56 protein-coding genes (2 of these 56 cut by a window edge) are annotated in these 55,325 nt (G+C 71.1%); 16 read left to right on the top strand and 40 right to left on the bottom strand.

The genetic code is table 11. From position 1 onward, the window contains the following. Positions 1–360, top strand: partial view of a dihydroxyacetone kinase subunit DhaK gene (locus tag IEX89_RS01910; protein WP_188908923.1) — the end only. It extends 1,260 nt beyond the left edge of the window; the window shows 360 of its 1,620 coding nt (coding positions 1,261–1,620); its start codon lies off the left edge, out of view; the stop codon is at positions 358–360. Positions 361–388: 28 nt separating this feature from the next. On the opposite strand, the gene IEX89_RS01915 is transcribed toward IEX89_RS01910, so the two are convergent. The 4 genes from IEX89_RS01915 to IEX89_RS01930 form a co-directional block, all read right to left on the bottom strand. Then, complete coding sequence (locus IEX89_RS01915) at positions 389–541, bottom strand: hypothetical protein (RefSeq protein ID WP_188909148.1); 153 nt, start codon at positions 539–541, stop codon at positions 389–391. Positions 542–647: 106 nt separating this feature from the next. Beyond that, positions 648–1,343: a fumarylacetoacetate hydrolase family protein gene (locus tag IEX89_RS01920; RefSeq protein ID WP_188908925.1), complete on the bottom strand. Its 696-nt coding sequence runs from the start codon at positions 1,341–1,343 to the stop codon at positions 648–650. 39 nt (positions 1,344–1,382) lie between these two features. Continuing rightward, the gene (locus tag IEX89_RS01925; protein WP_188908927.1) at positions 1,383–2,051 is read right to left on the bottom strand and encodes an RraA family protein; all 669 of its coding nucleotides are present in this window, start codon (positions 2,049–2,051) and stop codon (positions 1,383–1,385) included. A 62-nt stretch (positions 2,052–2,113) separates the two neighbouring features. Continuing rightward, entirely contained in the window at positions 2,114–2,845 is a 732-nt protein-coding gene (locus IEX89_RS01930; protein WP_188908929.1) for a FadR/GntR family transcriptional regulator, read from the bottom strand. A 229-nt stretch (positions 2,846–3,074) separates the two neighbouring features. Between IEX89_RS01930 and IEX89_RS01935 the strand changes: the two genes are divergently transcribed. From IEX89_RS01935 to IEX89_RS01955, 5 genes are all read left to right on the top strand, one after another. Continuing rightward, the gene (locus IEX89_RS01935; protein WP_188908931.1) at positions 3,075–4,037 is read left to right on the top strand and encodes a Bug family tripartite tricarboxylate transporter substrate binding protein; all 963 of its coding nucleotides are present in this window, start codon (positions 3,075–3,077) and stop codon (positions 4,035–4,037) included. A gap of 61 nt (positions 4,038–4,098) precedes the next feature. Next, entirely contained in the window at positions 4,099–4,545 is a 447-nt protein-coding gene (locus tag IEX89_RS01940; protein WP_188908933.1) for a tripartite tricarboxylate transporter TctB family protein, read from the top strand. Then, positions 4,545–6,137, top strand: a complete 1,593-nt coding sequence (locus IEX89_RS01945; protein ID WP_188908935.1) for a tripartite tricarboxylate transporter permease — start codon at positions 4,545–4,547, stop codon at positions 6,135–6,137. Before IEX89_RS01940 ends, IEX89_RS01945 begins: the two co-directional genes overlap by 1 nt. Further along, on the top strand, positions 6,134–6,865 hold the full coding sequence (locus IEX89_RS01950; protein WP_188908937.1) for a 4-carboxy-4-hydroxy-2-oxoadipate aldolase/oxaloacetate decarboxylase: 732 nt from the start codon (positions 6,134–6,136) through the stop codon (positions 6,863–6,865). Before IEX89_RS01945 ends, IEX89_RS01950 begins: the two co-directional genes overlap by 4 nt. Continuing rightward, positions 6,862–7,866, top strand: a complete 1,005-nt coding sequence (locus tag IEX89_RS01955) for a D-2-hydroxyacid dehydrogenase family protein (RefSeq protein WP_188908939.1) — start codon at positions 6,862–6,864, stop codon at positions 7,864–7,866. Before IEX89_RS01950 ends, IEX89_RS01955 begins: the two co-directional genes overlap by 4 nt. On the opposite strand, the gene IEX89_RS01960 is transcribed toward IEX89_RS01955, so the two are convergent. The 7 genes from IEX89_RS01960 to IEX89_RS01990 form a co-directional block, all read right to left on the bottom strand. Continuing rightward, positions 7,845–8,630, bottom strand: a complete 786-nt coding sequence (locus IEX89_RS01960; RefSeq protein WP_188908941.1) for an HpcH/HpaI aldolase family protein — start codon at positions 8,628–8,630, stop codon at positions 7,845–7,847. The two genes, IEX89_RS01955 and IEX89_RS01960, sit on opposite strands and share 22 nt — an antisense overlap. A gap of 5 nt (positions 8,631–8,635) precedes the next feature. Beyond that, positions 8,636–10,666 carry an alpha-ketoacid dehydrogenase subunit alpha/beta gene (locus tag IEX89_RS01965; protein ID WP_244645050.1) on the bottom strand — a complete coding sequence of 677 codons (2,031 nt, stop codon included), beginning with the start codon at positions 10,664–10,666 and terminating at the stop codon, positions 8,636–8,638. Further along, positions 10,663–11,067 carry a RidA family protein gene (locus IEX89_RS01970; RefSeq protein WP_188908943.1) on the bottom strand — a complete coding sequence of 135 codons (405 nt, stop codon included), beginning with the start codon at positions 11,065–11,067 and terminating at the stop codon, positions 10,663–10,665. The genes IEX89_RS01965 and IEX89_RS01970 overlap by 4 nt, the downstream gene beginning before the upstream one ends. A 238-nt stretch (positions 11,068–11,305) precedes the next feature. After that, a complete protein-coding gene (locus tag IEX89_RS01975) occupies positions 11,306–12,634 on the bottom strand; it encodes a TRAP transporter large permease (RefSeq protein ID WP_188908945.1) in 1,329 nt (442 codons plus the stop codon). Next, positions 12,634–13,146: a TRAP transporter small permease subunit gene (locus IEX89_RS01980; RefSeq protein ID WP_188908947.1), complete on the bottom strand. Its 513-nt coding sequence runs from the start codon at positions 13,144–13,146 to the stop codon at positions 12,634–12,636. Before IEX89_RS01980 ends, IEX89_RS01975 begins: the two co-directional genes overlap by 1 nt. A gap of 32 nt (positions 13,147–13,178) precedes the next feature. Beyond that, on the bottom strand, positions 13,179–14,204 hold the full coding sequence (gene dctP, locus IEX89_RS01985; RefSeq protein WP_188908949.1) for a TRAP transporter substrate-binding protein DctP: 1,026 nt from the start codon (positions 14,202–14,204) through the stop codon (positions 13,179–13,181). Between the two features lie 76 nt (positions 14,205–14,280). Continuing rightward, positions 14,281–15,174, bottom strand: a complete 894-nt coding sequence (locus IEX89_RS01990; RefSeq protein WP_244645051.1) for a beta-keto acid cleavage family enzyme — start codon at positions 15,172–15,174, stop codon at positions 14,281–14,283. Positions 15,175–15,287: 113 nt separating this feature from the next. Between IEX89_RS01990 and IEX89_RS01995 the strand changes: the two genes are divergently transcribed. Continuing rightward, positions 15,288–16,118: a helix-turn-helix transcriptional regulator gene (locus tag IEX89_RS01995; RefSeq protein ID WP_188908960.1), complete on the top strand. Its 831-nt coding sequence runs from the start codon at positions 15,288–15,290 to the stop codon at positions 16,116–16,118. Positions 16,119–16,121: 3 nt separating this feature from the next. On the opposite strand, the gene IEX89_RS02000 is transcribed toward IEX89_RS01995, so the two are convergent. The 10 genes from IEX89_RS02000 to IEX89_RS02045 all read right to left on the bottom strand — a co-directional run bounded on the left by IEX89_RS02000 (position 16,122) and on the right by IEX89_RS02045 (position 25,194). Then, positions 16,122–17,561 (bottom strand): NAD-dependent succinate-semialdehyde dehydrogenase, encoded by a 1,440-nt coding sequence (locus tag IEX89_RS02000; RefSeq protein ID WP_210317550.1) that lies wholly within the window; start codon positions 17,559–17,561, stop codon positions 16,122–16,124. Positions 17,562–17,608: 47 nt separating this feature from the next. Then, positions 17,609–18,430: an SDR family NAD(P)-dependent oxidoreductase gene (locus IEX89_RS02005; protein ID WP_188908961.1), complete on the bottom strand. Its 822-nt coding sequence runs from the start codon at positions 18,428–18,430 to the stop codon at positions 17,609–17,611. After that, the gene (locus tag IEX89_RS02010; RefSeq protein WP_188908963.1) at positions 18,427–19,440 is read right to left on the bottom strand and encodes a Gfo/Idh/MocA family protein; all 1,014 of its coding nucleotides are present in this window, start codon (positions 19,438–19,440) and stop codon (positions 18,427–18,429) included. The genes IEX89_RS02005 and IEX89_RS02010 overlap by 4 nt, the downstream gene beginning before the upstream one ends. Beyond that, positions 19,433–19,777, bottom strand: a complete 345-nt coding sequence (locus IEX89_RS02015) for a cupin domain-containing protein (protein ID WP_188908965.1) — start codon at positions 19,775–19,777, stop codon at positions 19,433–19,435. The genes IEX89_RS02010 and IEX89_RS02015 overlap by 8 nt, the downstream gene beginning before the upstream one ends. After that, positions 19,777–20,409: an ATP-binding cassette domain-containing protein gene (locus IEX89_RS02020; RefSeq protein ID WP_188908967.1), complete on the bottom strand. Its 633-nt coding sequence runs from the start codon at positions 20,407–20,409 to the stop codon at positions 19,777–19,779. The genes IEX89_RS02015 and IEX89_RS02020 overlap by 1 nt, the downstream gene beginning before the upstream one ends. A gap of 15 nt (positions 20,410–20,424) precedes the next feature. Next, entirely contained in the window at positions 20,425–21,120 is a 696-nt protein-coding gene (locus tag IEX89_RS02025; protein ID WP_188908969.1) for an ABC transporter ATP-binding protein, read from the bottom strand. Continuing rightward, positions 21,120–21,863 (bottom strand): ABC transporter ATP-binding protein, encoded by a 744-nt coding sequence (locus IEX89_RS02030; protein ID WP_188908971.1) that lies wholly within the window; start codon positions 21,861–21,863, stop codon positions 21,120–21,122. The genes IEX89_RS02025 and IEX89_RS02030 overlap by 1 nt, the downstream gene beginning before the upstream one ends. Positions 21,864–21,868: 5 nt before the next feature. Continuing rightward, positions 21,869–22,888 carry a branched-chain amino acid ABC transporter permease gene (locus tag IEX89_RS02035; protein WP_188908973.1) on the bottom strand — a complete coding sequence of 340 codons (1,020 nt, stop codon included), beginning with the start codon at positions 22,886–22,888 and terminating at the stop codon, positions 21,869–21,871. A 4-nt stretch (positions 22,889–22,892) separates the two neighbouring features. Beyond that, positions 22,893–23,813: a branched-chain amino acid ABC transporter permease gene (locus IEX89_RS02040; RefSeq protein WP_188908975.1), complete on the bottom strand. Its 921-nt coding sequence runs from the start codon at positions 23,811–23,813 to the stop codon at positions 22,893–22,895. A 94-nt stretch (positions 23,814–23,907) separates the two neighbouring features. Further along, a complete protein-coding gene (locus IEX89_RS02045) occupies positions 23,908–25,194 on the bottom strand; it encodes an ABC transporter substrate-binding protein (RefSeq protein ID WP_188908977.1) in 1,287 nt (428 codons plus the stop codon). Positions 25,195–25,400: 206 nt separating this feature from the next. Here IEX89_RS02045 and IEX89_RS02050 point away from each other — a divergent pair, with 206 nt between their 5' ends. Next, positions 25,401–26,372, top strand: a complete 972-nt coding sequence (locus IEX89_RS02050; protein WP_188908979.1) for a MurR/RpiR family transcriptional regulator — start codon at positions 25,401–25,403, stop codon at positions 26,370–26,372. Positions 26,373–26,443: 71 nt separating this feature from the next. On the opposite strand, the gene IEX89_RS02055 is transcribed toward IEX89_RS02050, so the two are convergent. The 8 genes from IEX89_RS02055 to IEX89_RS02090 form a co-directional block, all read right to left on the bottom strand. Then, on the bottom strand, positions 26,444–27,334 hold the full coding sequence (locus tag IEX89_RS02055; RefSeq protein WP_188908980.1) for an alpha/beta hydrolase family protein: 891 nt from the start codon (positions 27,332–27,334) through the stop codon (positions 26,444–26,446). After that, on the bottom strand, positions 27,331–28,374 hold the full coding sequence (locus IEX89_RS02060; RefSeq protein ID WP_188908983.1) for an ABC transporter ATP-binding protein: 1,044 nt from the start codon (positions 28,372–28,374) through the stop codon (positions 27,331–27,333). The genes IEX89_RS02055 and IEX89_RS02060 overlap by 4 nt, the downstream gene beginning before the upstream one ends. Beyond that, on the bottom strand, positions 28,371–29,375 hold the full coding sequence (locus IEX89_RS02065; RefSeq protein WP_188908985.1) for an ABC transporter ATP-binding protein: 1,005 nt from the start codon (positions 29,373–29,375) through the stop codon (positions 28,371–28,373). Before IEX89_RS02065 ends, IEX89_RS02060 begins: the two co-directional genes overlap by 4 nt. Further along, positions 29,375–30,262: an ABC transporter permease gene (locus tag IEX89_RS02070; protein WP_373290544.1), complete on the bottom strand. Its 888-nt coding sequence runs from the start codon at positions 30,260–30,262 to the stop codon at positions 29,375–29,377. Before IEX89_RS02070 ends, IEX89_RS02065 begins: the two co-directional genes overlap by 1 nt. Before the next feature lie 38 nt (positions 30,263–30,300). After that, positions 30,301–31,278: an ABC transporter permease gene (locus IEX89_RS02075; RefSeq protein WP_188908987.1), complete on the bottom strand. Its 978-nt coding sequence runs from the start codon at positions 31,276–31,278 to the stop codon at positions 30,301–30,303. Positions 31,279–31,341: 63 nt separating this feature from the next. Further along, complete coding sequence (locus IEX89_RS02080; RefSeq protein ID WP_244645052.1) at positions 31,342–32,958, bottom strand: ABC transporter substrate-binding protein; 1,617 nt, start codon at positions 32,956–32,958, stop codon at positions 31,342–31,344. Between the two features lie 40 nt (positions 32,959–32,998). Next, positions 32,999–33,892 (bottom strand): MurR/RpiR family transcriptional regulator, encoded by an 894-nt coding sequence (locus tag IEX89_RS02085; RefSeq protein ID WP_188908989.1) that lies wholly within the window; start codon positions 33,890–33,892, stop codon positions 32,999–33,001. A 158-nt stretch (positions 33,893–34,050) separates the two neighbouring features. Beyond that, the gene (locus IEX89_RS02090; RefSeq protein WP_188908991.1) at positions 34,051–34,833 is read right to left on the bottom strand and encodes an SDR family NAD(P)-dependent oxidoreductase; all 783 of its coding nucleotides are present in this window, start codon (positions 34,831–34,833) and stop codon (positions 34,051–34,053) included. A gap of 179 nt (positions 34,834–35,012) precedes the next feature. Here IEX89_RS02090 and IEX89_RS02095 point away from each other — a divergent pair, with 179 nt between their 5' ends. The 6 genes from IEX89_RS02095 (at position 35,013) to IEX89_RS02120 (ending at position 41,801) form a co-directional block, all read left to right on the top strand. After that, positions 35,013–36,269: an NAD(P)/FAD-dependent oxidoreductase gene (locus tag IEX89_RS02095; RefSeq protein ID WP_188908993.1), complete on the top strand. Its 1,257-nt coding sequence runs from the start codon at positions 35,013–35,015 to the stop codon at positions 36,267–36,269. A gap of 108 nt (positions 36,270–36,377) precedes the next feature. After that, positions 36,378–37,856 carry an ABC transporter substrate-binding protein gene (locus IEX89_RS02100; RefSeq protein WP_188908995.1) on the top strand — a complete coding sequence of 493 codons (1,479 nt, stop codon included), beginning with the start codon at positions 36,378–36,380 and terminating at the stop codon, positions 37,854–37,856. Between the two features lie 25 nt (positions 37,857–37,881). After that, a complete protein-coding gene (locus IEX89_RS02105) occupies positions 37,882–38,802 on the top strand; it encodes an ABC transporter permease (protein WP_188908997.1) in 921 nt (306 codons plus the stop codon). A 4-nt stretch (positions 38,803–38,806) separates the two neighbouring features. Continuing rightward, positions 38,807–39,769 (top strand): ABC transporter permease, encoded by a 963-nt coding sequence (locus IEX89_RS02110; protein WP_188908999.1) that lies wholly within the window; start codon positions 38,807–38,809, stop codon positions 39,767–39,769. Further along, complete coding sequence (locus tag IEX89_RS02115; RefSeq protein ID WP_188909001.1) at positions 39,766–40,809, top strand: ABC transporter ATP-binding protein; 1,044 nt, start codon at positions 39,766–39,768, stop codon at positions 40,807–40,809. Before IEX89_RS02110 ends, IEX89_RS02115 begins: the two co-directional genes overlap by 4 nt. Next, complete coding sequence (locus IEX89_RS02120; RefSeq protein ID WP_188909010.1) at positions 40,806–41,801, top strand: ABC transporter ATP-binding protein; 996 nt, start codon at positions 40,806–40,808, stop codon at positions 41,799–41,801. The genes IEX89_RS02115 and IEX89_RS02120 overlap by 4 nt, the downstream gene beginning before the upstream one ends. A gap of 23 nt (positions 41,802–41,824) precedes the next feature. Here IEX89_RS02120 and IEX89_RS02125 read toward each other — a convergent pair whose 3' ends face one another. The 5 genes from IEX89_RS02125 to IEX89_RS02145 form a co-directional block, all read right to left on the bottom strand. Continuing rightward, complete coding sequence (locus IEX89_RS02125) at positions 41,825–43,111, bottom strand: TRAP transporter large permease (protein WP_188909012.1); 1,287 nt, start codon at positions 43,109–43,111, stop codon at positions 41,825–41,827. Beyond that, positions 43,108–43,623 carry a TRAP transporter small permease gene (locus tag IEX89_RS02130; RefSeq protein WP_188909014.1) on the bottom strand — a complete coding sequence of 172 codons (516 nt, stop codon included), beginning with the start codon at positions 43,621–43,623 and terminating at the stop codon, positions 43,108–43,110. The genes IEX89_RS02125 and IEX89_RS02130 overlap by 4 nt, the downstream gene beginning before the upstream one ends. Positions 43,624–43,635: 12 nt before the next feature. Then, positions 43,636–44,616 carry a TRAP transporter substrate-binding protein gene (locus tag IEX89_RS02135; protein WP_188909016.1) on the bottom strand — a complete coding sequence of 327 codons (981 nt, stop codon included), beginning with the start codon at positions 44,614–44,616 and terminating at the stop codon, positions 43,636–43,638. 238 nt (positions 44,617–44,854) lie between these two features. Then, a complete protein-coding gene (gene copM, locus IEX89_RS02140; protein ID WP_244645054.1) occupies positions 44,855–46,294 on the bottom strand; it encodes a CopM family metallochaperone in 1,440 nt (479 codons plus the stop codon). Positions 46,295–46,386: 92 nt separating this feature from the next. Continuing rightward, on the bottom strand, positions 46,387–46,821 hold the full coding sequence (locus IEX89_RS02145) for a group III truncated hemoglobin (protein ID WP_188909018.1): 435 nt from the start codon (positions 46,819–46,821) through the stop codon (positions 46,387–46,389). A gap of 103 nt (positions 46,822–46,924) precedes the next feature. Between IEX89_RS02145 and IEX89_RS02150 the strand changes: the two genes are divergently transcribed. Continuing rightward, complete coding sequence (locus IEX89_RS02150; protein WP_188909020.1) at positions 46,925–47,380, top strand: RrF2 family transcriptional regulator; 456 nt, start codon at positions 46,925–46,927, stop codon at positions 47,378–47,380. Positions 47,381–47,657: 277 nt separating this feature from the next. Then, positions 47,658–48,629, top strand: a complete 972-nt coding sequence (locus IEX89_RS02155) for a LysR family transcriptional regulator (RefSeq protein WP_188909022.1) — start codon at positions 47,658–47,660, stop codon at positions 48,627–48,629. Here the strand turns inward: IEX89_RS02155 and IEX89_RS02160 are convergent. From IEX89_RS02160 to IEX89_RS02185, 6 genes are all read right to left on the bottom strand, one after another. After that, a complete protein-coding gene (locus tag IEX89_RS02160; protein ID WP_188909024.1) occupies positions 48,623–50,254 on the bottom strand; it encodes an amidase in 1,632 nt (543 codons plus the stop codon). The two genes, IEX89_RS02155 and IEX89_RS02160, sit on opposite strands and share 7 nt — an antisense overlap. Beyond that, positions 50,251–51,255, bottom strand: a complete 1,005-nt coding sequence (locus IEX89_RS02165; RefSeq protein WP_188909026.1) for an ABC transporter ATP-binding protein — start codon at positions 51,253–51,255, stop codon at positions 50,251–50,253. Before IEX89_RS02165 ends, IEX89_RS02160 begins: the two co-directional genes overlap by 4 nt. Before the next feature lie 38 nt (positions 51,256–51,293). Continuing rightward, positions 51,294–52,322 (bottom strand): ABC transporter ATP-binding protein, encoded by a 1,029-nt coding sequence (locus tag IEX89_RS02170; protein ID WP_188909139.1) that lies wholly within the window; start codon positions 52,320–52,322, stop codon positions 51,294–51,296. 66 nt (positions 52,323–52,388) lie between these two features. Then, a complete protein-coding gene (locus IEX89_RS02175) occupies positions 52,389–53,273 on the bottom strand; it encodes an ABC transporter permease (protein ID WP_188909028.1) in 885 nt (294 codons plus the stop codon). A gap of 3 nt (positions 53,274–53,276) precedes the next feature. After that, positions 53,277–54,233, bottom strand: a complete 957-nt coding sequence (locus IEX89_RS02180) for an ABC transporter permease (RefSeq protein ID WP_188909030.1) — start codon at positions 54,231–54,233, stop codon at positions 53,277–53,279. 4 nt (positions 54,234–54,237) lie between these two features. Further along, positions 54,238–55,325, bottom strand: partial view of an ABC transporter substrate-binding protein gene (locus tag IEX89_RS02185; protein ID WP_188909031.1) — the 3' portion only. 523 nt of this gene lie beyond the right edge of the window; the window shows 1,088 of its 1,611 coding nt (coding positions 524–1,611); its start codon lies beyond the right edge, outside the window — the gene reads right to left on this strand; the stop codon is at positions 54,238–54,240.

Here is a 55,325-nt window from a genome sequence, read left to right on the forward strand (position 1 = left end):
ACGATGGGCGGCTCGTCCGGCGTGCTGCTCGCGATCTTCTTCGCGGCCGCGGGAGACGCCTCCGCCAACGGCAGGACCTGGATCGGCGCCCTGGAGGCGGGGCTCGAGCGCATCATGCAGGTGGGCGGCGCGCGGCCCGGCGACCGCACCATGATCGACGCCCTCGCGCCCGCCTTGGCGAGCCTTCCGCAGGGTCTTCCCGCCGCCGCGCAGGCCGCGCGCGAGGGTGCGGATGCGACGGCGCGGATGACCCGCGCCAAGGCCGGGCGTGCCGCCTATCTCGGCGAAGGCAAGCTCGCCGGCCACAAGGACCCCGGCGCGGAGGCCGTGGCGCGGCTGTTCGAGCAGCTGGCGGGCTGAGGCGGTCCGGCCGTGCCCTCGGCTCGTCTCACGAGCGCAGATACTTGATCAGTGCGGCGATCAGGAGGACGACGAGGACGAGGAGAACGAGCCCCCACAGCCCCATTCCCCACATCCAGCCGCCCATGTGGTCGGTCATCCATCCGTTCATGTGGTCGCCCCATCCCTGCTGCATGCGCATGGCGATGTCTCCTCGGTGGAGGAGGCGAAACGCATGGGGATGCGGATGGATCGGGGGCGGATGGATCGGGGGCGCCTGGCCACGGCGCCCCCTCCTTCTCGGCGCCTCAGACGACCTCGAGCACGAGGTCGTCCATGCCCGCGACGCTCGCCCGCAGGCGATCGCCGCGCACGACCGCGCCGACGCCGGACGGCGTGCCCGTCATGATCAGGTCGCCGGCGCGCAGCTCGAACAGGCGCGACAGGTGCGCGATCACCTCCGGCACCTTCCAGATCAGCTGGTTGAGGTTGCCCTCCTGGCGGACGGCGCCGTTCACCTCGAGGCGGATCGCCGCGTCGTCGAGGTTCGGGCCGGCGGCGGCGGGGACGATTGCGCCGCAGGGCGCGGAATGCTCGAAGGCCTTCGCGGCCTCCCACGGACGGCCCATCTTCTTGGCCACCGCCTGGATGTCGCGGCGGGTGAAGTCGATGCCGAGCGCATAGCCGTAGACGTGCGCCATAGCGTCGGCGGCGGCGATGTCGCGCCCGCCCGACGAGAGGGCGACGACGAGCTCGACCTCGTGATGCACGTCCGAGGTCGCGCCCGGATAGGGGAAGGGCTTGCCGTCGCCGAGCACGTTGTCGGGGTTCTTCTGGAAGAAGAAAGGCGGCTCCTGGTCGGGATCGTGGCCCATCTCGATGGCGTGGGCGGCGTAGTTGCGGCCCACGCAATAGACGCGGTGGATCGGGAAGCGCGCATCGGAGCCGACGACGGGAAGGCTCGGGATCTCGCAGGGCGTGAAGACGTAAGCGCTCGCGGCCATGGTGCTGTTCGCTTTCTCTCGTTGGAAGCGGGTTCGGATTCAGGACGTGCGGGTCTGGAGCGCGTGGTAGCCGTGGGCGCGCCGCGCCTCGACGAGGGGCTTGCCCGCGCGCACGTCGCGCAGGATCGCCTCCTCCTTGGCGTCGATCTCCTCGGAGACCGCGAGCACCTCGCGCGCTCGCGACAGCGGCAGGACGACGACGCCGTTGCCGTCGGCGCACACGACGTCGCCCGGCTCGACGCGCACGGTGCCCAGGCAGACGGGGACGTTCGTCGCCTCGAGCACGACGCGGTCCTTGCCGGTGCGCATGTGCGAGCGGCGCGACCAGATCGGGTATTCGAGCGCGAGGCTCTCGGGCAGGTCCCGGTTGACGCCGTCGATGACCGTGCCGGCGACGCCGCGCATGCGCGCGACCTCGGTGAGGATGTTGCCCCACACCGTGCAATCGGTGCGCCCGCGATTGTCGATGACGACGACGTCGCCGGCGCCGATGTCGTCGATGTAATCGCCGACATTGCCGCCCTTGGTCCCCACGGGCATGTACATGAGCGTGTAGGCGTGGCCGGCGATGCGCGCCTCGCGATCGATCGGCGTGAGCCCCTCCACCGCACCGGGCAGGCCGAGCTTGTCGAGCGCGTCGCCGAGCGTCGAGGTGGAGAGCGCGCGCAGGCGCGCGAGCTCGTCCGTCGTGAGGCGGTCCTCGGTCATCGTCATCCTCCCGTTCTTCTCGTTTCGTGGGTCCGTTTCGGCATCCTGCCGCGGGAGCGGCCTCAGGCCGTCTCTTCCGGCTCGTGCGACCCCTCGCGCTGCACGACCGACGGATGGGCGCGGGCGCCGGCGATCAGGTTGCGCTCGACCGAGCTCAGGTGGACGAACATCGCCTGGGCCGCCGCGGCTGCGTCGCGCTCCGCGATCGCCGCGACGATGGCGTCGTGCTCGGCGAAGGAATGGTGGTCGACGGGCGGGCGCGCGCGCTCGGGGCGCAGCCGGCCCCAGACCACCGCGCGCCGCACCGAGGCGAGGACGTCGAAGAGCGCGCCGAGCACGCCGTTGTGGGCGGCGTCGGCCACCGCCTTGTGAAACTGGTTGTCGCAGGTCTCGTACTGGCGCCAGGTCTCGGCCGCGCGACTGCCGGCGACGCAGGCGCGCATGGCGTCGAGATCGCTCTGCGTCGCCGCGAGCGCCGCCTCGCCCGCGAGGACGGGCTCGAAGGCGATGCGCGCGGACATCACCTCGCGCGGGTTCGAGCGTCGCACGACGTCGGTGAGGTTGAAGGTCTCGAAGGGCAGGCCGCCGGAGACGAAGGTCCCCTTCCCCACGTGGCGCCAGATCACGCCCTCGCCTTCGAGCACCGCGAGCGCCTTGCGCAGCTCGCCCCGCGAGGCGCCGATGAGGTCGCACAATTCGCGCTCGGGCGGCAGCCGCGCATTGGGTGCGAGGTTCTGCTGGCTGAGATAGGCGCGCAGCTGGATGAGCGCGCCGAGTGTGTGTTCTGGGCCCATGGTCGGCGTATCGGTCTAATTGGTCCGGATTGGTTAGCGCAATAGACCCGGCATTTTGCGGCGCGTCAAGCTCAGTGCTTGACCAATCGTGCGGATTGGTTCTACCAATTGGTTACCGATGGGTAAGACGAGGCCACGCCAGGCCCGCCCGTCGGCGTAGGGCGGGCCGCAGAGCCCGCCGGCAACGGATGGTGCGCGAGCGCACGCGCGCCCGACCGCGGAGGAAACCATGAAGACAATGATCGGCGCAGCTCTCGCGCTGGCGATCGGCGGCAGCGCCGCGTTCGCCCAGTCCTATCCCACCGGCACCGTGACCATCGTCGTCCCCTACGCGCCCGGCGGCATCGCCGACATCGCGGCGCGCACCGTGGCCGAGGCGCTCACGCAGAAATGGGGCCAGCAGGTCATCGTCGACAACCGCACCGGCGGTGCCGGCTTCATCGCCGCGACGAGCGTGCTGCAGGAGCCGCGCGACGGCCACACGCTCTTCGTCGCCGATGCCGGCGTCATGGCGATCAACCCGTCCCTCTTCGAGGACATCCCCTACGACCCGGCGGCCGACTTCCAGCCGATCACCATGATCAGCGACACGCCCCTCGTGCTCGTCGCCAACGCCGACGCGCCCTTCGACACGACGGCGGAATACGTCGAGCACGCCCGCGAGAACCCCGGCGAGCTCGTCTTCGCCTCGGCCGGCATCGGCTCGCTCAACCACATCGTGCCCGAATGGATCAACGCCGAGACCGGCATCGACGTCGAGCACGTGCCCTATCGCGGCGGTGCGCCGGCAGCGGCCGCCGTCGCGTCCGGCGAGGCGGACGTGGGCGTGCTGGCGCTCTCCTCCGTCGGCGCCTTCGTCGATAGCGGGGACCTCAAGATCCTCGGTCTCGCCCGCACCGAGCGCGTCGACACCCATCCCGACGTGCCGACCCTCGCCGAGGGCGGCGTCGAGAACGTCGCCGCCGGCCAGTGGGCCGGCCTGTTCGCCCCCACCGGCGTGCCCGAGGACGTGGTGCGCAAGATCCACGCGGACACGGTCGCGTTCCTCGAGACCGACGCTGCGCGCGACACCTTCCGGCAGCGCGGCGCCTTCGTCGTGCCCATGGAGATGGAGGCCTTCGCGAGCGACCTCTCGGATCTGCGCGAGCGCCTCGGCGCCGTGATCCGCGACGCCGACATCCGCCCGAACTGACGACGACGCCAACACGGCCGTTCCGGCATCCGCCCGGGACGGCCGAACGGAGTAAACAAGAATGGGCTCGTCGCTCTCGAGAGATTTCGTCGCCGGCCTCGTGGCCATGGCGATCGGCGCCTTCGTGCTCTTCGAAGGCAGCGGCTACGCGCTCGGCACCGCGCGCCGCATGGGGCCGGGCTTCTTTCCCGTCGCGCTCGGCGGGTTGCTCCTCCTCGTGGGCCTCGCGATCACGCTCGCGGGACTGCGCACGCACGATCGCCTGCCGAAGCCGAATCCGCGGGCGCTCGTCGCGATCCCGCTCGCCCTCGTCGTCTTCGCGCTCCTCGTCGAGCGCGTCGGCTTCTTCCCGGCGGGCGTGGCTGCGGTGCTGGTCGCGTCCGCCGCGGACGGAGGATCGCGGCCGCTGACCGCGCTCGTCCTCGCGCTCGTCCTCGTCCCGCTGGCCTACGGGCTGTTCGTCCTGCTGCTGGGCGTCCCAATCGCCTTCGTGGAATGGAGGCCGTGATGGAGATCCTCGACGGGCTGCAGATCGGCTTCGCCACGGCGTTCACGCTGCAGAACCTGCTCTACTGCTTCGCGGGCGTGAGCATCGGCATGATCGTAGGCGTGCTGCCCGGCATCGGGCACCTCGCGGCGATCTCGCTCCTGATGCCCTTGACCTTCCACGTGCCGGCGACGTCGGCGCTGGTCATGCTGGCGGGCATCTATTACGGCGCGCAATACGGCGGCTCGATCACCTCGATCCTGCTCAACATCCCCGGCACCGCCTCCTCCGCCGTCATCTGCCTCGACGGGCACCCGATGGCGCGCAACGGCCGCGCGGGGCCGGCGCTGCTGGTCACGACGATCGCCTCGTTCATCGGAAGTTGCATCGCGATCCTCGTCCTCGTCCTCCTCGCGCCGCCGCTGGCGCGGGTGGCGCTCGCGTTCCACTCCGCCGACTATTTCGCGATGATGCTGCTCGGCCTCGTCGCATCGGGCGCGCTCGTCGACGAGAAGCCGCTCATCGGCATCGCGAGCGTGCTCATCGGGCTCGTCATCGGGCTCGCGGGGATCGACGTGAATTCCGGCGCCATGCGCTTCACGTTCGGCGTCCCGGACATGTTCAACGGCATCAGCATCATCGTGCTGGCCATGGCGCTGTTCGGCATCGTCGAGGTGATCTCCAGCGTCGGGCGCACCGGCGGCATCCATCCCGGCGCCAAGCGGTTGACCTTCCGCGGGTTGATGCCCTCGCGCGAGGAGACGCGCCGCAGCACCGCGCCGATCCTGCGCGGCGCTGCGCTCGGCACCGGCATCGGCATCCTGCCCGGCGCCGGCGGCGGCTCCATGGCCTCCTTCATGGCCTATGCCGTGGAGAAGCGCGTGGCGCGCGAGCCCGGCCGCTTCGGCAAGGGCGCCATCGAGGGCATCGCCGCCCCCGAGAGCGCCAACAACGCCGCCGCGCAATCGGCCTTCATCCCGACGCTGACGCTCGGCATTCCCGGCGACGCCATCATGGCGCTGATGCTCGGCGCGTTGATGATCCACGGCATCATGCCGGGGCCGCGGGTGGTGACGGAGAGCCCGGAGCTGTTCTGGGGCCTCGCGGTGAGCTTCCTCGTCGGCAACCTGATGCTGCTCGTCCTCAACATCCCGCTGATCCAGGTCTGGGTGAAGATCCTCCAGATCCCGTATCGGCTGATGTTTCCCGCCATCGTGCTGCTGATCGCGGTGGGCTCCTACAGCATCGGGCGCTCGTCCTTCGACGTGATGATGATCGCGGGGCTGGGCTTCGCCGGCTATCTCCTCCTCGGCCTCGGCTTCTCGGCGGCGCCGATCCTGCTCGGCTTCATCCTCGGCCCGCTGCTCGAGGAGAACCTGCGGCGCTCCCTCGTCGTCTCCCGCGGCGATTTCGCGGTCTTCGTCGAGCGCCCCATCAGCGCGACCTTCGTCGCCCTCTCCGTCGCGATGCTCGCCTGGGCCGTCTATTCGGGCCTGCGCCGCCGAAAGGAGCAGGCGGCCGCCGAGGCCGCCGCCACCGAAGATGACGGGCCGGGCGCGGATCGACCGGCGACACATCCCATGAAGACGCGAGAAGAAAGGAACCTGCGATGAGCGGCGTGGCCGTCAGGACCATCGAGCGGGCCTCGCCCGCGATCATCGAGAGCCTCGGCGCCGCCGGCGTCGCGACGGTGCACGAGGCGCAGGCGCGCACCGGCATGCTCGCCCACGCGATCCGCCCCGTCGTCCCCGGCGCGCGCGTCGCGGGATCGGCCGTGACGGTGCTCGTCGCACCCGGCGACAATTGGATGCTCCACGTCGCCATCGAGCTCGTTCAGCCCGGCGACGTCCTCGTCGTCGCCCCGACCTCGCCCTGCGAGGACGGCTATTTCGGCGATATCCTCGCCGAGTTCATGCGCCTTCGCGGCGGCGTCGGAGCCGTCTTCGACACCGGCGTGCGCGACGCGACGACCTTGCGCGAGACGGGCTTTCCGGTCTGGGCGCGGGCGATCTCGGCGCAGGGTACCGTCAAGGAGACGGTGGGCTCGGTCAACGTGCCCGTCGTCTGCGCCGGCGCGCGGGTGAACCCGGGGGACGTGGTCGTCGCCGACGACGATGGCGTCGTGATCGTTCCGCGTCAGCGTGCAGAGGCCGTCGCGGCGTCCGCGCAGGCGCGGATCGAGAAGGAGGACGCGATGCGCGCGCGGCTGCGCGCCGGCGAGACGACCCTCGACATCCTGGGCCTGCGCGAGGCGCTCGCCGCCAAGGGCCTGCGCTACGTCGACGGCCCCCTCCCCTGGCCGGACGACCGCGCGATCCTCGACGGGGCGGCGCCGCGATGACGAGCGAGGCGCCCAAGGTCGCGATCCTCGACGACTATGCCGGGGCCGCGCTCACGCTCGCCGACTGGTCGGGCGTGGGTGACGTCACGGTCTTCTCCGACACGATCGCGGATCCGTCCGCGCTCGTGGCGCGGCTGCGGCCCTTCGAGGTCGTGTGCATCATGCGCGAGAGGACGCCGCTGCCCGCCTCCATCCTCTCGGCGCTGCCGAACCTGCGCCTCGTCGTCACGACGGGCATGCGCAACCAGAGCCTCGACATCGCCGCCGCGGAGGCGCTCGGCGTCCGGGTCTGCGGCACGGAAATCCGCGGCACGACGACCGCGGAGCTGACCCTCGCGCTGATCCTCGCGCTCTCCCGCCGCATTCCGGTCGAGGCGGCGAGCCTCGCGCATGGCAGTTGGCAGACGGGGCTGGGGCGCGATCTCGACGGGCTGACGCTCGGCGTGATCGGGCTCGGCAAGCTCGGTTCGCGCACGGCGGCGCTGGCGCAGGCCTTCGGCATGCGCGTGCAGGCCTGGTCGCAGAACCTCACGAGAGAGCGCTGCGACGAGGTGGGCGTCGCGCACGCGCCGACCCTCGGCGCGCTGCTCGAGACCTCCGACGTCGTCTCCGTCCACCTCCTCCTCTCGGAGCGCACGCGCGGGCTCCTGGGTGCGGCGGAGTTCGCCGCGATGAAGCCGGATGCGATCTTCGTGAACACGTCGCGGGCGCCGATCGCCGACGCCGCGGCGCTCGTCGAGAGCATGCGGCGCGGACGCCCCGGCATGGCGGCGCTCGACGTCTTCGACGAGGAGCCCCTCCCCGCCGGCTCGCCTCTGCGCGATCGGGCGCTGATGGAGAGCGGCCGCCTGCTGCTCACCCCGCATCTCGGCTACGCGACGCAGGCGACGTTCCGGCTCTTCTACGAGCAGACAGCGGAGGCCGTGCGCGCCTGGCGCGCGGGCGCGCCGGTGCGGGCGCTGAACGAGCCGACGCGCGATCAGGACAGCGCGTCCCGGTAGCGGCGCATGGCGTCCGCAAAGACGATCTTGTCGGTGCCGACCACGAAGGCGCGCGCGCCGCGTGCGGCCCAGCGGTCACGCTGGGCGCGGGCGCGGTCCGCGTCGGGATCGAAGACCGGCGCGACGACGGGCAGGTTCGCGGCGCGCGCGGCGGCGAGCATGCGCGCGATGGCGGCATCGACGTCCGGGTGGAGGTAATCGCCCGCGTGGCCCAGGGAGACCGACAGGTCGAAGGGGCCGACGAGAAGGGCGACGAGGCCCTCGACCGCGCAGATCTCCTCGATCGCATCGAGCCCTTTGCTGGTCTCGACCAGCGCGATCACGCCGGCCTCGCGGCTCGCGCGCACGTGCGCCGGCCAATCGCGGATGAAATGCCCGCCCGCGCGCACGCAGGGGCACGCCCCGCGGGTACCCTCCGGCGCATAGCGCGTGGCGGCGACGAGGGCACGCGCGGCCCCCGCGCTCTCCACCTGCGGCGCGACGATGCCGGCCGCGCCAGCGTCCAGCGCCTGGCCCACGAGGAACGGGTCGGGTCTCGCGATCCGCACGAGGGGCACGATGCCGTTGGCGTCGCAGGCGCGGATCAGCCGCTCGGCGGTCTTTATGCCGAAGGCGCCGTGCTCCATGTCGACGATCGTGTAGTCCAGCCCGGCGGCGCCGAGCATGTCGATAACCTCCTCAGAGGCGATCTGCGACCAGGTCCCGAGCGGCGGACGCTCCGCGGCGAGCAGGTCGGCGAAGGACGCGCGGTGCGCAACGGCCATGATCGTCACGCCTCCTCGCGATAGAGCACGCGGCGCAGGGCCGCGACGATGTCCGCCTGGGACGGGATGACGGCGCGCTCAAGCGTGTCGTTGTAGGGCATCGGCGTCGCACGCATGCCCACCCGCGCCACGGGCGCGTCGAGATGGTCGAAGGCGGCTTCCGTCACCGCGGCGGCGATCTCGGCCCCGAAGCCGTGGCGCGTCCAGCCCTCGTGGGCGACGACGAGGCGGTTCGTCTTGCGCACGGAGGCCACGATCGTGTCGAGATCGAGCGGCGCGAGGGAGCGCGGGTCGATCACCTCCACCTCGATGCCCTCGCGGGAGAGCTCGCGCGCGGCGGCGAGCGCGGGCATCACCATCGCCATCGTCGCGACGAGGGTGGCATGGCGGCCCTCGCGCTTGATCTCGGCCTTGCCGATGGGGATGGCGTAAGGCTCCGCCGGGACCGTGCCCATGCCCTGCACGTAGAGGAGCTTGTGCTCCAGGAAGACGACGGGGTTGTCGTCCCGGATCGCGGCCATCAGCAGCCCCTTGGCGTCGTAGGGGGTGGACGGCGCCAGCACGACGAGGCCGGGAATGTGCGTGAACCAGGTCTCGAGCGATTGCGAATGCTGCGCCCCGAGCCGGATGCCGCCGCCCTGCGGTCCGCGGATCACGAGGGGCACGCGCGGCTTGCCCCCCAGCATGAAGCGGAATTTCGCCGCCTGATTGACGATCGCGTCCATCATCAGCGTGACGAAGTCGAAGATCTGCACTTCCGCGATCGGCCGCAGGCCGGTGATGGCCGCCCCCACCGCGGCGTTGGCGATGGCGTTCTCCGAGATCGGCGCGTCGCGCAGGCGCTCGGGGCCGAACTTGTCGAGGAGCCCGCGGGTGCAGCCGAAGATGCCGCCGATCTTGCCCACGTCCTCGCCGATGACGAAGACGCGCTCGTCCTCCTCCATGGCTTGGTCGATCGCCTCGCGGATCGCCTCGACGTAGGAGATGGTGCGAGCGGACCGCGCCTTCGGCCCGGGCTCGGATGCGCCCTCGAGGCGGGCGGGCGCGGCGACGGCGTCGTCGAGGATGTCGATCGTCGGCTCGGGCGCGACCTTCGCCGCCTCCACCGCTCGTTCGATGGCGGCGTCCTCCTCGGCGACCGCGGCGGCCAGCGCCTCGGGACGCACCTGCCGCTCCTCCAGCAGGCGCCGCACCCGCGCCAGCGGATCGTTGCGCGCGCGCCAGGCGTCCTCGTCCTCGGCGGAGCGATAGCGCGGCAGGTTCGCGCGCATGGAATGATCGCCCCAGCGCCAGGTCAGCGCCTCGATCAGGCTCGGACCTTCCCCGGCTCGGGCGCGCGCAACGGCACGCCGGGTCGCCTCGTGGACGGCGCCGACATCGTTGCCGTCGATGGTCTCGCCGGGCATGGAATAGCCCGCCGCGCGCTTGGCGATGCGGTCGATGGCCGTGGACTCGCTCATGGCCGTGGAGAGGCCGAACTGATTGTTCTCGCACAGATAGATCACGGGCAGCTTCCACAGGCTCGCCATGTTGAGCGCCTCGTGGAAGATGCCTTCGTTCGCCGCGCCGTCGCCGAAGAAGACGAGGCAGACCTGCCCCGAGCGGCGGATCTTCGCCGACAAAGCCGCGCCCGTGCCGAGCCCGATGCCGGCGCCCACGACCCCGTTCGCGCCCAGGATGCCGAGCTCGAGATCGGCGATGTGCATCGAGCCGCCGAGCCCCCGGCAATAGCCGGTGTCGCGACCGAGCAGCTCCGCCATCATCCCGTCGAGATCGGCGCCCTTGGCCAGGCAATGGCCGTGGCCGCGATGATGCGAGACGATATAATCCTCGCGCTCCAGCGCCGCGCAGGCGCCGACCGCGATCGCCTCCTGCCCGACGCACGAATGCGCCGTTCCCTTGACGAGCCCTTCGTTGAACAGCTCGATCACCCGCTCGTCGAAGCGCCGCACGCGGTTCAGGCTTCGCCAGGCGCGCTCCAGGAAGGCGGTATCCAAGGCGGCGCTCCCGTCGATCGGCTTCGTCTCGAAATTCACCGGCCTCCTCCGCGAACGGCCGTGACCTTCACCTCGCAGACGATGCCCGGCATGGAGAAGGACGACACGCCGAAGCCGGTCCAGGTCGGGTAGACCGGGCCCTGGATGAAGCGATCCTTCACCTGCATGAACAGCGCGAGGTCGCCGGGGAACTCGAGGAACCAGGTCTCGAGCTCCACCACGTCGGCGAATGCGAAGCCGGCGGCGTCGAGCACCTTCTTCACGTTGAGAAAGCATTGCTCGAACTGCTTCTCCTTGTCCTCGATCACCGCGAGGCTCTCGTCCCGCCCCACCTGGCCCGAGACGTAGAGCGTGTCGCCCACGAGCACGCCGGGCGCGTAGTGGAACCGCTCGACGATGGCCTCCATGCCGGGCGGGACGATCATGCGACGGTCTGTCATGGGCGTAGGTCTCCGAAGCGTGCTCCTTCCCTGTCGGGGAAGGTGGATCGGCGAAGCCGAGACGGATGGGGCGCGAAGCGTTCCGCGCAGCGGAAAGGGGCGGTATCCCGCGAGCGCGCCCGTCGGTTTCGGCTGCGCCGAACGCGCGTCCCGCGCGCCCCATCCGTCAAGCCGCTACGCGGCGCGCCACCTTCCCCTACAGGGAAGGAAAGCGTTGCCTGCCAGGGCGTTCTCGCGATCACGGGTTCACCCATGCGGGTAGCCACAGCGCGATCTGGGGGAAGGTCACCACCAGGGCGAGGCCCACGACCTGCAGCGCGATGAAGGGCCACATCGCCGCGAAGATCTCGTCGAGCGCGATGTCCTTTGGCGCCACCCCCTTCAGGTAGAAGGCCGCCGGCGCGAAGGGCGGCGTCAGGTAGGCGATCTGCATGGCGATGTTGAACAGGATGCCGAGCCAGATCCGGTCGTAGCCGAGCGCCTCCGCCGCGGGCACGAAGATCGGCATCGTGAGCAGCATGATGCCGATCCAGTCGAGGAAGAACCCGAGCAGGATCCAGACGCCGAGCATGATCATGATGACCACGATGGGCGGGAACGGCAGGTCGGTCAGCAGCGAGCGCGCGAAATCGATGCCGCCCATCAGGTTGTAGACGCCGATCAAGGCGTTCGTGCCGAGCACGAGCCAGAGCACGACGCCGCAGGTCGACAGCGTCTGGAGCGCGGCGTGGCGCACGAGGTCGACGGTCATGTCCCCGCGGATCCAGATCGCGAGGGCGACGCCGGCGACGCCGATGGCGGCGCTCTCCGTCACCGAGGCGAGGCCGAGATAGATCGAGCCGAGCACGACGAACGCGATGGCGATCGGCAGCGCGACGCCCTTGAGAAGCGCGAGCTTCTCGGAGAGCGGCATCGCCAGCTCCTGCGCCGGCGGCGGCGGGCCGAGCGCGGGATCGCGGGCGCAGCGCGCGACGATGTAGGCGACGTAGAGGCCCGCGAGCAGCAGGCCCGGCATCAGCGAGGCGAGGAAGAGATCGCCCACGGAGGCGCCCGCCGTGATGCCGAAGAAGACCAGGATGATCGAGGGCGGGATCATCGTGCCCAGCGAGCCGGACGCGCAGATCGTGCCGATGGCGAGCTTGCGGTCGTAGCCGAGCCGCAGCAGCTGGGGAAGCGCGACGAGGCCGAGCAGCACGATCTCGCCGCCGATGACGCCCACGGTGGACGCGAGGATGACGCCCACGAAGACGGTCACGACCGCGAGCCCGCCGGGCATGCGCCCGGCCCAGACGTTGAGCGCGGTGTAGAGGTCCTTGGCGATGCCCGAGCGCTCCATGAGCGAGGCCATCAGGATGAAGAACGGCACCGCGACGAGGACGTAGCTGTCGAGGAACTCGATCGAGCGGCTCGCCACCAGGAACAGGCTCATCGGCCCGTAGACGACGAGGCACAGGGCGACCGCGATGGCCCCCGTCGAGAAGGCGAGCGGCACGCCCAGCACCAGCAGGCCCGCGATGCCGAAGACGATCAGCGCGCTCCAGGTGGCGATGTCGAGGCCCGCGAGCATCACGTCGCCTTCCCGCGCAGCACGCGCACCAGCCGCTCGACGACGACGAGAGCGAACAGCACCGTCGCGAAGACGAAGACCGCCTTGAACAGAGCCGGAAGCGGCCAGTTCGGCGGGCCTGGCGTGGTCTCGGGCCGCCAAGCGCCGTCGGCGGAAAAGCGCCAGATCGAGCGCTCCGCCGCGCCCCATAGCCCCCACGCCAGGCCGCCGAGATAGAACAGGCCGATCGCGAGCGCGAGCGTCTCTGCGACGCCGCGCCCGCGTCGCGGAAGGCGGTCGAACAGCACCGTGATGCGCACGTGCTCGCCCCGCGCCATGGCGTAGGCGCCGCCCAGCGCGAAGCCGACGGCGCACATCGTCGTGACGGTCACGTGCGCCCAGGTCGAGGGCATGCCGAAGACGTATCGCATGGCGACCTCGTAGACCGAGATCGCGGCGGCGATCACGAAGAGCGCCGCCGCCATGCGCCCGAGGGCGAGCGCGAGCCGAGCAAAGGGTGTGTCCTTGTCCACTGCGCGCGCGCCTCCTAGACCGGGCCGGGGGATCAGATCCCGACCTTCTCCTGGAAGGCGCGGTGGCTCGCGACGATCTTCGCGGCGAGCGGATCGCGGCCGGCGATCTCGTCCTGCTTCCGGGAGGTGAGCCCGCGCAGCTTCGCCACCTCCTCGGCGGGCCACTCGATGATGGTCACGCCCTCGCCGCGGATCTTCTCGATCGCCGCCGCGTCGTCCGCCGAGACCTGCTCGCGCAGGCCGGCCGACATGGCGCGGATCTCCTCCTCGAGCATCGCTCTGTGCTCGTCGGAGAGCCCGTCCCAGGCGCGCTTGGACAGCGCGATCTCGGTGGCGGGCATGGAATGGGCGGCGTTCACCGAGAACTTGGCGACCCGGTAGAGGCCCACCTCCTCGTTCTGGCCAGGGCTCGCCCAGTCGGTGGCGTCGATGACGCCGGACTGGAGCGCGTTGAAGACCTCGCCGCCCGGCAGGTTGACGACGGCGGCGCCGGCCATGCCGAAGATCTCCGAGATCATGCCCGGCGGCACGCGGATCTTGAGGTTCTGGAGATCGGCGACGCCGTTGAGCGCCTTGGTGGCGGGGATGTGCTCGGAGGGCCAGAAGACGTTGGCGACGTAGTGCATGTCGTAGCCGTCGTAGAGCTCGCGCCCCAGCGCCTCGCCGTCGCCTTCGGAATACCAGCGGTCGCGGGTCGCGACGTCGTCGTAGGACGCACCCGTGTCGCCGTAGACGATGAAGGCGGGATTGCGCGCGGCGAAGAACGAGGACGACGAGTAATGCCCGTCGAGGATGCCGGCGCCCACCGCGTCGATGGTCTCGGCCGGGCCGACGACGGAGCCAGCCGGCAGCGTCTGGATGGTCAGCGCGCCGCCGGACCTCTCGGCGAGCCGCGCGGCCATCGCCTCGAAGGCGCGGTGCGTCGGCGAGGCGGCGGCGAGGAAGCCCTGGATGCGCAGGGCCGCCTGCGCGCGGGCGGGGCGCGCCAGGATCGCCGGAGCGGCGAGCGCGATCGGCACGACGAGGCCGGCCTTCAGGATGTCACGACGAGACGGCATGTCCATTTCCTCCCAAGTGACGCGCAGTGCGCGCTCGTTACGATCGTCCCCTCCCCCGAGGGGCGCGCGGCCGGTCTCATGCCGGCGCGTCGCGCATGCCGAGGATGGCCTTGGCCTCCTGCGGCGTTGCCACCTCGCGCCCGAGCTCGCGGGCGATCTCCGCGATGCGGGCGACGAGCTCGGCGTTCCTCGGCTGCCCGAGCTCGCCGTACGTGTAGTCGCCGAGCCCGATGGAGACGTGCCCGCCCAGGCTGATGATCGTCGCCGCCAGCGCGAACAGGTTTCCGCCGAAATTGCACACCGTCCACTCGACGCGCCGGTCCGGCGGCAGGAAGTCGAGATGGGCCTGCAGCCCCTTGAGCGTGCCCGGATGGCCGCCCAGGAAGGTGTTGTCCGTCAGGCAGAAGCAGAGATAGGCCGGCTCGTCCACGAGCCCCATCTCCATGAAGGCGGTGGCGTAGCGGGTGAAGCCCACGTTCCAGGAGACGAGGTAGGGCTTGAGCCCGGCGGCGCGGATGTTCTCGCCGAAATAGGTCAGCGTCTCGGTGGAGTTCTTGTAGACGAGGTTCGTCGTCTCGAAGCGGCGCGCCTGCGCGTTGTAGCGATCGACGTTGACCGAGCCCGTGTCCATCGGCGCGAAATGCGGCGCCCGTGCGGGGTCCTTCGCCATGGCGAGGATGTGGTCGAGCCGCTCCTCCGCCGGCCGGTCGAGGGTGACGTAGCCGAGCGTCGGGTGGACCAGGATGTCGGAGGCGGCGCGGATGCGCGCGACGGTATCGGCATAGGCCTCCGCGCCGTGCTCGGGGTCGCCGTCGGGCTTGCGCGCATGGAAGTGGACGATCGCGGCCCCGGCTTCGCGACAGGCGACGGCGTCGGACGCGATCTCCTCCGGGGTGTAGGGCACGTTCGGATTGCCCTGGTCGCGCATCATGTATTCGTTGACGCGCGCTTCGATGATCAGCTTGCGCACGAGCGCTCCTCCTCCTCGTCCGTCCCCGCGGCGCTCGTCGACGGCGCTCTTGTGTTCGGAGGCTATCGGCATATGCTTATGGGTCAAGAGGCATATGCCATCTGGAGGACGAGGTGCCTATCGACACGCTGCGCGGCTCGGCGCCGTCCATGGAGGTGCTGATCGAGAATCTTCCGGGCAACGTCTACCGTCGGGTGCGCTCACCCGAGGGGAAGTACTCCTTCGAGTTCCTGTCGAGCGGCCTGTTCCGCAATTTCGACATCGACAACGAGCGGCTTCTGCGCGCCACCGAGGTCACGTTCGACTGGATCCACCCCGATGACCGGGAGCGGTTCGTCGCCGATCTCGAGGTCAGCGCGGCGACGATGGGGTTGCTGGATCACCGGGTGCGCGTCGTGGGCATGGACGGGCGCGTCCACTGGGCGCGCGGCATCGCCCGGCCGAGCCGCCGGCCGGACGGGAGCGTCGTGTGGGACGGCATCGTCATCGACGTCACCCGCGAGGTCGAGGCGGAAGCGGAGCTGCGCATCGCCAAGGGCGAGGCGGAGCGCGCGCACACGCTCCTCGCGCGCTCCGTGGGCGCGATCGGGGCGCGGCTGCGCGGTCCCGTGATGCGCCTCGCCGAGCTCTCGGAGGCGCTCGCGACGGGCGACGCGCCGGACGGCGACGTCGTGGAGGAGATGCGCCGCGAGATCGCGGTGCTCTCCGCCATGCTCTCCTCCGGCGCCGACGCCGATCCAGCCCGCGGCGGCGCCGCCCCGCCGGCCAAGCTGACGCCACGCCAGAGCGAGATCCTCGCGATGCTGCGGCGGGGGCAGTCCAACAAGGCGATCGCGCTGGCGCTGGGCATCTCGCCCGGCACCGTGAAGCTGCACGTTTCGGCGATCCTCAAGGCGCTGGACACGCCCTCACGGCGCAGCCTGCGGGCGGTGCCGCGCGCTTGACGCTCACCCCGGCATGAAGTGGGTCATCTTGACGTCGAGATAGTCGAGGATCGCCTGGCGCCCGCCCTCGCGGCCCATGCCGGACTGGTCGACGCCGCCGAAGGGCGCTTCGGCGTGAGCGATCGCGAAGGTATTGAGCCCGACCATGCCCGACTTCAGCCCGCGCGAGAGCGCCTGCGCCTCGCCCTGGTCGCGGGTGAAGGCGTAGGCGGCGAGGCCGTAGGGCGTGGAGTTCGCCCGCGCCAGCGCGTCGTCGAGATCGGTGAAGGTGGTGATCGGCGCGAGCGGGCCGAAGGGCTCCTCGCGCATGATGCGGGCGTCGTCGGGGACCTCGTCGAACACGGTCGGCTCGAAGAAGAAGCCTCTGTTGCGCCCCTGTGGTCGCGCCCCGCCGGTGAGGAGGCGCGCGCCGGACGCGCGCGTCTCCTCGCTCAAAGCCTCGACGCGGTCGCGCTGCGCGCGCGTCGTGAGCGGGCCCATCGTGGTGTCCGCGTCGAAGGCGCCGCCGAGCCGCAGGGCCTCGGCTTCCTCGACCATCCGCTGCGTGAAGGCGGCGGCGATGCGCTCGTGGACGTAGAAGCGATTCGGCGCGATGCAAACCTGGCCGGCATTGCGGAACTTGAAGGCGGCGCACGCCGCCGCGGCGGCCTTCGCGTCCGCGCTCTCGCACACGACGACCGGCGCATGCCCGCCGAGCTCCATGGAGAGCCGCTTCACGGTCTGCGCCGCCTGCGCCATCACGAGCCTGCCCACGCGGGTCGAGCCGGTGAGCGAGATCTTGCGCACCTCCGGCGCGGCGATCAGCGCGGGCGAGAGATCCTCGGCGCGCCCCTGCAGCAGCTGCACGACGCCCGGCGGCAGGTCGGCGGCCTCGCAGCATTCGATCAGGATCGTCGAGGTCGCCGGCGTCTGCTCGGAGGGGCGGCAGACGATCGGACAGCCCGCCGCCAGCGCCGGCGCGATCTTGCGGGCGAGGAGGTTAATGGGGAAGTTCCAGGCGGTGAAGGCCGCGACGATGCCCACGGGCTCCAGGTCGGTGACGAGCCGCCCGCCCTGGCGCGAGGGGATCGTCTCGCCGAAGAGCCGCTCGGCCTCGCCGGCGAACCAGTCGAACTGCTCGATGGCGATGGCCACCTCGCCGCCCGCCTGCGAGAGCGGCCGGCCGATTTCCTGGGAGAGCGCGCGGGCGAGCTCGTCGCGGCGACGCTCCATCTCGCGGGCGATGCGCCGCAGCTTCTTGCCACGCTCCCAGCCATGGACGGCCCGCCAGACGGGCAGCGCCGCGCGGGCATGCGCCAGCGCCTCCGCGACCTCGTCGGGCCCTCCCGCCGGGACCTGGCCGAGCACGTCCTCGGTGCAGGGATCGACGACGTCGATGAAGCGACCGGACGCGGCCGTGCGCCATTCGCCGCCGATGAGCATGAGGGGCGTGTGGTAGGTCATGGCCTGGCTCCGTCGAGGTCGGTTCGTGTCGGTGGCGGGCGGGCGCCTCACTGGCTCGCCGTGACCCCACCGTCGATGTAGATGGTCTGGCCGGTGACGTAGCTTCCCGCCGGCGCGGCGAGCGCGATCACCTGCCCCACGACCTCGACCGGCTCGCCGATGCGGCCGAGCGGGTTGCGCTCCAGGATGAAGTCCCGGAAGGCGGCGCGCTCCAGATGCGGGCGGATGCGGTCGGACTGAATGAAGGTGGGCGCCACGCCGTTGACGGTGATCGCGTGCGGGGCGAGCTCCATCGCGTGCTGCTTGACGAGCATGGCGAGCCCGCCCTTCGTCGCGCAATAGGCCGAGTAGCCGCGATCCCGCAGCGCCAGCTGCGAGCGCACCGACAGGAGATGGATCTGGCGCCCGCCGCGCCCGGCCTCGATCTGGTGGCGCGCAACGGCTTGGGCGAGGAACATGGCCGAGCGCAGGTTCACCGCGTAGACGTCGTCGAAGGTCTCCTCGGTGACCTCCATCAGGCGCTCCTCGCGCTGGATGCCGACGCAGTTCACGAGCACGTCGATGCCGCCCATCGCCGCCGCGGCACGATCCACCGTCTCGCGGATCGCGGGGACGGAGCGGGCGTCGAGGGCGAGCCCGTGGGCGCGCATGCCCTCGGGGTCGAGCGCGCCGGCGAGGGTCTCGGCCTTCGCCTGCGAGGGACCCGCCACCGTCACCACGGCGCCGCGGCGGGCGAAGCCGGTGGCGATCGCCTCGCCGATGGCGCCGTAGCCGCCGGGGACGAGGACCCGCAGGCCGGAGACGTCGAAGAGCCGATCGAGCGCGTCCGGGTCGACCCGCGGCGTGAGGGAGGGCGCGGGGTGGTTCATGGGCGAGCCTCCGGCTCGGGGACGATGCCGGCCGCGCGATAGACGCTCTCCATCAGGCGAAGCGTCTCCAGATTGTAGAGCCGGTCTGTCTCGAAAGGCGTGTCCTCGCGCACGCCGCGCACGAAGGCGGCGGTGGCGGTGTCGAAGCATTCCTGGTAGCGCCCGAGGAGATCGACCGTGACGGCGTCCTCCTCGCGCCCGACGAGGAAGACGCGGTCGTAATCCATCACCACCGTCGCCTTCGTGCCGACGAGCTCGAGCCGATCGCCGTGGAGCTGCGGGTAGCCCGGCGCGACGAGGCAGCCGTCGGCGCTGGCGACGAGACCGCCCTCGCCTTCCATGAGGATCGTCGCGGTGTCCTCGCCGGGCAGCCCGTCCGCGAGGCGGTTCAGCCGCGCGGCGACGACGGTGAGCGGGCCGCACAGCAGGCGCAGCACGTCGAGGTGATGGATCATCGTCTCGAAGACGAGGTTGCGGTCGAACTCGCGCAGATAGGGCTGGCGGCGCAGCAGGAACGGCTCTTCGCCCTCGAGCGCGCACAGCCCCGAGCCGCGCACGCTCATGGTCGCGTGGCGCACGCGGCCGATGCGGCCCTCGTCGAGCCAGCGGCGGACCTGCATATAGTGCGGCCGGAACCTGTAATTTTCGTGCACCATGAAGCGCACGCGCTCGCCGACATGCGCGACCAGCGCCTCCGCCTCCGCCACCGTGCGCGTCATCGGCTTCTGCAGCACGACGTGCACGCCGTGATCCGCCGCCATGCGGGTGACGGGATCGTGCGCCGGCAGCGAGGCGGCGATGTCGACGGCGTCGAAGCCGCCCTCGGCGAACAGCGCGGCCGGGTCGTCGTAGACCCGCGCGACGCGGAACTCGTCGGCTCGCGCCTGCGCCCGGGCCCGGTCCGTGTCGCAGACGGCGACGATCGGCACGCCGGCATTCTCCCAGGCGCGCAGGTGGTAGACGCTGATCATGCCGCAGCCCACGAGCGCGGCAGCGCGCAGCTCAGCCATCGCCGCCTCCCGCCGCCCGGCCGTAGCCGTAGAACCAGACGCTGCCCGTGTCGGAGAGCGTCTTCAGCGAGTGCACGACGCCCGCCGGGATGCGGATGCGGTCGCCCGGCGCGGCCTCGAAGGTGTCGCAGCCGACGGCGACTTTCATGCGGCCGCGGGCGACCACGACGTACTCGTCGGTGTCGTGGACGAAGTCGTTCCATTCCTGGCCCGCGGGATCGCGGAAGACGCCGAATGTGAAGTCCTCCCGCGCCCAGTCGGCGCGCACGCGCGCTTCGTCCACCGGCTCGGCGTAGTGGGCACGGTCGATGCCCGAGATCATGGCGGACGTGCTCATCACGCAGCAGCCTCCGTGGGCTCGAGGAGCGAGCCGAGATAGGCGCGCGTCTGCGGCAGCGCGAGGAGGCTCGCCCAGTCCGGCGCCTGCGTCACCGCGCCCTTCTGCACGAAGACGAAGCGCTCGCAGATTTCTTCGAGGATCTCGAGGTGGAAGCGCTCGTTGGGGTGCACGCACAGGAAGACGAGCCGTCCTTCCGCACGCAGCTTGCGGAAGAAGTCGAGCATGAAGCCGATATAGCCGTCCTGCGTGTTGAATTGCGGCTCGTCGAAGAGGTGGACGATCGGGTAGTCCGCGCCCGCGCGGTCCATCAGGAAGGAGGGCTTCAGGCTCCTGAAGTGCCGCACCTGATAGGACTGGTGGTAGTGGATCGCCAGCCGGTCGCGCTCCTTGGGCCGCACCGCGTGGATGTCCTTGCCCATCACGCGGACGGTGCCGGAGGTGGGCGTGTTCGAGCCGGTGACGAGCTCGAAGAGCGTCGTCTTGCCCGAGCCGTTGGGGCCCATGAGCCCGACGATGGCGGGCTCGTCGAAGCGCAGGCTCGCAGCCAAGCGGAAGGTCGGCGTACGGTCGAGGAGGCCCTTGGTGTAGACCTTCTCCAGCGCGTCGACCTCGAGGATCGGTGTCGTCATCTCGCTCCCCTCCCCTCAGATTCCGATGAGCCGGCGGCGCAGATCCGCGTCGTCGCGCAAGGTGGCGGCCGGGCCCTCGTGGACGATACGGCCGCGATCCATCACGTAGACGCGGTCTGCGACGTCGAGCGCGGCGAGCGCGTTCTGCTCGACGACGAGCGCCGCGACGCCCTCCGCCTTGAGCCGGCGAATGGTGCGCATGACGTCCTGCACGATCTTGGGGGCGAGCCCCTGCGAGGGCTCGTCGAACAGGACGAGGCCCGGCGAGCCGAGCAGCGCGCGGGAGATCGACACCATCTGCATCTCGCCGCCCGACAGGTTCTCGCAATCGCGGCTCATCAGGTGCTCGAGCGCCGAGAAGATGCCGAAGGCGTCCGACAGGCTCCACGAGCGGAAGCGGGTCTTCTTCACGGCGATCTGCAGGTTGCGCTGCACCGTCAGCGTCGGGAACACCCGGCGGTCGTCGGGCACCCAGCCGATGCCGGCGCGGGCGATCTCGTGGGTCGAGGCGCCGGTGATCGCGCGCCCGTCGAAACGGATCTCGCCGGTGCGCGGGGGCGTGAGGCCCAGGATCGAGCGGATCAGCGTCGTCTTGCCCGCGCCGTTCGGGCCGAGCAGGGCGACGACCTCCCCCTCCTCGATGCGGATCGAGGGGCCGAACAGCACCTGCGTCTCGCCGTAGAAGCTCTGGATCGATGCGACGTCGAGCATCACGCCACCTCCGCCAGCGCCGAGCGCCGGACCCACTTGTTCGCCATCAGCTCGGAGGGCGTACCATGCGCGATCACCTGACCCCAGTGGATCACGGAGATCTCGTCGGCGAGCTCGAACAGGAAGCGCATGTCGTGCTCGATCATCACGATGGTGAAGCGCTCGCGCAGCCGCCGTACGAGCGCGGCGAGCGAGCGCGTCGCCTCCGCGCCCAGCCCCGAGGTCGGCTCGTCGAGGAAGAGGATCTTCGGGTCGGCGGCGAGCGCGACGCCGATCTCGAGCGCGCGCCGCTCGCCGTAGGAGAGGTCCTTCGCCTTCTGGAAGGCACGATGCCCGAGCCCGACGAGGGCCAGCACCTCGCGCGCCTCGTCCATCAGCGCCTTGTCGGCGAAGACGTCGGTGGCGACCCGCGTCTGCGCCGCGCGGAAGGCGGGCAGAGCCAGCATGACGTTCTCGACGACGACGCTCTCGTCAAAGAGCGTCATCAGCTGGAAGGAGCGGGCGATGCCCATCCGCGCGATCGCGTGGGGCGGACGCCCCGCGATGTCGCGGCCCTCGAAGCGGATCGCGCCGCGATCGGGCGCGAACCGGCCGGTGAGGATGTTGAAGGTCGTCGTCTTGCCGGCGCCGTTCGGGCCCATGATGCCCGACACCTTCCCCGCCTCGAAGGCGAGCGAGACGTCCTCCAGGACGACGCGGGAGCCGAAGCGCTTGTGGAGATGGACGGCCTCGAAGAGCGCCATGATCGTCACTCCGCAGGCTGGCCGGCGGCGCGGGCGCGGGGCGCCCTGAGCCGCTCGGAGAGGAGGTGGATCGCGCCGGCGAGACCCTCGGGGCGCAGCATGACGACGATCATGAACATCAGCCCGTACCAGAGCAGCCAGGTCTCGGTGAGCGAGCCGAGCACGTCGCGGGCGACGAAGTAGAGCGCGACGCCCAGCACCGGCCCCCAGAAGGAGACGAGCCCACCACCGATGAGCGTCATCATCACGATGAAGCCGGACTGGTGGAGGCTCATCACGTCGGGATAGGCGCTCTGCTGGGCCATGGAGAACAGCCCGCCCGCGAGGCCGGCGATCGCCGCGGAAAGCGCGAAAACCGCCCATTTCACGGCCCAGACGTGGATGCCGACGAAAGCGGCGCGAGTCTCGGACTGGCGCAGCGCCTGCAGCACGCGCCCGAACGGCGAGTGCACGAGCCGCCACAAGCCGATCGTCACGACGAGGAGCACGGCGACGACGAAATAGAACAGGCTCGTGTTGTCGGAGAGGTCGAAGGAGACGATGCCGAAGTCGGCGGGCGGGCGTGGGATGCCGAGCAGGCCGTCCTCGCCGCCGGTGACGCCGTGCGCCTTGATCGCCGTGAACCAGAACATCTGGCCGAAGGCGATCGTCATCAGCGCGTAGTAGATGCCCCGCCGGTGCGAGAGGAAGGCGCCGACGACCATGCCGGCGATGCAGGCCGCCGCGATCGCCGCGAGGAGCCCGCCCCAGAGACTCACGGCCACCTCCTGCTGGAAGAGCCCGAAGGCGTAGGCGCCGACCCCGAAATACGCGCCGTGCCCGAAGGAGTGCAGGCCGGCATAGCCGAACAGCAGGTTGAAGCCGAGCGCGTAGAGGATCCAGATCGCCACCTCGACGCCGATATACTGGTAGAGCCCCACCATCGGCAGCCAGAACGGCGCCGTGAGCAGCACCGCCGCGAACAGCACGATCTGCGGGGTGATTACGGCGCCGGGGCGCGCGGGGACGTCGGAGAGGGAAATCATCGCCTCACAGCTCCAGCTGGCTCTTGCGGCCGAACAGGCCGCGCGCACGCAGGCCGACGACGAGGACGAGGAGGATGTACATCGACATCATCGACCAGGCCGGCGCGTAGGCACCCGAGATGCCCACCGCGAGCCCGACTAGGATCGCCGAGACGACCGCGCCCCAGAACGAGCCGACGCCGCCCACGACGATGATGAGGAAGGCGGGGATGACGACGTCGATGCCGATATGCGGACGCAGCCCCCAGATCGGCGCCATCACGACGCCGGCGAGACCCGCGAGCCCGGCGCCGAGCGCGAAGACCAGCATGCGCAGGCGACCGATGTCGTAGCCCAGCGCACGCACCATCTCCGAATCGTGCGCGCCAGCCTTGATGACGGCGCCGTAGGGCGTGCGCTCGAGGAAGAGCCAGACGGCGAAGATCGCGAGGATGGCGAAGCCGGCGGCGAAGAGCTTGTACTTGGCGTAGATCAGCCCGAGCATGAACATCGGCCCGTTGATCACGGCCGGGACCTGCAGGAACTGCTCGCCCGAGCCCCAGGCGATGCGGATCGCCTCCTCGATGACGAGGGCCGCGCCGAAGGTGAGAAGCAGCCCGTAGAGCGGCGCCTTGCCGTAGGTGCGCCGTAGGCACAGCTCGAGCACGATGCCCGCGAGCGCCGCCACAGCGGGCCCTACCACCAACGCGAGCGCGTAGCGCGTCCCGAGCGGCAGCGTTCCCCACCAGGCGGCGAAGGCGGTGTCGCCCAGGATCGCCGGCGAGAGGATCGTCGCGGCGGCGTAGGCGCCGAGCGCGAAGAGCGAGCCGTGAGCGAGGTTGATCGTCTCCATGACGCCGACGATCAGCGTGAAGCCGAGCGCGATCATCGCGAAGAGCAGGCCCAGCGTCAGCCCGTTGAGGATGTGCGGCAGGAGCAACGTCATCGCAAAGCCCGGTACGAGTGAGCGAGAAGGGACGAGCGGCGGGGAGAGCCGCCGCTCGTCGAGGTGCCCGGGGGAGATCACCGGGTGGAGGGTCTCACACCTCGTAGGTCGGGGTCGCCTCGTAGGGCTCGAGCGTGCATTTCGCGGCCGCGTCGAGGTCCCTCACCGCATCCGGGTCGGACCAGGACAGGATCTCGAACATGTCGTCGGGATCCTGCGTGCCGACATTGGCGGTGGCGAGATAGATCGTCTGCTGCACCTGGTGGGTGTTGGGGTCGATATAAGCGTCGTGGTGCTGCATCCGCTCGGCGGCGGGCATGCGCAGGCCCTCCAGCTCCTTGATGACGGCGATGTTGTTCGTCGTCCCGGCGCGCTCGACCGCGCGGAGCAATTCGCGCGTGGCCATGTAGCCGTTGTAGAAGACGTTGCCCGGGACGCGCATCGACGTGTCCGGATACATCGCCTGGTACCGCTGCACGAAGTCGGCGACGCCGGGCAGGTCGAGCTTGTAGTACCAGGTGGTGCCGAAGACGCCGAAGAGGTTGTCGAGCGGCAGGCCGTAGACGTCCGGCCAGTCCTGCTGATTGTTGATCCAGGCGGGGCTGTCGCCCATGCCGAGCTGGGCGACCTGCTGGCGCAGAACCTTCTGGTCGTCGCCGCCGATCGCCGCGGCGACGACGTCTGGCTTGGCCTGCTGGATCGAGAGCAACGCCGCGGAGAAGTCGCGCGTGCCCTGCGGCACCAGGATCTCGTCCATGGCCTCGCCGCCGAACTCGGCGAGCAGCGCCTTCGTCGAGGCCGCCGTGTTGTGGCCCCAGACGTAGTCGTTCGTCAGCAGCATCCAGCGCTTGCCGCGGGCCTCGATGGCGGTCTTCACCGTGGCCTTGGCGAAGTTGGTGCCGTTGCCGTCCCACACGAACTTCACGCGGTGGCAGTTCTCGCCCGATTCCGTCGGCGAGGAGGAATTGGTGTTGAGGTAGATCGTGCCGTATTTCTGCGCGACCTGGCTGATCGCATTGGCGACGCCCGAGGAGACCGCACCGATCAGGAACCCGCATTCCTCGCGGGTGATCAGGCGCTCGGCGACGCGCGAGCCGGTGGCGGGCGTCGTCTCCGTGTCGAGATGCACCGTCTCGATGCGCCGGCCGAGCACGCCGCCGCGCTCGTTGGCCTCGGCGATCGCCATCATCATGCCGCGCCGGTCGGAGGCGCCCGAATTGGCGTATTGCCCGCTCGCGTCCGAGGTGATGCCGATCTTGATCGGCTTGTCGGTGGCCTGCGCGTAGACGCGGTTGTGTGTCCACGGGCCCATGAAGGCCGCGCCGGCCGCGCCGCCGGCGAGCAGTCCACGCCGCGAGATACCCGTCCTGATGTCCGTCATGGTGGCGTCCTCCCTACGAGGTCCGGGCTGCCCGTCCCCACGGGTCTCGCCCATTCGAGCTCGGCTTTCCGCGCTGGCGCGGCACCGCTTTGAATTTTCGTTCGAAGAGTGAAACTCAATTCTCTCGACCTCGCAAGCGTGAATTTTCTCGCATCGAACGATTTTTCAAATCCCCTGGACTTCACGGTGGGATCGCGGGAGAACGGATGACGCACGGGAGCGGGGGCGAGATGGACCGCAACGAGAGCTACGATTCCCTGCGCGCCCGGCTGAAGGCGCGCTACGACGATCTCTCGCCGCATCTGCAGCGGCTCGCGCGGCTCGCGCTCGACGACCCGAATTTCCTCGCGCTGCAGACCATCACGGCGATCGCGGCGCGGGCGTCCGTGCAGCCGTCCACCATCGTGCGTTTCGCCAAGGAATTCGGCTACGACGGGTTCTCGGGGATGCAGCAGGTGTTCAAGCTGCGCTTGATCGAGGGCGCGCCGGTCTATCGCGAGCGCGTCTTCGGCGAAGTCGCGCCGATCGAGGGCGACCGGCTCGCGCGCTGCGCCGACGCGCTCATCGCCTCGCTGGAGCGGCTGAAGGCCACGACCCCGCGCGAGCGGATCGCCCGCGCCGTCGAGATCCTGGCGCGGGCCGATTTCGTCTTCGTCGCGGGCCTTCGCCGCTCGCGGCCGGTCTCGGCCTATCTCGCCTACGGGCTCAGCCGGCTCGAGCGGCGCTGCGCCGTGCTCGATTTCGACGGCGGCATGGCCGGGCAGCAGGTGGCGAACATGCGCCAGGGCGACGTGCTGTGCGCCATCGCGTTCGCCGAATACTCCCCCGTCGTGGTGGACGCCGTGCGTGACGCGCACCTGCGCGACATTCCCGTCGTCGCCATCACCGACACGGATTCGAGCCCGCTCGCGCTGAACGCCAGCGTCCATTTCGTCGTCGACGACGACGCCCACGGCGCCTTCCGCCCGATCTCCGGCGCCATCGGCCTCGTCCAGACGCTGATCGAGGAGATCGCGGCGGGCGCGGCCTCCACCCTACCCGTGGTGCAGCCCGCAGCTGCGTCAGCGCCCCCCGACGTCGGCGGACGCGGACATGCAGACCAGACGGCCGAGCCCGGAGCACGGACCGGCGACCGCCGCCGTGTCGCCAGGCGCACGAGGGGGCGGGACGACGCCTGATCGTCTGGTTCGACCCACGACCCGCCGCGCCCCAACGGCGTTCGCGGCAGGCAGCGGATGCGTGATCGGGGTCAGGCCGCGCGTTGACCCGCGAGCGACGCGAGCTCGGCCTCGTCCGGGATCGCGCCCGTGTACCAGAGCCGTGCGGCGACGGCCGACATCGCCCGTCCGTCGTGGCCGATATGGGCGACCTCCACGAGGCGCCACGCGAGCGGCACGCCGAGCCGCTCTGCCTCGCGGCGCGCGACCTCGAGATAGTTGCGGGCGCGGGCGAAGCGGTGGGGGCCCTGCGCGAGGGCTTCCGGGTTCGAGGGAAGGTGCGGGTCGTCGGTGGCGATGTCGCCGGCACCGGCGAGGATCACGAGGGGCAGCGCGAAGAGGCGACGCAGGTCGCCCTCGTCGAGACCGATCCCGCCGAGCCCCTCGGGGAAAGCCTTGTCGAGCAGCGGCAACGTGTACCAGCCCGCGTTGGAGGCGATCATCTCGGCGAAAGGCACGTTCGGCTCGAGCCCGGCGAGGCGGTGCACGAACTGGCCGCCGGCGGAGTGGCCGAACAGCCGCGCCGTCGCGGCCGTCGTCACGCCCGCCTCGCGCAGGGCTGCGAAGATGCGCGCCAGGCTCGCGTAGCCCCATTGCGCCCGCGGCCGCACGCCGCCCTCGGCATCGAGCACGCGGCCGTTGTTGTAGCTCTCCGGCCCGGGATAGTGCTCGTCGGAGAAGGTGGGCGCCACGACGAGGAGACCGTGGCGATCGGCCGCCTCGATCCAGAAATCGCGATAATCGTCGCCGTTGCGCAGCATGCCGTGCTGCACGAAGACCGGCTCGCGCGCCGGATCGTAGCCGGCCGCACGGTAGCACTGGAGCATGATCGGCCCCTCGCGATACCCGGCCTCGTCGACGAAGGGGACGGCGTGGCGGCCGGGGCGCGCGAGGGCGTCGGCGAGAGCGGCGAGATCGGTCATGGGGCGGGTACTCCGACTGTGGTCGAGATCGCCGCCGGCGAGGCGCCGGGGGCGGTGTGCAGGTGGCAGGCCGCCTGCCGTCCGGCGGCGACGGGAGCGAGCGCGGGACGCGTCTCGCGGCAGACCGGCATCGCGTGGGGGCAGCGCGGATGGAAGGCGCAGCCCGGCGGCGGCGCCATCGGGGAGGGAATCTCGCCTGCGATCGGCGTGAAGCGGCGCTTGCGACGGCGCACGTCCGGGATCTCCGCGACGAGCGCCGCCGTGTAGGGGTGCTGGGGATCGGAGAACAGGGCCTGCGCCGGCCCCTCCTCCACGATCCGGCCGAGATACATGATCGCGACGCGGTCGCAGATGTGCCGTACGAGGCCGAGATCGTGCGAGATGAACAGGTAGGTGAGCCCGCGCGTCTCGCGCAGATCCATGAACAGGTTCACCACCTGCGCCTGGACCGACACGTCCAGGGCGGCGACCGGCTCGTCGCAGACGAGGAAGCGCGGGTCGACGGCGAGCGCCCGCGCGATGCCGATGCGCTGGCGCTGCCCGCCCGAGAACTCGTGCGGGTAGCGGCTCGCGTAGGAGGCGTCGAGCCCGACCTCCGCGAGGGCGGCCTCGACCCGCTCCGCGATCTCGCCCCGGGGCGCGAGGCGGTGGACGCCGAGCGCCTCCCCGACGATCTGGCGTACCGTCCGGCGCGGATTGAGCGAGGCATAGGGATCCTGGAAGACGAGCTGGACCTCCAGCGTGTAGGCGAGACGCTCGGCCTTCGTGAGCTCCCGCACCGGTTTCCCGCGATAGACCACCTCGCCGCTCGTGGGCGGGTGGAGGCCGGCGAGCGCACGCCCCAGCGTCGACTTCCCGCACCCGCTCTCGCCGACGAGGCCGACGACCTCGCCCGGCGCGACGGCGAGGTCGACGTCCTCGACCGCGTGGACGGTGCGCCGATCCACGGGTCGCCCGGCGAGCGCGAGGAGGCGCATGGCGATGTCGGGCTTGCGCGAGAAGCGCTTGACGAGGCTCCTCGCCTCGAGGATCGGCGTCATGCGGCGTCTCGCTCGGGCATGGGATTGTGGCAGCGCCAGCCGCGGCCCGGCACGGGGCCGACGAGCGGCGGGTCGATCTCGGCGCAGACCGGCAGGACATTGCCGCAGCGCGTGCGGAAGGGGCACCCCGTCGGCCGCGCCGAGAGCGGCGGCGCGGCGCCGTCGATCTGATGCAGCCGCGTGCCCGGCGCGTTGACGGAAGGCACCGATCCGAGCAGTCCCGCCGTGTACGGGTGGCGGGGCGCGTCGAGCACCGCGTCGGCGCTTCCCGTCTCGACGATGCGGCCGGAATACATGACGCAGATCCGGTCCGCGAGCTCGGCGACGACGCCGAGGTCGTGGGTGATCCACAACAGCGCGGTGCCGCTCGCCTCGCACAGCGTCTGCATCTCGTGGAGGATCTGGCCCTGGATCGTCACGTCGAGCGCCGTCGTGGGCTCGTCGGCGATGATCAGGTCCGGCTCGTTGAGCATCGCGGTGGCGATGGCCACGCGCTGGCGCATGCCGCCGGAGAACTCGTGCGGGTATTGCCGCAGGCGCTCGGCCGCGGAGGCGATGCCCACCTGGCCGAGCGCTTCCACGGCGCGGGCGCGCGCGGCACGCTCGCCGACGCCGTGATGCTCCGTCACCGCCTCGATCATCTGCTCGCCGATGGTCAGGACCGGGTTGAGGGTCATCAGCGGGTCCTGGAAGATCATCGCGATGCGGTCGCCGCGGATCGCGCGCATCTCGCTCTCGGGGAGCGAGAGGAGGTCGCGGCCCTCGAACAGCACCTCGCCGGCGACGATCTCGCCGGGCGGATCGACCAGCCGCATCAGCGAGAAGCCGGTGACGGACTTGCCGGAGCCGGATTCGCCCACGAGGCCGACGACCTCGCCTCGCGCGATCGAGAGATCGACGCCGTCGACGGCAGGGTAGGCGCCCGCGAGCGTGTGGAAGACGGTACGCAGCCCGCGGACCTCGAGGAGCGGCCGGGACGGGTCGGCGGGGAGCGGTGTCATCAGCGGCGCCTCGGGTCGATGCTCTCGCGCAGGCGATCGCCGACGAGGTTGATGGAGAAGACGAGCACCACGAGCGCGAGGCCGGGGAAGAAGCTGATCCAGTACTCGCCGCTGAGCAGGTACTCGAAGCCGCTCGCGATGAGCAGGCCGAGCGACGGCTCCGTGATCGGCACGCCGACGCCGAGGAAGGAGAGCGTCGATTCGAGCATGATGGCGGAGGCGACCTGAACCGTGGCGACGACGAGGATCGGCGCGAGCGCGTTCGGCAGGAGGTGGACGAGCATGATCCGCCAGCCCGGAATGGCGAAGTTGCGCGCCGCCTCGACGTATTCCTTGCGCGTCTCCACGAGGACACTGCCACGCATGATCCGGGCGTATTGCGCCCATTGCACGATGACGATGGCGAGGATCACCTTGTCGACCCCTCGCCCGATGGCGGAGAGCAGGATCAGCGCGACGAGGATCGTGGGGAAGCCGAGGATGAAGTCGACGACGCGCATGATCGCGGTCTCGACGAGCCCGCCGACATAGGCGGCCAGGAGCCCCATCAACGTGCCGATCGTCGCGGCGGCGGCGGTCGCGGAGAGGCCGACGACGAGGCTGATGCGCAGGCCGTAGAGGATCGCGCTCAGCATGTCGCGCCCCTGCGAGTCCGTGCCGAGCCAGTAGACCGCGCCGTCCATGCTCTGCGCGCCGGGCGCGAGGCGGTTGTCGAAGATGCTCAGGGCGGCGAGGTCGTAGGGGTCCTGCGGCGCGAGGAACGGCGCGAACAGGGCCGCGGCGACGAGGATCGCGAGCATGATCGCCGCGCCGCGCGCCGTCGGCCGGCTGCGCAGGCGCGCCAGGATGCGCGCCCGGTTCGGCGTTTGCCCGATCGCCGGCGCCAGAGCGACGGGCTCGCGGGAGGAGGTGTCGACGCGCTCGCTCACGACGCCCCCTTCTCGAGCTCGACCCGCGGATCGAGCACCGCATAGGCGAGATCGACGAGCAGGTTGACGGACACGAAGATGAAGGTCGCGATCATGACGTAGGCGACCACGACCGGCCGATCGAGCTGGTAGACGCTGTCGATCAGGAGCTTGCCCATTCCGGGCCACGCGAACACGGTCTCGGTGATGGTGGAATAGGCGATCAGGCTGCCGAACTCGACGCCGATCACCGTGACGACGGGGACGAGGATGTTGCGCAGGATGTGCCGGCGCACGATGCGCCCGCGCCGCACGCCCTTCGCTCGGGCGTACTTGACGTAGTCCTGCAGCCGCGCCTCGGCCGTGCCGGAGGCCGCGAGCCGCAGGACGAGGGCGAGGTTGGGCAAGGCGAGGTTGATCGCCGGAAGGATGAGGTGCGACCAGCCGTCGGCGGTGAGGAAGCTCACCTCGATGCCGAGCAGGCTCACCGTGTCCCCGCGCCCGGCGGCCGGCGCCCAGTTGAGGAACACGGCGAAGACGAAGATGAGCATCATTCCCTGCCAGAAGGCCGGCAGCGAATAGCCGAAGATCGAGCCCGTCATGATCGTGCGCGCCGTGCGCGTCTCCGGCGCGAGCCCGGCGATCATGCCGAGCGGCAGGCCGATGGAGACCGCGATGACGAGGGAGAGGACGACGAGCTCCAGCGTCGCCGGCAGGCGCTGGAGGATCAGCTCCACCGCCGGGACGCCGTGGACGAAGGACGTGCCGAGATCGCCCTGGGCGAGGTTTCCGAGGAAGACGAGGTATTGGCGCCAGATCGGCAGGTCGAGGCCGAGCCTGCGGATCATCACCTCGCGCTCGGCCGCGCTCGTGTCCGGGCTGACGAGCAGCTCCACGGGATCGCCGATGGCGTACACGGCGAAGAAGACCACGATCGAGACCGCGAGCAGGACGAAGACGCTCTGGATCGCGCGGCGGAGGATGAACAGCGTCACGGGCTCGTGTCCTCGGACGGATGGGGACGCCGGGCCCGCGTCGGAGCGGGCCCGGCGGGACGATCACTCGTCGGAGGTGATGGCGGTCGCCAGCGTGTACTGGTCGGCGCGGCCCTGGTAGTCGAGGCCGGAGCGGAAGGCCCAGATCGTGCTCTCGTAATGGAGCGGGATGTAGGGCATCTGCTCGAGCACCCGCGCCCCGGCCTGCTGCAGCAGCGCCTCGCGCTCGGCGTCGTCCATCGTGGCGATGGCCTCGCGCAGGACGACATCGAACTCCGGATCCGACCAGCCGCCGTAATTGCTGCCGCCGAGGCCGGCGACGTCGTCGGTCGTCGGCACCCATTGGCGCAGGAACGAGCTCGCCTCGCCCGTATCCGAGCCCCAGCCGCCCATGGAGAGGCTGAACTCGCGCCCCGAGCGGCGCGAGAAGAAGATCGAGCGCGTCATCGCGTCGAGCTCGGTCTCGATGCCGATGCGGGTGAAGAACTGCGCCACCGCCTGCGCCACCTGCGCGTCGTTGATGTAGCGATCGTTGGTGGCGTGGAAGGTCACGGAGAAGCCGTCGGGATAGCCGGCCTCCGCGAGGAGCTCGCGGGCGCGCTCGGGGTCGTATTCGAGCGCCGGTGCGTCGGCGATGGTGCCGAACATGCCCGCGGGCAGGAACTGGTTCGCCGGCGCGGCCGCGTCGTCCATGATGCGCTCGACGATCGCCTCGCGATCGATCGCCATCGACATGGCGCGGCGCACGCGCACGTCCTGGAAGGGATTCGAGCCGTCGGGCGCGTCGACGAAGGGGCTGTCGTCGCGCATGTCGAGCTGGAGGTAGATCACCCGCGAGGACGGCGTGATGACGTACTCGTAGTCATCGGAGCCCTCGATGCGCGAGAGATCGCGCGCCGCCGGGTTCTCGATGACGTCGTAATCGCCAGAGAGCAGGCCGGCGAGCCGCGGGCCGGCGTTGGGCACGGGCTTGAAGCTCACGCGCTCCCATTCCGGCGTCTCGCCGAAATAGCGCTCGTTGCGCACGAGATCGATGCCCGAGCCCTTGACGTAGCTCTCGATGGCGTAGGGCCCGGTGCCGACTGCGACGCTGCCGTCGTTGAAGTCGTTCACCGTGGGCCACGCGCCGGTGACGCCGCACGCGCTCTCGGGATCGAAGCTGATCTCGCCGTGCTCGACGATCTCGTCGGAGATGATCGCGATCTGCGCGAGCCGGATCGGGAGGAGCGGATCGGGCTCGTTCGTCTCGAAGACGAGGGTGTGGTCGTCCGGCGTCTCGATCGACGCCATGTTCTTGATGGCCTCGTCGAAGGAGCCGGAGACCGCCGTCTCGTTGTTGAGGACGCGGCAATAGGAGAAGATCACGTCCTCGGCCGTGAACGGCGTGCCGTCGCTGAACACGACGTCGTCGCGCAGCTCGAAGCGCCAGGTGGTCGGCCCCTCGTTGGTCCAGCGCGTGGCGAGGTTCGGCTGGACCTTCTGCTGGGCGTCCGTGGTCAGCAGCGCGTCGAAGACGTGCATCGTCAGCGCATTGTTGGACGACAGGTCGTGATAGTGCGGATCGACCGCCGTCGGCTCCGACGACAGGGCGATGGTGAGGTCCTCGGCCGAGGCGGTCCCGGCCAGGAGCGTGAACGCGAGCGCGCCGAGAAGGCGGCCGCGGCGCATGTGTGGGGTCATCGAGAGTTTCCCTCCGGTTGTCGTTGTCGATCGTCTCGTGTCACCACTCGTCCTCCGGGCGCGAGCCGCCCGGCTCGCCCTCCTCGAAGAGGAACGGGTAGATCTGCTCCGTCAGGCGCGCCGCGTCCGCGGCGGTCTGGGTGCGCAGGGTCAGGACGGCGGCCAGCGCCTCGATCGCCGCCACGATGCCGACGCTGGAGGCGAAGAGCACGGGATGGCTCGCCCCGCCGAAGAGCACGGCGCGGCAGAACGGGACGATGGGCGAGCTCGGCGCGTCGGTGATCCCGACGACGGGCACGTCCCGCTCGTTCAGCGAGCGCGTGAGCCGCACCGTCGTCGCGGAATAGCGCGGCAGCGTGATGACGATGGCCGCGTCCTGCGGCTCGAGCCGCATCGCGCGCGGCACCATGCGCGCGGGGCCGCCGAAGCCGGTCAGCACCACCTGGGCCGGCGCGAACTGCGCCAGATGCTCCGCCGTGAATTGCGCGAGCGCGGCCGAGATGCCGAGGCCGACGATCGCCACCGTCCGCGCGCGCGCCACGACGTCCGCGGCGAGCGCGCAGGCCTCGGAGTTCAGGAGATCCCGCGCGAAGGCGAGGTTCGCCTCCGCGGAGGCGTAGCCGTCCGCGAACACGGCGGCCGGATCGGCGCCCCCTCCCTTGCGCTCCCTGAGCTTCTCGACGGGGGCGATGGTGCGCCGGAACGCGTCGAGCGAGCGGGTGCGGAACTCGGCATAGCCGTTGAGCCCGAGCGTCTTCACGAAGCGGTTGACGGTGGCGATGGACACGCCCGACGCCTCCGCCAGCTCCTCGATCCCCATCGTCGCGGCCAGCATCGGATTGGCGAGGATCCAGTCCGCCAGCCGTCCCTGCGAGGCGGTCATGGCCGCGCGGTGCTGCAGGATCAGGGACAGGACGGGCGAGAGGGAGGACATGCGTCACGGGGTTCCGATCTGAAAATCATTGTTTCCAGTCTCGGCTATCTTGCAAGAAATTTTTTCATCATCGGGCGAACGTCGCGCATGCCCGCCGGGCGCTCCGCGCGCGGCACGAGCCTCGTCGCAATGGCATGTCTCGACGAGATCGGCGTCGGCTAGCGCAGCGACAGCCCGCCGTCGACGCGCAGGATCTGGCCCGTGACGTGGCGGGCCTCTCGCGAGAGCAGGAAGACGATCGCCGCGGCGACGTCGTCGGGCTCGGCGATGCGGCCCATCGGCGTCGCCCGCGCGGCGGCGTCCCAGGCGCCCTCCTGCAGGGCGGAATGGCCGCCGACCTTGCGGGTGAAGCCCGGCGCGACGCAGTTCACCGTCGTCCCCGTCGGCGCGAGCTGGAAGGCGAGCGAGCGGGCCAGCGCCTCGAGCGCGCCCTTGCCGGCGGCGGTCGTGGGAAACAGCGTGTCGTTCACGCCGAACGCGTGCGCGACGAAGGAGCTCACCGCGACCACCCTCCCCCAGGGCGAGCCAGCGAGGTCGTCGAGCGCCGCGGTGACCAGCGACGCGAAGGGCAGCGCGTTGACGGCCACGGCCTCGGCGACGTCGCCCGCGGCGAAGTCTCCGAACACGCTCTTCTTCGCGCGCCCGGCGTTGGAGACGATCTGGTCGACACGCCCGAAGCGTGCCCGCGCCCGCGCCACGATCTCCGCGCACGCTCCCGTCTCGGTCAAGTCGGCGAGGACCGTCTCGACGGCCGCACCGGCATCGCGCGCCTCGGCGGCGACGTTCGCGAGCCCGTCCGCGTTGGCGCGCGTGTTGAGGACGAGCGCGACGCCCGGCCCGGCGAGCCGCCGCGCGGTCGCCGCACCGATCCCGCTCGCGGCCCCGGTGACGACGACGACCCGCTCGGGCGCCTCGTCCGCCCCTCGCCTCTCCTGGCTCATGATCCCTCGCCCGTCGCTTCGACGACGCGAGGATAGGCGCGGACGTGCCGTTGCGGCAAACACCGGAACGGCAATGGCCTGGGCGCGCTGGCGCGCCGCGCGCATGAACGCTAGCGTCATCGTCCGGAGCACGGGGCGCGAGCATGGGGATCGGTACGGCGCGAGCGAGGGCGGCCGGGATGGACGCGGACGTCGTGGTCGTCGGCTCCGGCATGGTCGGGGTCGGCGTGGCCGTCGCGCTCGCAGAGCGCGGCCTCGACGTCGCGGTCGTCGATCCCGGCGATCCGCGGGCGCGCGCCTCGTTCGGCAATGCGGGCGTGCTGGGCCGCGGCTCGATCTTCCCGCTGGCGTCGCCCGGGGTGCTGCGCAAGCTCCCCGCCTACGCGCTGGGGCGCGACCCGTCCGTACGCGTGCGGCTGCGCGCGCTCCCGTCGTGCGCGCGCTGGCTCGCGGGCTTCGTGCGCGCCGCCAACGAGCGCCGCTGGCGACGCAGCGCCGCCGCGCTCGCGCCCTTCGTCGCGCTCGCGCCCTCGATGCACGAGGCGCTCGCGGCGCGCAGCGGAGCGGGACAAATGATCTCCCGTAGCGGCTACCTGCGGCTCTATCGCGACGCGTCCGCGCCGGCGGCGGCGAAGACGGAACGCGCGGTACTGGCGGAGCACGGGATCGCGGCGGAGGCCCTCGACGCGGCGGACCTGCGCGCGCTCGAGCCGCATCTCTCGCCGCTTTTCGTCGCCGGGCTGCTCTTTCCCCAATCCGCCTCCGTCGACACCCCCGGCGCCCTGCTCGCCAGCTATGCCGCCCATGCCGAGGGGATCGGCGTGCGGTTCGTCGCGAGCGTGGCGCGCGCCGTCCGCCAGGAGGAGGACGGCGTCGTCGTGGAGATCGAGGGCGGACGCCTGCGCGCCGGGCGGGCGGTGATCGCCGCGGGCGTGCGCTCGGGGCCGTTCGCCGCCGCGCTGGGATGCGCGGTCCCCCTCGTGGCGGAGCGGGGCTACCACCGCACGCTCTCCCTCGCCGGCAACGCCGTCCTCGGCAGGCCGGCACACGACGCGGCGGGCGGCTACGTCATGTCGCCCATGGACGGTGGCGTGCGCATCCACAGCGGCGTCGAGCTCGCGCGCCCCGACGACCCGCCGAACCACGACCAGATCGATCTCGCCACCGCCGAGGCCCGGCGCAGCCTGCCGCTGGCAGGCGAGGCGGGCGAGACCTGGATGGGCAGCCGTCCTTCGACGCCGGACGGCCTGCCGGTGATCGGCTTCGCGCCGCGCGCGCATCGCGTCGTCCTCGCCTTCGGGCACGGTCACATCGGCTTCGCCACCGGCCCGCTCACCGGGCGCCTCGTCGCCGAGCTGCTCGCCGGCGAGACGCCGAGCGTGCCGCTCGCGCCCTTCGCGCCCGATCGGTTCCGATCGTGGCGCGGTGCCGGGTAGCCGACCGATGCGAAGGCGTATGCGGCCGATCCGTGTTGACTTTGCGGAAGCCCGCGGAGGACACTTTCGCTTCCGCGGCCGAAGAATGCCGCCAGAGGGGAGAAGAGCATGTCCATCAGGTCCGGGATCGTCGGCGCGACGACCCTCGCGCTCGTCGGCCTCGCGCCGTTCGCGGCGCTGTCCCAGGAGATCACGGTCGCGATCGGGTCGGAGCCCTCCACGCTCGATCCGCATCTGCGCGACGACGGCGGCGAGCGGCAGGTCAACGACAACATCTACGAGACCCTGATGGCGCGCACGCCCGAGGGCGAGCTCGTGCCGAGCCTCGCGGCCGCGCCGCCGACGCAGATCGACGACCTCACCTGGGAGTTCGACCTGCGCGAGGGCGTGCGGTTCCACGACGGCGAGCCGCTGACCGCGCAGGCCGTCGTCGAGAGCGTGGAACGCGTGATCGACCCGGCCAACAATTCCGAGCAGATGGCGTATTTCGGCACGATCGCCGGCGCCGAGGCGGTGGACGAGGACACGGTGCGCATCCTCACCTCCGGCCCGGACCCGGTCCTGCCCTCGCGCATGTACTGGCTCAAGATCGCCTCGCCCGCGCTCATGGGGAGCGAGGCGATCGGCTCCGAGCCGGTGGGCACCGGTCCCTACCGCTTCGTGTCCTGGTCGCGCGGCAACGACATCGTGCTCGAGGCCAACCCCGATTACTGGGACGGCGAGCCCGACGTGAAGCGCGTGACCTATCGCTTCGTCGGCGAGGCGGGCACGCGCCTGTCTGGCCTGATGGCGGGCGAGTTCGACGTCGTCACGAACCTCCTGCCCGAGTTCACGGGGACCGCGCCGAAATCCGCCTCCGTGCCCGGCCTCGAGACGTCCGTCCTGATCCTCGGCACCGACAACGAGGCGACGGCGGACCCGCGCGTGCGCGAGGCGCTCAACCTCGCCATCGACCGCGAGGCGATGGCGCAGAGCCTGTTCCAGGGCTACGCCGAAGTGGCGCGTGGGCACCACGTCAACCCGCGCGCCTTCGGGCACGTCGCCGACCTCGAGCCCTACGCCTACGACCCGGAGCGCGCCCGGGCGCTCGTCGAGGAGGCCGACGCCGTCGGGCGCACGGTCGTGCTCGTCGGCGAATCCGGTCGCTGGCTCAAGAGCCGCGAGCAGATCGAGGCGGTGGCCGCCTATTGGGCCGAGATCGGGCTTTCGCCCGAGATCCGCGTGCAGGAATTCTCGCAATACCTCGATTCGCTCATGGGCGACGGCCCGCGGCCGGACGCGATCTTCGTGGCGAACTCCAACGAGCTCCTCGACGCCGACCGCGAGGCGTCCTTCATCTACCACATGGACGGCGCGGCGGCCTCGAACTCCGACGCCGAGATGGCCGCCTGGATCGACGAGGCGCGGGTGACGACCGACGTCGCCGCGCGCGAGGCGCTCTACGAGCGGATCTTCCGCAAGGGCCGCGACCTGCACTACACCGTGCCGCTGTTCAACCTGCAGGACATTTACGGCCTGTCGGAGCGCATCGACTGGCAGCCGCGCATCGACGCCAAGCTGATGATCGACGAGATGTCGGTCGAGTGAGCGGCCGGTCGAGGCGGAGGTCGCCGTGGGTGGCTACGTTCTGAGGCGCCTGTGGCACGGCTTCCTCGTCGTCTTCGGCGTCACGGCGATCGTCTTCGTCGTGACGCGCCTGTTCGGCGATCCGGTGGCGCTGATGCTGCCGCTCTCCGCGAGCGCGGAGCAGCGCGCCGCCTTCGCCGCCGAGATCGGGCTCGACCGGCCGCTCGTCGTCCAGTTCGCCTGGTTCGCCCGCGACGTGCTCACGCTCGATTTCGGCATGAGCCTGTGGCAGCGCCGCCCGGCGATGGAGGTCGTCTTCGAGCGGCTGCCCGCGACGCTGCTGCTGATCGGGGCCGCGCTGGGAACCGCGATGCTCCTGGCGATCCCGCTCGGCATCGCGGCGGCGCTGCGGCCCGGCGGTCTCGTCGACCGGCTCGTCGTGACCCTCGGGCTCGTCGGCCTGTCCATGCCGCAATTCTGGCTGGGGCTCCTGCTCATCCTCGTCTTCGCCGTCAACCTGCGCATCCTGCCGACGTCGGGCAGCGGCACGCCGGCCCACCTCGTCCTGCCGGCGCTGACGCTGGCGCTGACGCCGCTCGCGCGGCTGACCATCATGCTGCGCTCGGCGCTGATCGAGGAGCTCGCCAAGCCCTACGTGAAGACGGCGCGCGCCAAGGGCCTCTCCGCCGGCCGCGTCTTCGGGGTGCATGCGCTGCGCAACGTCCTCGTCGGCTTCCTCACCCTGGCCGGATGGGAGCTGATCGTGATCCTCGCCGGCTACACCGTGGTGGTGGAGACGGTGTTCGCCTGGCCGGGCCTCGGCCTCACCGCGCTGCAGGCGATCCAGCGCGGCGACCTGTTCCTGATGCAGGCCATCGTCTTCACCATCGCCATCCTCATCGTCGTCATCAACATCGCGCTCGACGTGGCCTTCAAGCTCGTCGACCCGCGCATCTCCCTCGAGTGACGCGATGAGCGACGCCGCACCCGGGCGCGCCCGCCGCGGCGCCGCGATCCTCGCCCTCGCCGCCGAGCTGGCGCGCGACCGGCTGGCGCTCGCGGGCCTCCTCGGGCTCGTCCTCGTCGTCGTCGCGGCGATCTTCGCGCCGCTTCTCGCGCCCTACGATCCCGCCGCGCAGACCGTGCTCGCGCGCTTGCGCCCGCCGGCCTGGCTCGCGGGCGGGGACTGGTCGCACCCGCTGGGCACGGATCATCTCGGGCGCGACGTGCTCTCGCGGGTGATCCACGGCGCGCGGGCGACGATGCTGATCGGCGTCGGCGTCGTCGCGCTCGCCGGCACCTTCGGCGTCGCGGTGGGGCTCCTCGCCGGCTATGTCGGCGGGCGCGTGGACGGCGTGCTGATGCGCGTCGTCGACGTGCAGATCTCGTTTCCCGGCATTCTGCTCATCCTCCTCATCGTCTCGGTGCTCGGCCCCAGCACGACGACGATCGTCGTCGTGCTCGCCGCGACGAACTGGATGGTGTTCGCGCGGGTCACCCGCGGCGCCGTGCTCTCGGCGCGGCGATCGGGCTATGTCGAGGCCGCGCAGATCGCGGGCTGCCGGGACGGGCGGGTGATCGTGCGCCACATCCTGCCCAACCTCGTCTCGCCGCTCTCGACGCTGGCGATCCTCGAATTCACCAACGTCGTCCTGGCGGAGGCGGCGATCTCCTTCCTCGGGCTGGGCGTGCAGCCGCCCGCCACGAGCTGGGGCCTCGACGTCGCGAGCGGGCGCGACTACGTCTTCGTCGCGTGGTGGCTCGTGACGTTCCCGGGCCTCGCCATCATGGCGACGGTGCTGTGCGCGAACCTGCTGGCGAGCTGGCTGCGCGTGACCGCCGATCCGCAGGAGCGCGAGAAGCGCTTCGCCCGCGCCCTCGCCGCTCGACGCGGTCGCGCGCGCGCATCGCGCGAGGGAGAGCGGACGCCGTGACCGCCGCGCTCTCCCCGGTCGAGCCGCCCCTGCTCGAGATCGACGCCCTGAGCGTGACCTTCGACACGCGCGCGGGACCGGTCGAGGCGCTGCGCTCGGTCAGCCTCGTGGTCGAAGCCGGCGAGACGCTGGGACTCGTCGGCGAATCGGGCTGCGGCAAGAGCGTCACGGCGCAAGCCGTAATGGGGCTCGTCGACGTTCCGGGGCGGATCTCCGGCGGCGACGTGCGCTGGCGCGGCCGCAGCCTCGTCGATCCGCGCAACGCCCGCTTCGCGCGCTCGCTGCGTGGGCGCGAGATCGGCATGGTGTTCCAGGACCCGATGACCTCGCTCAACCCCCTGATGCCCATCGGCGCGCAGATCGGGGAGGTGCTGACGCGCCACCTCGGGCTCACGAAAGCGCAAGCGCGGGCGCGCGCGGTGGACCTCCTCGCCGCCGTGGGCATCGGCGCGCCGCGCACGCGCGTCGATCTCCATCCCCACGAGATGTCGGGGGGCATGCGCCAGCGCGTGATGATCGCGATGGCGATCGCCTGCGAGCCGGCGCTCGTCCTCGCCGACGAGCCGACGACGGCGCTCGACGTCACCGTCCAGGCGCAGATCCTCGACCTCTTGGCCGACCTGCAGCAGCGGCTGGGCATCGCCATCGTGCTGGTCAGCCACGATCTCGGCGTCGTCGCCGGCCTGTGCCATCGCGTGGCGGTGATGTATGCAGGCCAGGTGGTCGAGAGCGCCGGGGTCGAGGACCTGTTCGCGCGCCCCGCCCACCCCTACACGCAGGGCCTGCTGCGCTCCGCGCCGCGCCTCGACGACGCGCCCGAGCGGCTCGTGGGGATCGAGGGTGCGCCGCCGAGCCTCCTCGATCCGCCGCAAGGTTGCGGGTTCCTGGCGCGCTGCCCGATCGGGGACGCCGCCTGCGCCGTGCCGCCGCCCGCCCGTCCGGTGGGGCCGGGGCGGCTCGCCGCCTGCGTGAGACCCTTCACCCCGGCGTGGGGCGACGACCGATCCGTCATCGACGAACGAGCGGAGGCGCGCCGATGAGCGTCCCGCCGCCCGACTCGACCGACGACCCGCTGCTCGCCGTTCGCGACCTCGCGGTGCGCTATCCGCTGCCCGGCGGCTTCTGGCGCCGTCGCAGCTTCGAGGCGCTCGACGGGGTCGGCTTCGAGATCGCCCGGGGCGAGACGCTCGGCCTGGTGGGCGAATCGGGATCGGGCAAGACCACCATCGGCCGCGCGGTGCTGCGGCGGGTCGAGGCGCATCGCGGGGAGATCCTGTTTCGCGGCCGCGACGTCACGCGGCTGCGGGGCGAGGCGCTGCGGCGCCTGCGGGCGGACGTGCAGGTCGTGCTGCAGGACCCCTACTCGAGCCTCAACCCGCGCATGCGCGTCCTCGACATCGTGGCCGAGCCGCTCGTCGTGCACGGGCGCGCGGCGAGCCGGGAGGACGCGCGGGCGCGGGTGACCGAGCTGCTCGATCTCGTCGGGCTGCCGAAGGACGCCGTCGACCGCTTCCCCCACGCCTTCTCCGGCGGGCAGCGCCAGCGCATCGGCATCGCGCGCGCGATCGCGCTCGAGCCGGCGCTGATCGTCGCCGACGAGCCGGTCTCCGCCCTCGACGTCTCCGTCCAGGCGCAGGTGGTCAACCTGCTGCAGGATCTGCAGGCGCGGCTCGGCGCGAGCTACCTGTTCATCTCCCACGATCTCGCGGTGGTGCGCCATATCGCCCACCGCGTCGCCATCCTCTACGGCGGGCGGATCGTCGAGATCGGCCCGCGCGACGCGATCTTCGAGAACCCGCGCCACCCCTACACCCAGGCGCTGCTCTCGGCGGTGCCGATCGCCGATCCGGTTCGGCAGCGCGCGCGGCGCCGGCTGGTCCATGCGGGCGAGCCGCCGGACCTCGCAGCGCCGCCGCCGGGCTGCCGCTACCAGGCCCGCTGCCCCCTCGCCGACGCCCGCTGCCGCGAGGTGTCGCCGCCGCTCGCGGCGCTCGCGCAGGACCACGCGGTGGCGTGCTGGAAGCCGCTGTGACGTCGGTCAGCCGCGCTCGAGGGTCAATCGATGAAGCCCATGAGACGCGGCAGGCCGAGGCTGAGCAGCGGGAACGCGCTGAGCGCCACGAGCGCGATCGTGAGGGCGAGCCAGGGCATGAAGGCGCGCCGCGCCACGGCGACGAAGGGGCGCCCGGCCACAATCGCCGCCACGAACAGCGTCGCGCCGAAGGGCGGCGTGATCAGGCCGATGGCGCAGTTGAAGACGATGATCACGGCCATCTGGTGCGGATCGATGCCGAAGGCGCCCGCGAGCGTCACGAGCACCGAGCCGAGCAGCAGGATCAGCGCGATGCCCTCGACGAACATGCCCAGCAGCATGAGCACGACGTTGACGGCGACGAGGAAGGCGAGCTTCGTCGTCAAGACGCTTCCCAGCCAGGCGGCGAGCCGGTCGATGTCTCCGCTCGTCGCCGCGAGCCAGTTGAGGATGTTCGCCGTCGCGACGAGGAGCAGGAGGCCGGCCGAGAACGTCGCCGCGCGCACGAGGATCGCCGGCAGCATGCGCGGCTTGAGCTCGCGATGGACGAGCATGCCGATCGCGAGCGCATAGACGACGGCGGCGCCCGCCGCCTCCGTCGGCGTCATGACGCCGCCGATGATGCCACCCAGGATCAGCACGGCCATGCCCATGGCCGGCAGCGCCGCGACGAACGTCGTGCCGACTCGCGACGCGGAGAACGGCTCCACCGCCGCCGCGAGCTCCGGCTTGCCGAGCGCGTGCCGATAGGCGACGAGCATGAGGAGGGCGCAGGCGAGGAGCCCAGGCAGCACGCCGGCGAGGAAGAGCGCGCCCACGGACAGGTTGTTCTGCACCGCGATGACGACGAGCATCAGGCTCGGCGGGATGATCTGCGCCAGCGTGGCGGAGCCCGCGATCAGCGCGGCGGCGAAGTCGATGTCGTAATTGCGCTTGCGCAGCTCCGCCTGCAGCACCGTCGTGACCGCGGCGGCGTCCGCGCTGCCCGAGCCCGACATGGCCGCGAGCGCCGTCGAGGCGACGACGGCCACCATCAGCAAGCCGCCGCGCACCCATCCGACGAGCGCGCTCGCGAAGTCGACGATCCGCCGCGACAGCCCGCCGGCCTCCATCAGCAGCCCCGACAGGACGAAGAACGGGATCGCGAGCAGCGTGAAATTGTTGAGCCCCGTGTAGAAGCGGTGGGCCACCACGACGATCGGGACGTCGACGGCGACGAGGACGTAGAGCGCCGCGACCGAGCCGATGGCGAGCACGATCGGGACGCCCAGCGCCATCAGGACGAGGAAGGCGAGCGCGACGACGATCATCTCGCATTCCCCTCCCCCGTGGCGTCGGCCCGTGGCGCGAGGCAGCGCATCGCCAGCTCGATCCAGAAATACGAGACGCCGATCGGGAGCGAGACGTAGATCCACCACATCGAGATCTGCAGCGTCGGCGCACGCTGCCGGGCGCCGAGCTCGAGGAGCGCGAGGCTCCCCCAGAGCAGCATGCCGAGGAAGACGGAGCCCGCGACGAGGACGAGCAGCCGGCGCACCCGCTCCATGGCGGGCGAAAGACGCGAGCCCAGGAGATCGACCGTGAACAGCGCGTCGGCCCGGCAGGCGAGGCCGGCGCCCAGCAGCACGAGCCAGACCTGGGCGAAGGTCGAGATCTCCACCGCGTCGGCGATCGGGAACGGCAGGAGATAGCGGCCGACCACCTGCACCGTGATCGCGACGACCATGATCGCGAGGCAGGCGACGGTCGCCGCCTGCATGATACGACGCATCACGTCGAGGACGCGCAGGAGCATGCGCGAGATGGCCGAGCCGACGCTCATTCTCGCACCGGATCAGCGCGCCGCGCGGATCTCGTCGAGCCAGGTCTTCTCGAAGTCGCTGGTCAGGAACTCGGCATAGACGCCGTCGACCGCCTCCTGGAAGGGCTCGCGCGGCGGCGTGGTGACGGTGACGCCCTCGGCCTTCAGCTCGTCGAGCAGGCGCGCGTCGCTCTCCTTCCAGCCCTCGATCTGGGCGCGGCCGACCTCGCGTCCGACGCGCTCGAAGATCGCCTTGTCCTCGTCCGAGAGCGCCTGGAAGGCGGCCTCCGACATGACGATGGGGTTGGAGTAGAACAGCCAGCTCACCTGGGCCCAATAGGGCGCGACCTCGTAGAAGCGGGCGGTGTAGTAGTTCGTGTTCGCGGCGTCGCCGCCGTCGACGACGCCCGTCTGCAGCGCGCCGTAGACCTCGGGATAGGCGATCGCGGTGGCGTTGGCGCCGAAGGCGGTGAAGGTCGCCACGTGGACGGGGTTCTGCACCGTGCGGATCTTGGCGCCTTCGAGGTCCGCCATCGCCGCCACGGGGAACTTCGTCATGATGTGGCGCGGGCCCGAGGTCATCATCCCCAGGACGCGCACGCCGCTTTCGGCGGCTTTCTCCACCAGCGCGTCGAAGAACGGGCCTTCGAGCACCGTCTCGTAATGATCGAAATCGCTGAACAGGAAGGGCATGTTCAGGAGGTTCATCTCGGGGACGATGTTGGCGAGGACGGCCGCGGAGGGTGGCGCCACGTCGACCGTCCCGAGCTGGATGCCCTCGACCACCTCCAGCTCGCCGCCGAGCTGCGAGTTCTCGAATATCTCCACGTTGTAGCGCCCGTCGGTCTCCTCGGCGATGCGATCAGCGAACATCTGTGCGGCAACGTGATTGGGATCGGCGATGGCGGAGAAATGGGCGAAGCGCAGCGTCTCCTGAGCGGACGCGGGGGTTGCACAGAGCCCGAAAGCCAAGCATGCAAAGCCGATGGCCGTTGACGTAGAGCTGCGTCTCATCGCCCGGGATCCCTTTCCTCGCCCGCGGAACTGTTCCACGGCTGCATCGTCAGGGATCGAACCACGGCGACGACCACGCGCGATATGCGAATTTTTGTGCGAAAAAGCCCAACTTGCTCTAGGCAGATGGAGGGGTGGCACGGCGACGAAGCCGATCGTGCGATGCCGCGCCTCGCGGGCACGATGCCGACGAGGGGCGTGTCCGCGCTGCGAGCGACCCGCCCCTCGACGTGCCCGCTCACCCGCCGCCGCGGGCGAGCCAGTCCTCCATCATCCGGATCTCCTCGCGCTGGTGGGCGAGGATCTCGCGGGCGAGCGCGCGGATCTCCGGGTCGTCGCCGTGCTCGAGCACGATCTCGGCCATCTCCACCGCGCCGAGGTGATGGGGAATCATGCCGCGCACGAAATCCTCGTCGACGTCGCCCGAGGGGTCGAGCACCATCGACTCGTGCATGCGCTCGTTCGCCTGCGCGAACAGAGCGGCGGCGGGATCGACGCTCTCCGCGACGCCGGCGGTGGAATCCACGTCGTGCGCCTGCGGCTCGATGGGCGCCACCGAGCCGTGGGGGTGCTCGGCATTGGGGGCGTGGGTCGCGATCTGCGCGCCGGGAGCGGGCTCGTAGCCCTGGCCGTAGAAGGCGAAGTGCAGGCCCCAATAGCCGACCACCATGACGACGAGCGCCGTCGCGAGCCCCGCGGGCACGCCGGCCAGACGGCGCTTGAGGGCGGGCACGAAGTGCACCTGCCGCTCGTGATCGGCCGCGATGACGAGGATCACCGCCATGATCAGCGCGTGCCCGACGAGGTCGATGCGTCCGAACGGGTAGACGGCTGCGGTGAAGATCACGAGGAGCGCGAGCGCCGAGAGGCGGCGCACGAGCGGCGTCCAGATCAGCCCGAAGCCCAGCGTGAACTCGGCGATGCCGGCCATGGGGATGAACACGTCGCGCGGCAGGCCGAAGGTGAGGAAGGGGCGCTCCTCCACGAGGGGATAGAACCAGTCCGGATAGGCGAACTTCTCGAGGCTCGACCACATCAGCGCGATCGCCACCGCCCAGCGCAGCGTCTCGAAGCGATGGCGCCGAAAGCGCTCGTTCTCGGACGAGGCGAGGACGAGATAGCCCGCGACCCCCAGCCCGAGCGCCAGGTAGTCGAGGAGGTGGAAGAAGTCGTAATCGCGCAGCGCCACGAGCCACAGCCCGACGATGCCCGCGGCGGCGATCGGCATCGTCCGGCGCGAGAAGACGCAAGCCGCGATGACGAGCTGAGCCCACGAAACCCATTCGCTCGGCGTCTGCAGATCCGGCGTCAGGTAGACGCCGCCCACCGCGAACACGGCGATGAAGAAGCCGCCGATGCACACGCGCATGAAATCGTCGAGGCGCCGATGCAGCGGATCGCTCGCCCGATCGAGGGCGGCGAGAACCGGCTCGCCGAGCCGGGAGCGCTCGACGGCGCGGGTCGCCAGGAAGAAGGCGAGGACGAGCGCGATGCCGGTCCAGAACCAGACGTTCGTCAGCGTAGCCTCGATCGGCTGCGGCGCGGCGTCGACGATGTAGGGCGCAAACCACTTCACGTGCGCCTGCGCCGGCACGGGAACGAGCGATGCGGCGGCGAACGCCACGCCGGCGATCGCGAGGGCGGCGGCCGACATCCTGTCGGCGATCGGGCGGCCCATCACGGCCTCCTCTCTTCTCGGCGCGGCCGTGCGGATGCGGCCGGCCACTCGTCTCGACGATCGGGCGAAAGGCTCCGCACGCCCGAGATTCTTCACGCGGGCAGGGAAAGCGCCTTCGGCCCGACCCCGAGCCCGATCATCAGGCTCCCCGCGATGCGCTCGGCGCGGTCGACGAGAAAGGCCGCCGCGCCCGGCGTGCAGACCTCGCGCGCGGTCTCCTCGAAGAGCGCGAGCCAGCGGGCGAACGCCGCCTCGTCGAGCGCCATGCCGGCATGGGCGACCTGCGGCTTGCCGTCGTAGCGGGCCGTGCCGCAGGCGATCGCCGACCAGAAGTCGACCATCTTGGCGAGGTGCGGCTCCCATCGCCCGGCGAGGCGCGGCGCGAAGATCGGACCGAGCACCGGGTCCGCCCGCACCCGCGCATAGAAGGCGTGGACGAGCCGCTCGACATCCGCCTCCGCGATCGACGCGCGCGGCTCGACGAGCCGGACGCAGGCACGGGTGGCGGTCTCGCGATGTGCGTTCATGGCGCGCTCCGAAAGAGGTGCTTGCGATACCCCTTTCCTCTACGCCCATGATTCAGGTATTGTCGATACCTGTTTTCCCGTAGGCCAGGAACGGAGCCGCCGCATGAAGCTGACCGTGCACACGGACTACGCCCTGCGGGTGCTGATGACGCTCGCGGTGCTCGACGAGCGGATCGTCACGATCGAGGAGCTGGCACGCCGCCATCGCATCTCGGAGAACCACCTGCGCAAGGTGGCGCAGACGCTGATCCGCATGGGACTCGTCGCGGGCGTGCGCGGGCGGGCCGGCGGGCTTCGGCTCGCCGTCGACCCGGCCGGCCTGCGGATGGGAGGCGTCGTGCGCGCGCTCGAGGAGGACATGAGCCTCGTCGAATGCCTCGGCGAGGGCCCCGCCGGCTGCGCGCTCGCCGGCGCCTGCCGGCTGACCGGCGCGCTGGCGCGGGCGCTCGAGGCCTTCCTTGCCGAGCTCGACCGGATCACGCTCGCCGACCTCGCCGGCCTACGCCCCGCCATGCGGGCGCGGCTCGGGATCGAGGGGCCGGGCCGGAGCCCGCTGTAAGCCCGGCGGCATTCGCGTCCGTGTCTCACCCTTCTCGCTCGAGCCCGCCCGGATCGTCGCCGGGCTGCCGGTACCGGGCGCGCTGCCCCCTCGCGGACGCGCGTTGCCTCGCCCCCGCTCGCGGAGCTCGCGACGGGCCACGCGGTCGCGTGCTGGAAGCCGATCACGAGCTAGCATTGCTGCCGAGCGTTCGAGTGCGCCGGTGCGGCATGCAACCCACCGAGACACGGCATGCAACTTGCTTCACCTCCACGCCTCAGCTTCGTGGAGCACGACGATGGGGAGCACCTCGGCCCAGGCGGGGACGAAAAATCTCGATCTGCGCCTGCTTCACCAATACGTCACGATCTGCCGCCAGCCGACCCTCGCCGCGGCAGCGGCTGCACTCGGCGTGAGCAAGCCGGCGGTGTCGCAGATCGTGGCGCGCCTGGAAGGCGAGCTCGGCGTCGCGCTCTTCGAGCGCAGCCGCGCGGGAATGCGTCTCCTGCCCGCGGGGCGCCGCCTGCTCGACCTCGCCCAGACCATCATCGAGGACGAGCGCGATGCGCTGGCCGAGATGCGCGGTTTTCGGGAGCATGCCATCCCCCGCCTGCGCGTCTACGTGATGGAGAGCCTCTCGCCCTTGATCATAACGGCGCTCTACGCGGCGCTCGCGGACGCGGTGGGTGCGCTCTCGGTCGAATCCGGCCGCGGCGAGACCTGCGTGCCGGAATTCCTGCGCGGCGAGATCGACCTCATCGTCTCGACCGAGCTGTTCGAGGACATGGCGGACACGGTGGATGTCCATCTCCTGTGCCGCCAGGACCTCTGCCTCGTCGCGCCGCCGGCCGCGAGCGCCGCCTCCCTCGCCGAGCTCGCCGCGACGCTGCCTCTCGTACGGGCGCCCGACAATACGCGCATGCACGGCTCCATCGCCCGCTACCTCGCAGGACAGGGCGTGCGCCCGACGCGAGAGCTGAGCTGCAGGTCCCTGTCCGCGACGCTCGAGATCGTGTGCGCCGGTCGCGGCTGGGCCCTGCTGCCGCCGCTCGGCGCCGCATCCCTGCGCGATCGCCTCGACCTCGTGGCGATCAGCCCCCTGCCCGACCGCCCGCCGGTCCAGAAGGTCGCGCTCGCGGTGGATCGCGATCGCTTCCTCGAAATGCCGTCGACGGTCGCGGTCGCGTGCCGCGAGGCCTTGCGCGAGCACACGAGCCGGCTCAGGGCCGGGAGGACCGCCTCCGCGCTTGCGTCGGTGCAGGTCTATTGACCGCGCGGCGACACGCGGAAGGTCGCGATCGCGCCGTCGAACAGCGACGAGGGCCTCGGGACGGCGGCCCCCGCGGCGGCGCTGCGCGTCAGGCCGCGCGCGTAGTCCGCGGCCGCGATCGCGTCGAGCGGCAGGCCGTGGAGGCGCGCGAAGCCCTCTGCCGCAACCTCGTCCCCCGGCGCCACGGGCTCGGGCTCCAGCGTGATCGGCGGATACGTGCGCGGGTCCGTTCCGAGGTCGATCCGGGGACGACGCCGCGCGTCCGCGAGCGCGAGATCGACCGCGTGCGCGATGCGCAGCACGACGGCCTCGCCGAAATACGGCCCGACGACCTGCGCGCTCGTCGGCAGCCCTGCGGCGTCGAAGCCGGTGGGCAGCGCGTGCGCGGGATGCCCGGAAAGGCTGAAGACGGCCGTCGTCGAGCCCGCCATGAAGGCGCGCACCGCGTCGGGGTCGCGATAGCTGGGAGCCGTCGCGAAGGTCGTCGGCAAGATCAGTGCGTCGCAACGCTCGAACAGCGCGTCGATCCCGCGCGCGAGCTCGGCGCGGCGTCGCAGCGCGGCGAGATAGTCGACGGCGCGGATGGTCACGCCCGTCGTGAGCGCCTCGCGCACCTCCCGGCCGATCGCCGCCGGATCGGCACGGAAATCGGCCTCGTGGGCGCAGGCCCGTTCGGACCCGCTGATCAGCGTCGTCGTCTCCCGGTAGCGGGCGAGCGGCTCCGGGAGAGCGGCCTCGACGATCGTCGCCCCCTCTTCGGCGAGCGATGCCGCGAGCGCGTCGAGACCGGCGGCGACGGCCGGCGCGAGCGTCGCACCGGGTATCTCCCGGACGAGCCCGATGCGCAGCCCCGCGACGCCTTCCGAGAGCGCCGCCTCGTAATCCGGGACCGAGACATCGACGGTCGCGGGATCGCGCGGATCGACGCCGGCGAGCGCCTGGAGCACGATGGCGCAGTCGCGCGCAGAGCGCGCCAGGGGCCCGATCACGTCGAGCGACCAGCTGTTGGGCAGGACGCCGTAGCGGCTCAGCAGGCCGTAGGTGGGCTTGAGCCCGTGCAAGCCGCAGGCCGCGGCAGGCACGCGGATCGAGCCCCCGGTGTCCGAGCCGAGCGCATAGGTGGCGAGCCCGGCGGCGACGGCGGCGGCGGATCCGGTGGAGGAGCCGCCCGGGAAGTGGTCGGGCGCCCATGGGTTGCGGGCATGCGGCCGGGCCGCGTCGTGGAACTGGACGCCGAGCCCGGTGCCGTATTCCCAGGTGGCGAGCTTGCCCGTCAGCACGCCGCCGGCGGCCCGGAGCCGCGCCACGGCCGCAGCGTCGAAGCCGGCGATCATGCCCTGCAGCCGCCGCGCGTTCGCGGTCGTGGGCAGGTCCCTCGTGGCATAATTGTCCTTGACGGCGAAGGGGATGCCGGCGAGCGGCGTTTCCCCCACCCTTGCCGCCGCCTCGCGCGCGGCGCGGCGCGCACCCGGCGCGTCGACGGCGATGTAGGCGTCGAGGAGCGGGTCGATCCGCGCGATGCGCGCGAGCGTCGCCTCCACGAGCTCCTCGGGCGCGAGCGTGCCGTCCGCGAAGGCGCGGCGGGCCTCGGCGATGCCGAGATGGCAGATGTCGTCCTCCGTCATGTCGAGACCTCCTGCGCGTGGGGGATGGCCGGCTCGAGCTCGCCGAGGCGCGCGCAGCGCACGCGATGGCTGGCGGAGAGCGCGGCGAGCTCGGGCACCGCGGCGCTGCAGCGCTCGATCGCGTGGTTGCAGCGGGGGGCGAAGCTGCAGCCCGGCGGAAGGGCGGAGAGCTCCGGCGGGCTGCCGTCGATCGGGACGAGCCGCGTGCCGACGAGATCCGACGTCACCACGGAGCGCAGCAGGCCGCGGGCATAGGGATGCCCCGCGCGCCCCAGCACCTCCTCCGTGCTGCCGCGCTCGACGATGCGGCCGGCATACATGACGGCGACCTCGTCGGCGATCTCGCAGGCGACGCCGACGTCGTGGGTGACGAACAAGGTCGCCATGCCGAGCTCCCGCTGGAGCTCGCGCAGCAGCAGCAGAACCTGGATCTGGACCGTCGCGTCGAGGGCGGTGGTCGGCTCGTCGGCGATGAGCACCTTCGGCCGGCAGGACAGGGCGAGCGCGATCATCGCCCGCTGCCGCAGCCCGCCGGAGAGCTCGTGCGGATAGGCCTGCAGCCGCCGCGCGGCGGAGGGCACCTGCACGAGCTCGAGCAGGTCGAGCGCACGGCGACGCGCGTCGGCCCAGCTTGCGCCCTCGTGCGCCCGCACGGTCTCGGCGATCTGGTGGCCGATCGTGAAGGTGGGATCGAGCGCGGTGGCGGGCTCCTGGAAGATCATGGCGACGAGCGAGCCGCGGATGCGCGCGAGCTCGCGCTCGCGCAGGGCGAGCACGTCGACACCGTCGATGAGCACGCGCCCGGAGATCGTCGCGCTGCGCGGCACGAGCCGCATCAGCGCCCGCATGGTCATGCTCTTGCCGGAACCGGATTCGCCGAGCACGCACAGCACCTTGCCGGCCTCGAGGGAGAAGTCGACGCCGTGCAGGATCGTCACCGGTCCATCGGCGCCGCGCACGACGACGCGCAGGTCCGAGACCTGCACGAGCGGCTTGGACATGGCTGGGGGTGCGCCATCGAAGGGAGGAGAGATTTCGCTCACGAGACGACTCCAGCATGCGCGGCGAACGGTGCGGCCTCGCCGGCGAGCGGGTGACCGGAGGCGGGATCGGCGGCGTGGCAGGCCACCGCGTGCGGCCCCTGCGCGAGCATCGGCTCGATCCGCGCGCAGACGGCGTCGGCGATGGCGCAACGGGTGCGGAAGCGGCACCCGCTCGGCGGGTCGATGGGGCTCGGCGGATCTCCGGAGAGCGGCGCGTGCTCGCGTCGGCGCCGCGGATCCATGCTCGGCCGCGAGGCGAGCAGCGCCCGCGTGTAGGGGTGACGCGGCGCGTCGTAGATGTCCCGCACGGGCCCGATCTCGACGACCTTGCCGAGATACATCACCAGCACGCGGTCGCTGACGTAGCGCACGACGTTGAGATCGTGGGAGATGAAGACGTAGGTCAGCGCCAGGCGCTCGCGCAGGTCCTGCAGGAGGTTGAGGATCTGCGCCTCGATGGACTTGTCGAGCGCCGAGACGGATTCGTCGAGGATCAGCAGGCGCGGCGACATGGCGAGCGCGCGGGCGATGTTGACGCGCTGGCGCTGCCCGCCGGAGAGCTCGTGCGGGTAGCGCCCGGCGAAGACCAGCGGCGCGAGCCCCACGAGCCCGAGCGTCTCGTGTGCGAGCTCGCGGGCGACGGCGCGCCCCGCACCCGCCGCCCGCGGCCCGAAGGCGATCGTCTGCTCGAGGGTGAGGCGCGGGTTGAGCGAGGCGTGGCTGTCCTGGAAGACCATCTGCGCGGAGCGCTGGAGATCGCGCACGCTCATGCCGCCGCGCGAGCCGACCTCGAGCCCGTCGAAGACGAGCGTGCCGGCATCCTGGCGGGCCAGCTGCATCAGGAGGCGCGCCATGGTCGACTTGCCGCAGCCGGACTCGCCGACGACGCCCAGCGTCTCGCCCTTGGCGACGCGGAAGCCGACGCCGTCGACGGCGCGCACCACGGCGCCATCCTCGAGCGCGAAGTGCTTGACGAGGCCGTCGACGATGAGCAGCGGCTGGCGCGGTCCGCCGACGTCGGGCATCGGCGCGAGCAGCGCTTCCTCGGCCGGCGTGCGGCTGCGGGAGGGGAGAGCTCTCTGCAGCACGGGTCACTCCTTCACGTTGAGCGCGTGCCGCAACCCGTCCGTCATCGTGTTGAAGCACAGCGAGGTGAGGAAGATCATCGCGCCCGGGATGACGGCGTTGACGGGCGCGACGTAGACGCTCTGGCGCAGGCTCGAGAGCATGAGGCCCCATTCAGCGTCGGGAGGGCTGACGCCGAGGCCCAGGAAGCTCAGCCCCGAGGCGATGACGATGGAGATGCTGATGAGGCTCGAGGCGTAGACCAGGATCGGCCCGGCCACGTTCTTCAGAACGTGCCCGACGACGATGCGCGTGGCGGAGGCGCCCGTCGCCACCGCAGCCTCGACGTAGGGCTGGGTGCGCACCTGCAGCGTCACGCTCTCCGCGACGCGCGCGATAGGCGGGATGAAGACGAGAGTGAGCGCGAGGAGCCCGTTGACGAGCCCGCCTCCGAGCGCGCCCGAGATCGCGACCGCGAGGAGGACGGACGGGAAGGCGTAGAACACGTCCATCCCGCGCATGATCGCGGAATTCACCCACCCTCCCGCGTAGCCGGCGAGGATGCCGAGGAAGCCCCCGATCAGCGTCGCCACGACGACGGGCGTGAAGCCCATGAACAGGGTCAGGCGCCCGCCCCAGATCACCCGGCTGAGCAGGTCGCGACCCAGCTCGTCGGTGCCCAGCGGATGGCCCGGCGTCCCCGGCGGGCGCAGCCGATTGACGATGCTCGTGGCGTTGGGATCGGCGGGGGCGATCCAGGGAGCGAGGAGCGCCGCGAGCGCGACGACGAGGAGCACGCCGCCCGCGCCGAGGGTGATCGGGTCGTGCGCGAACCTGCGCCCCATGTCCGCGAGGAAGCCGCGGGATCGGATCGGCGAGGCCGCCGCGAGGGTCTTCTGGTCGTGGATCATGGCTCAGCCGCTCCCGCGCCGGGCGCTGTTCATGCGCGGATCGAGCGCCATCTGCAGGAGATCGACCGCGAGGTTGGCGAGGACGAAGAAGAGAGCCAGCACGAGCACCGTCCCCTGCATGAGGGGCAGGTCGCGCAGGAAGATCGCCGAGTTGAGCAGGTACCCGGACCCGGGCCACGCGAAGATCGTCTCGACGAGGATAGAGCCGCCGAGCAGATTCGCGAATTGCAGACCCATGATCGCGAGGAGCGCGGGCGCCGCGTTCTTCGCCACGTGGAGGACGATCCAGGCCGCCGGCAGCCCCTTGGCCTCGAGCGCCTGGACGTATTCCTGCTGCAGCACCTCCGAGACGGCCGAGCGCACGGAGCGCGCGATCACGCCCGCCGGGACGGTGGCGAGCGTGATCGTCGGCAGGATCATGTGCTGCCACTGCCCGGCGAGGCCGGCATCGGGATGGCCCATGCCGGTCGCCGGCAGGAGCCCGAGCTCCACCGAGAACACGATCACGAGCACGATGCCGAGCCAGTACTGAGGCACGGACATCCCGGAGATGCCGATCGCGCTGATCGCCCTGTCGGAGGTCCGCCCCGCGCGATAGGCCGCGAGCGTGCCGAGCACCACGCCCGCGACGCACGCGAGGACGATCGCACCGGCCGCGAGCCGCAGGGTGTTGGCCACCGCGGGCAGGACCTCCTCGATCACGGGCCGGCGCGTGGACAGCGCGAGCCCGAGATCGCCGGTCGCGACGTTGCCGAGCCAGGTCAGATACTGGATCGGCAACGGCCGGTCGAACCCGTACGCGGCCCGGATCTGCGCCGCGATCTCCGGCGGGGTGTCGTCGGGGATCAGGGCGCTCGCCGGATCTCCGGGTGCCACGTGCACGAGGAGGAAGCAGACGAGCGAGACCCCGACGATGATCGGCACCGCGTAGGCGAGCCGATGGAGGACGAAGCGCAGCATCGGATCACCCCGTCACGGAGACCGACGTCAGGTCGACGTACCAGTTCTGCGGCGCGACGAAGCCCGTGACGTTCGCCGCGAGCGCGCGCGGGTTCATGTCGTGGACGACGGTGATCCAGACGGACTGGTCGACGAGATATTCGTGCAGGCGTGCGATGGCCGCGTCGCGCTCGGCCGGGTCGAACGCCATCTGCGCCGCTCGCCCGAGCTCGTCGGCCTTCTCGTCGGAATAGAGCCCCCAATTGTTGCCGTCCGGCGGCGCGCGGTTGCTCATGAAGGCGCTCATGAACCCGAAATCCGGGTCCTGGAAGGACCAGGAATTGTTGAGCCCGAAGGTGCCCTCGTTCTCCGCTCCGTCGGCGCGGGCACGCCGGCGCGCCCGCAGCGCCTCCCAGTCGACGACCTCGACCTCCACGGCGAAGCCCACGGCGTTGAGGTTCTCCTGGCAGATCTCGGACATGGGCATCGGCTGCATCTGCCCCGATCCCGCCTGCGAGGTCAGGAGCTTGATGCGGCACGGATTGTCCGGGCCGTAGCCCGCCTGCGCCATGAGGCGCCGCGCCTCCTCGGGATCGTAGCGGACGTCGAAAGTCGGGCTGCCGAACCAGGGGCTCGTTTCCGCGACGAGACCCTTGGCGGGACGCGCGACGCCGCCGAGGAACTGCGCGATGCCCTCTCGGTCGATGGCGAGGTTCGCCGCGCGCCGCACGTCGATGTCGAGGAACGGCGAGCCTTCGTCGAAGCTCAGCCAGAACGGCCAGACGTGGGGGTAGACGTTCATCACGATCTGCGCGCCGGATTGCTCGATGCGAGGGATCGTGTCGGGCGGCGGCGCCTCCACCCAGTCGACCTGGCCCGACAGCAGCGCCGCGACGCGGGTCGTGGGATCGGGCATCGCGTAGAGGACGAGCCGGTCGACCTTGGGGACGCGGTTCGGGTCCCAGTACGCGGCGTTCTTGACGAGCTCGGCGCGCTCGCGCGGAACCAGGTCGACGAGCTGGAACGGACCGGTCCCCGACGGCTGTGCGGCGAAGGCGGCCCAGTCGCCGCCGAGGGCCTCCCAATGCGCGCGCGACGACATGCCGATCCGGT

The sequence above is a fragment of the Salinarimonas ramus genome (assembly GCF_014645695.1).
Taxonomy (GTDB): domain Bacteria; phylum Pseudomonadota; class Alphaproteobacteria; order Rhizobiales; family Beijerinckiaceae; genus Salinarimonas; species Salinarimonas ramus.

Bases quoted from the DNA above. Each gene is read 5' to 3' on its own strand.
- IEX89_RS01915 (WP_188909148.1), bottom strand. From the start codon at position 541: ATGCGCATGCAGCAGGGATGGGGCGACCACATGAACGGATGGATGACC.
- IEX89_RS01920 (WP_188908925.1), bottom strand. From the start codon at position 1,343: ATGGCCGCGAGCGCTTACGTCTTCACGCCCTGCGAGATCCCGAGCCTT.
- IEX89_RS01925 (WP_188908927.1), bottom strand. From the start codon at position 2,051: ATGACCGAGGACCGCCTCACGACGGACGAGCTCGCGCGCCTGCGCGCG.
- IEX89_RS01930 (WP_188908929.1), bottom strand. From the start codon at position 2,845: ATGGGCCCAGAACACACACTCGGCGCGCTCATCCAGCTGCGCGCCTAT.
- IEX89_RS01935 (WP_188908931.1), top strand. From the start codon at position 3,075: ATGAAGACAATGATCGGCGCAGCTCTCGCGCTGGCGATCGGCGGCAGC.
- IEX89_RS01940 (WP_188908933.1), top strand. From the start codon at position 4,099: ATGGGCTCGTCGCTCTCGAGAGATTTCGTCGCCGGCCTCGTGGCCATG.
- IEX89_RS01945 (WP_188908935.1), top strand. From the start codon at position 4,545: ATGGAGATCCTCGACGGGCTGCAGATCGGCTTCGCCACGGCGTTCACG.
- IEX89_RS01950 (WP_188908937.1), top strand. From the start codon at position 6,134: ATGAGCGGCGTGGCCGTCAGGACCATCGAGCGGGCCTCGCCCGCGATC.
- IEX89_RS01955 (WP_188908939.1), top strand. From the start codon at position 6,862: ATGACGAGCGAGGCGCCCAAGGTCGCGATCCTCGACGACTATGCCGGG.
- IEX89_RS01960 (WP_188908941.1), bottom strand. From the start codon at position 8,630: ATGGCCGTTGCGCACCGCGCGTCCTTCGCCGACCTGCTCGCCGCGGAG.
- IEX89_RS01970 (WP_188908943.1), bottom strand. From the start codon at position 11,067: ATGACAGACCGTCGCATGATCGTCCCGCCCGGCATGGAGGCCATCGTC.
- IEX89_RS01975 (WP_188908945.1), bottom strand. From the start codon at position 12,634: ATGCTCGCGGGCCTCGACATCGCCACCTGGAGCGCGCTGATCGTCTTC.
- dctP (WP_188908949.1), bottom strand. From the start codon at position 14,204: ATGCCGTCTCGTCGTGACATCCTGAAGGCCGGCCTCGTCGTGCCGATC.
- IEX89_RS02000 (WP_210317550.1), bottom strand. From the start codon at position 17,561: ATGACCTACCACACGCCCCTCATGCTCATCGGCGGCGAATGGCGCACG.
- IEX89_RS02005 (WP_188908961.1), bottom strand. From the start codon at position 18,430: ATGAACCACCCCGCGCCCTCCCTCACGCCGCGGGTCGACCCGGACGCG.
- IEX89_RS02010 (WP_188908963.1), bottom strand. From the start codon at position 19,440: ATGGCTGAGCTGCGCGCTGCCGCGCTCGTGGGCTGCGGCATGATCAGC.
- IEX89_RS02015 (WP_188908965.1), bottom strand. From the start codon at position 19,777: ATGAGCACGTCCGCCATGATCTCGGGCATCGACCGTGCCCACTACGCC.
- IEX89_RS02020 (WP_188908967.1), bottom strand. From the start codon at position 20,409: ATGACGACACCGATCCTCGAGGTCGACGCGCTGGAGAAGGTCTACACC.
- IEX89_RS02025 (WP_188908969.1), bottom strand. From the start codon at position 21,120: ATGCTCGACGTCGCATCGATCCAGAGCTTCTACGGCGAGACGCAGGTG.
- IEX89_RS02030 (WP_188908971.1), bottom strand. From the start codon at position 21,863: ATGGCGCTCTTCGAGGCCGTCCATCTCCACAAGCGCTTCGGCTCCCGC.
- IEX89_RS02035 (WP_188908973.1), bottom strand. From the start codon at position 22,888: ATGATTTCCCTCTCCGACGTCCCCGCGCGCCCCGGCGCCGTAATCACC.
- IEX89_RS02040 (WP_188908975.1), bottom strand. From the start codon at position 23,813: ATGACGTTGCTCCTGCCGCACATCCTCAACGGGCTGACGCTGGGCCTG.
- IEX89_RS02045 (WP_188908977.1), bottom strand. From the start codon at position 25,194: ATGACGGACATCAGGACGGGTATCTCGCGGCGTGGACTGCTCGCCGGC.
- IEX89_RS02050 (WP_188908979.1), top strand. From the start codon at position 25,401: ATGACGCACGGGAGCGGGGGCGAGATGGACCGCAACGAGAGCTACGAT.
- IEX89_RS02055 (WP_188908980.1), bottom strand. From the start codon at position 27,334: ATGACCGATCTCGCCGCTCTCGCCGACGCCCTCGCGCGCCCCGGCCGC.
- IEX89_RS02060 (WP_188908983.1), bottom strand. From the start codon at position 28,374: ATGACGCCGATCCTCGAGGCGAGGAGCCTCGTCAAGCGCTTCTCGCGC.
- IEX89_RS02065 (WP_188908985.1), bottom strand. From the start codon at position 29,375: ATGACACCGCTCCCCGCCGACCCGTCCCGGCCGCTCCTCGAGGTCCGC.
- IEX89_RS02080 (WP_244645052.1), bottom strand. From the start codon at position 32,958: ATGACCCCACACATGCGCCGCGGCCGCCTTCTCGGCGCGCTCGCGTTC.
- IEX89_RS02085 (WP_188908989.1), bottom strand. From the start codon at position 33,892: ATGTCCTCCCTCTCGCCCGTCCTGTCCCTGATCCTGCAGCACCGCGCG.
- IEX89_RS02090 (WP_188908991.1), bottom strand. From the start codon at position 34,833: ATGAGCCAGGAGAGGCGAGGGGCGGACGAGGCGCCCGAGCGGGTCGTC.
- IEX89_RS02095 (WP_188908993.1), top strand. From the start codon at position 35,013: ATGGACGCGGACGTCGTGGTCGTCGGCTCCGGCATGGTCGGGGTCGGC.
- IEX89_RS02100 (WP_188908995.1), top strand. From the start codon at position 36,378: ATGTCCATCAGGTCCGGGATCGTCGGCGCGACGACCCTCGCGCTCGTC.
- IEX89_RS02110 (WP_188908999.1), top strand. From the start codon at position 38,807: ATGAGCGACGCCGCACCCGGGCGCGCCCGCCGCGGCGCCGCGATCCTC.
- IEX89_RS02120 (WP_188909010.1), top strand. From the start codon at position 40,806: ATGAGCGTCCCGCCGCCCGACTCGACCGACGACCCGCTGCTCGCCGTT.
- IEX89_RS02125 (WP_188909012.1), bottom strand. From the start codon at position 43,111: ATGATCGTCGTCGCGCTCGCCTTCCTCGTCCTGATGGCGCTGGGCGTC.
- IEX89_RS02130 (WP_188909014.1), bottom strand. From the start codon at position 43,623: ATGAGCGTCGGCTCGGCCATCTCGCGCATGCTCCTGCGCGTCCTCGAC.
- IEX89_RS02135 (WP_188909016.1), bottom strand. From the start codon at position 44,616: ATGAGACGCAGCTCTACGTCAACGGCCATCGGCTTTGCATGCTTGGCT.
- copM (WP_244645054.1), bottom strand. From the start codon at position 46,294: ATGGGCCGCCCGATCGCCGACAGGATGTCGGCCGCCGCCCTCGCGATC.
- IEX89_RS02145 (WP_188909018.1), bottom strand. From the start codon at position 46,821: ATGAACGCACATCGCGAGACCGCCACCCGTGCCTGCGTCCGGCTCGTC.
- IEX89_RS02150 (WP_188909020.1), top strand. From the start codon at position 46,925: ATGAAGCTGACCGTGCACACGGACTACGCCCTGCGGGTGCTGATGACG.
- IEX89_RS02155 (WP_188909022.1), top strand. From the start codon at position 47,658: ATGGGGAGCACCTCGGCCCAGGCGGGGACGAAAAATCTCGATCTGCGC.
- IEX89_RS02160 (WP_188909024.1), bottom strand. From the start codon at position 50,254: ATGACGGAGGACGACATCTGCCATCTCGGCATCGCCGAGGCCCGCCGC.
- IEX89_RS02165 (WP_188909026.1), bottom strand. From the start codon at position 51,255: ATGTCCAAGCCGCTCGTGCAGGTCTCGGACCTGCGCGTCGTCGTGCGC.
- IEX89_RS02170 (WP_188909139.1), bottom strand. From the start codon at position 52,322: ATGCCCGACGTCGGCGGACCGCGCCAGCCGCTGCTCATCGTCGACGGC.
- IEX89_RS02175 (WP_188909028.1), bottom strand. From the start codon at position 53,273: ATGATCCACGACCAGAAGACCCTCGCGGCGGCCTCGCCGATCCGATCC.
- IEX89_RS02180 (WP_188909030.1), bottom strand. From the start codon at position 54,233: ATGCTGCGCTTCGTCCTCCATCGGCTCGCCTACGCGGTGCCGATCATC.